Consider the following 57,671-nt stretch of genomic DNA (forward strand, 5'->3'; position numbering starts at 1 on the left):
CATCAAGGCAGTCATCCCGGAGAAGAAGGACCAGGCCGCCAACAGGAAGAAGAGGGGCAGTCGGGGCGGCCGGCCCACACACCACGACGCCGAGCTCTACAAGGAGCGGAACACCGTCGAGCGTCTGATCAACAAGCTGAAGGCCTGGCGGGGCATCGCGACTCGATATGACAAGACGCCCGAGAGCTACCTCGCCGGCCTCCACCTCCGTGCCTCCATGATCTGGATCAACGACCTCCTGAAGGCGACTGGCTGATCACAACATCACACAGGCCCTAGCCGCGGGCGATCGTCTCGTGGTGGCGGATGACCTCGGCGATGATGAAGTTCAGCAGCTTCTCCGCGAACGCCGGGTCCAGCTTCGCGCCCTCCGCGAGCTGCCGGAGGCGGGCGATCTGCCGGGCCTCGCGCGCGGGGTCGGCCGGGGGGAGACGGTGCTCGGCCTTGAGGCGACCGACCTGCTGGGTGCACTTGAAGCGTTCGGCCACGATGTGGACGAGCGCCGCGTCCATGTTGTCGATGCTCTCGCGGAGCCGGATCAGCTCGGCCCGGACGGTCTCGTCGGGGGTGGCCGGGGGCTCGGCCGTGGCGGCGTGGTTCACGGGCCGGTCGGGCTGATCGGTCATGGAGCGGGTTCTCCCGTAGCGGAACGCAGGCGGCGGAACGGATGCGGCGTACACAGGCGGCGGAACGGATGCGGCGTACTCGACGCGGCGGAGCCTTGCAAGCCGCAAACGGCGTCACCGTAACAGGGCGGACCCGCGCCCGGCGCCGTATGACCGCTGCTCGGACCGTCCGGTCGCCCGGCACCCGCCCGCCACGACGGGGATGCGGGCGAGGGCGACCGCAGCCGCCCGGCCGGGTACCCGCTCCGTCCGGGGCGAGGGGTCACGCCGCGCCCGCGGGACCGGTTGTCGACGGGTCGTCCGGGTGGGGTATGCGGGTGCTTCATCCGCCGGGCACGGCGCGCCCCTGCTGCTCGCGGAAGCGGACCGGTGCGGTGCCGACGCGGCGGGTGAACAAGCGGCTGAAGTACGCCGGATCGTCGTAGCCGACACGGCGGGCGAAGCGTGAACTGACGCAGTCCGTCGGTCGCCAGCGCGATCCGCTTGACGTTTCCGGCGTCGTGAGGAACGGATTGGTGGCCCGGCCGACGAAGTTGAACGGTTGGCACCGCCCACCCGCCCGGACGAGGGCGGGTGGGCGAGAAGGCCACGACACAGCACGAACGTGGCACTTGATGCGGAGAGGATCCGCGTGCGTGGGCGGGGACTCCGCCCCCGGCGCGCGGTAGGAGCCGCGCGCCGGGTTGGTGCAGATGGTGCAGGGCGCCGCAAAGGCGGCGGGGGTTCAGCCGAGCTCGTCCGCGGCCTTCTTGATGTCGGCGGCGAAGTGGCTCACCTCGGTGTAGACACCGGGCTTGCCCGGACGGGCGCAGCCCTCGCCCCAGCTCACTATGCCGACCTGGATCCAGGCGTCGGAGTCGTCCTTGCGGAACATCGGGCCACCGGAGTCGCCCTGGCAGGTGTCGACGCCGCCGGTGTCCATGAGACCGGCGCAGAGCTCCTCGCCCTCGACGAGGTCGGGGTACGCCGACTTGCAGGTGGCGTCGTCAACGAACGGCACAGTGGCCTTGAGCAGCTTCTCCTGCTGCCCGCCGCCCTCCTCGGCCGCACCCCAGCCGGCGATGCCGAACTCACCGTTGTCGTACTTGTCGGTGTCGGCGATCGGGAGGGTGGGGAGGTCGATCTCCTTGTCGAGCTTGATGAGCGCCCAGTCCTTGCCCTTGCCGTCGTAGCCCGGGGCCTGGAGGACCTTGGTGGACTTGGCGGTGATGGCGTTCGAGTCGTTCAGGTCCACGACGCCGGCCGTCGCGTTGATGCTGGTGTTGTCGCCGGAGCCGTCCACGCAGTGAGCGGCGGTAAGGACGATGTCCTTCGTGTAGAGAGCGCCGCCGCAACCCATGGAGAGACGGACCATCCACGGGAACTCGCCCTGCTCCGCGGGCTTTCCACCTACGACGGGGGGCTTGGCGCCCGCAACCGGTGCCTGCTGAGCCTGGGCGGACAGCGGCTGCAGACTGAAAGCGGCCAGCGCGACGGCGCCGACGGCAGCAGTTCTCTGGAGAGTCTTGACCAGGGTGTTCAAGAGTTGTCCTTTCGTGGGGGGCTTCGCACTTTCTGGCAGGCCCATGCCAATCCCGAAAAATCTGCAGGACGTGGGGGATGAGACAGCAAAAAGCGCGTTTGGATTATCCAGAAGGGGATGCGCGCATGACAAGGGTGTTCAACGGCCCAGTTTCAGGGGGAGTTCGGGACACTTCCGGTCCTGCCGCAGCCGGAAACGGATGAGCGCGCCTGCTCACCGGCCGGACGGCCCGGTCGCGCACCCTGTCCGGAAGGGCCTCTTCCGACCACGGATTTTCCTGCCCGGCCGGGCCCGCACACACGTACAGTTGAACCCGTGGGCGTGGAAACGGGCAGCGACGTGGTGCACGGCTATCCGCACATCGAGACCGTGCGGGCGTCCATCAACGCGATCTACAAACGGCTGTCCTACGACACCGTCCACACCTTCTCCACCAGCGTGCTGCCCGCCGACGTCGCCTTCGCCGACGTCGACGACCTCTATCTCGGGGTGCAGCGCGTGGCCCGTGCGATGGTCCAGCATCTGCGCCTGCCCGACGCCCGCATCATCGTGAGCTTCCGCGACATGCACCACGCGGCGAACGTCGAACTCGCCGCCGGCCCCGAGTACTTCATCGAGCTGAACAGCCGCTTCAAGAACCACCGCCAGGACATCGGCGCCGCCCTCGCACACGAGGTCATGCACGTCTATCTGCACCGCCTCGACCTGTCCTTCCAGGGCACGCGCGACAACGAGATCCTGACCGACACCGCCACCACCTACCTCGGCGCGGGATGGCTGCTCCTCGACGCCTTCCGGGAGGACGCGGTGTCCTCGCAGAAGCTCGGCTACCTCACTCCGGAGGAGTTCGGCTACGTCCTGGCCAAGCGCGCGATGGTCTTCGGCGAGGACCCCTCGCCCTGGTTCACCAGCCCGCAGGCGTACACCGCGTACACCGCCGGCCGGACGCTGGCCCGGCGGGACGGGCAGCAGCCGCCGCTCACCGCCTCCGGCTGGGCCGGGCGCCGCCGCTACGCACGCGACCGGCGGTCCGTGCAGGACCGGGGCGTGCCCGACGGGGCGGGCACCGCCCCGGACGGCGTCGCGTACGCCTTCGAGGGGCACGCCCCGCTGCGGGTGACCTTCCCCTGCCCCACCTGCCACCAGCGGATCCGGGTGCCGGTGCGGGGCAGAGTCCGGGCGCGCTGCTCTCTGTGCCGCACGGTGCTGGACTGCGACACCTGACTTCCACGGTGGACGACAGTTCCACGGTGGACGACCCCGCCCGGGAGACGGTCCGGGCCGCGGTCCGGACGCCGTAGGCAAGCGACGCGGCCGGGCGCCGCAGGCGGGCATATGGCATGGGCGCCGCAGGCGGGCCACTCAGGCAGGGGGCTGCTCAGGCAGCCGCGCAGACAGACGCCCGGGGCAAATGCCCGGGCAGACGACCCGGGCAGACGACCCGGGCAGACGACCCGGGCAGACGACCCGGGCAGACGGCGCAGGGCGGCCCGGGCCGCACTGCGGAACCGCCGTCGCCGCCGCGTCCCGGCGCCGCTCCCCCGGGTCGCCGAGCGCGCCAGGGCGGCGCAGGCTGGTGTGTGGAGGTCCGACGATGAGCACGCTCGAAGAGCAGATCGACATCGACGTACCGGCGAAGGTGGCCTGGGACTACCTCCACCGCGTGGAGGACTACCCACGCTTCGTGGGCGGCGTACGGGACGCCCGTACCGAGGGCCTGCACCGCGCACACCTGGCCATCGACGCGGGCGACCGCGTTCACGAGGTCGACGCCGAGATACTCGACCGGGGCCAGGGCCGGCTGATGATGTGGCGGACCACGAACGGGGCCCACCTGCGGGGCACCTTTTCCGTACTCCCCCTCGGCCCGGAGCACACACGCGTCCAGGTGCGGGTGCAGTACGACCCGGACACGGTCAAGGAGATCTTCGGCGGCCCCAAGGGGTTCGCCCAGGCCCATGCGATCGAACGGCTCGTCCGCGATGACCTGCAACAGCTCAAGGGCCTCGCGGAGGAACCGGAAGAAGAGGACGAGTAAACGGAAGGAAGGGATCGGTCATGGCCAAGACAGGAACCCTGAGGGTCCGGGACATCATGACCACGGGTACGCAGTGCATCGGCGAGAACCAGTCGATCCTGGACGCCTGCCGTATGATGCGCGATCTGAGCGTGGGCAGCCTCCCCATCTGCGGGTCGGACGACCGCCTCAAGGGCATGATCACCGACCGTGACATCGTGGTGCAGTGTTGCGCCGAGGGCATGGACCTGGAGCGGACCAATGCGGGGCGGCTCGCCGGTGAACTGCACTGGATCGACGCCGACGCCCCCATGACCGAGGCCCTGGAAATGATGGAGAGGCACCAGGTCAAGCGGCTTCCGGTGATCGATGTGCGCAACAATCACCGACTGTGCGGAATGATCAGCGAACAGAACCTGGCACGTAACATCAGCGACGAACAGCTCGCGGAATTCGTCGAGCGGGTCTACGCCTGAGTTCCAGCCCGCTCCGGCCGCCCGGTTCCCGCGTCGACGCGGGAACCGGAAGCGGAAGCAGAAGCGGAACGGGAAGAACCGGAGCCCTGAGCGGGGCCCCCGAGGGAACCCACAGCGGGGCGCGGCCGTCACATCTGCGACATCAGGAGGCATGATGCGCAGAGGTGTGGCGGCCGCACTGCTGGCCCTGGCCGCGGTGCTGACGGCGGGGGGATGCGACGACGACACGACCACGGTGAGCACCGGCGACGAGCCCTCGCGCTTCGACCGGCGTGCGGAGCGGATCGTCGCGGACTGGCCGGAGCGCGTACGCCCGGTGAGCGGGCGCCACGGCGACATGCTTCCGCTCGAGGGCGCCGAACTCCCCCGCGGCCACGACGGCGAGCGGTTCGTCGTCCGGGTCGGGCACGGCGCCTGCGACGCGGACTACGGCGCCCATGTGCGCGAGACCGACAAGGTCGTCGTGGTCGCCGGCTGGGCGGTGAAGAAGAAGGACGTCGACGTCTGCACCGACCAACTGCTGCTGGACAACGTGGACGTGAAGCTCGAGAAGGACCTCGGGGACCGCCCGGTGGTGGACGCCGCCACCGGCAAGGCGCTGCTGAACGGCTGAGCGCCGGCCAGCCGGGCAGCAGGGCGGGGGGACGGCCCGCGGCGCCTGCTCCGGTCGGGGATGGAGTCAGGCGCCGCGGTTCCGTCCGTACGCCGTTGTACGGAACAGCTTCTCCTGTTGTGCGGCAGGTTGTCCGCCGCGCACGGCACAGCGCGCACCGCACAGGGGGTGCGCCGTGCGGCCCGGCCACCGGACGAGCGGGCGCGCCCCCGTACGCGACCGGGCGCGGCGGTCAGACTGTCAGCGCGCGGTCCGTCGGGCGGATCGGCGCCGGCAGCGAGCTGGCGCCGGTCAGGAAGCGGTCCACACCGCGGGCGGCGGAGCGCCCCTCGGCGATGGCCCACACGATCAACGACTGGCCGCGGCCCGCGTCACCGGCGACGAAGACACCGGGGACGTTGGTCTGAAAGTCGCCGTCCCGGGCGACGTTGCCCCGCTCGTCCAGTTCCAGTCCGAACTGTTCGACCAGGCCGTTCTCACGGTCGACACCGGTGAAGCCCATGGCCAGGGTGACGAGTTGGGCCGGGATCTTCCGCTCGGTGCCCGGCTTCTGCTCCAGCTTGCCGTCCTTGAACTCCACCTCGGTCATGTGCAGCCACTGGACGTTGCCGTCCTCGTCGCCCTCGAAGTGGGTCGTCGAGACCGAGTAGAGGCGCTCGCCGCCCTCCTCATGGGCCGAGGTGACCTTGTACAGCATCGGGAAGGTCGGCCACGGCTGGTTCGGGCTGCGCTCCTCGCCGGGCTTGGCCATGATCTCCAGCTGGGTGACGGAGGCGGCGCCCTGCCGGTGTGCCGTGCCGACGCAGTCCGCGCCGGTGTCGCCGCCGCCGATGACGACGACGTGCTTGCCCGCGGCGCTGATCGGGGACGAGACGAAGTCCCCCTCCCGCACCTTGTTGGAGAGCGGCAGGTACTCCATCGCCTGGTGGATTCCCTTGAGGTCGCGCCCGGGCACCGGCAGGTCGCGCGCGGTGGTGGCACCGGCGGCGATCACCACCGCGTCGTACCGGCGGCGGAGCTTGGCCGCGTCGATGTCACGGCCGATCTCCACCTCCGTACGGAACTTGGTGCCCTCCGCGCGCATCTGCTCGATGCGCAGGTTGATGTGGCGCTTCTCCATCTTGAACTCGGGGATGCCGTACCGGAGGAGGCCCCCGATACGGTCCGCCCGCTCGTAGACGGCGACGGTGTGGCCGGCCCGGGTGAGCTGCTGGGCGGCGGCCAGGCCCGCGGGTCCCGAGCCGATGACGGCCACGGTCTTTCCGGACAGCCGCTCCGGCGGCTGCGGGGTCACGTCACCGTTCTCCCACGCCTTGTCGATGATGGTGACCTCGACGTTCTTGATGGTCACCGCCGGCTGGTTGATGCCCAGCACGCACGCCGACTCGCAGGGGGCGGGGCACAACCGCCCGGTGAACTCCGGGAAGTTGTTGGTGGCGTGCAGGCGCTCGCTCGCCCCGGCCCAGTCGTCGCGGTAGGCGTAGTCGTTCCACTCGGGGATGAGGTTCCCCAGCGGGCAGCCGTTGTGGCAGAACGGGATGCCGCAGTCCATGCAGCGCCCGGCCTGCTTGCTGATGATGGGCAGCAGGGAACCGGGCTTGTAGACCTCGTTCCAGTCGTTGACGCGCTCCTCGACGGGGCGCGTCTCTGCGACCTCACGGCCGGTGGTGAGAAAGCCCTTCGGATCAGCCATGGGTCGCCGCCTCCATCATCTTCTCGTGGATCTCGGACTCGGGGAGCCCGGCTCGCTCGGCGGCGTCCTTGGCGGCGAGCACTGCCTTGTACGTGGCCGGCGTGACCTTGCTGAAGCGGGTCACGGCGGTGTCCCAGTCGGCGAGGAGCTTCTCCGCGACCGTGGAGCCGGTCTCCTCGTGGTGGCGGCGCACGGCGTCGTGCAGCCACTGCTGATCGTCGCTGTCCAGCGGTCCGACGGCGGATGCCAGGTCGTGGTTGACGTTGTCCGGGTCGAGGTCGATGACGTACGCGAACCCGCCCGACATACCGGCCGCGAAGTTGCGGCCCGTCTCGCCGAGCACGACCGCGTTGCCACCGGTCATGTACTCGCAGCCGTGGTCGCCCACGCCCTCGGAGATCACCGTGGCACCGGAGTTGCGGACGCAGAAGCGCTCGCCGACCCTGCCGCGGAGGTAGATCTCACCGCTGGTCGCGCCGTACGCGATGGTGTTGCCCGCGATGGTGGAGTACTCGGCCAGGTGGTCGGCGCCCCGGTCCGGGCGGACGACGAGCCGGCCGCCCGAAAGGCCCTTGCCGACGTAGTCGTTGGTGTCGCCCTCCAGACGGAGGGTGACACCGCGCGGCACGAAGGCGCCGAAAGACTGGCCCGCGGAGCCGGTGAAGGTGATGTCGATGGTGTCGTCGGGCAGACCCGCACCACCGAACTTCTTGGTCACCTCATGGCCCAGCATCGTGCCGACCGTACGGTTGATGTTGCGGATCGCGACCTGTCCGCGGACCGGCTGTGCAGCCTCGGGGCTGTCGGCGGTCAGCGCGTCGGCGGCGAGCTTGATGAGCTGGTTGTCCAGCGCCTTGGCCAGACCGTGGTCCTGCTCGACCGCGCAGTGGCGCACCGCGCCCTCGGGCAGGTCCGGCACGTGCAGCAGCGGCTCCAGGTCGAGGCCCTGGGCCTTCCAGTGGTTCACCGCCCGCCGGATGTCGAGGAGTTCGGCGTGGCCGATGGCCTCCTCCAGGGTGCGGAAGCCGAGCTGGGCGAGCAGCTCGCGGACCTCCTCGGCGATGAACTCGAAGAAGTTCACCACGAATTCGGCCTTGCCGCTGAAGCGCTCGCGGAGCACCGGGTTCTGGGTGGCGATGCCTACCGGGCAGGTGTCCAGGTGGCAGACGCGCATCATGATGCAGCCGGAGACCACCAGCGGCGCGGTCGCGAAGCCGAACTCCTCGGCGCCGAGCAGCGCGGCGATGATCACGTCACGGCCGGTCTTCAGCTGGCCGTCGGTCTGCACGACGATACGGTCGCGCAGGCCGTTGAGCAGCAGCGTCTGCTGCGTCTCGGCCAGGCCCAGCTCCCAGGGCCCGCCCGCGTGCTTGAGCGAGGTGAGCGGCGAGGCGCCCGTGCCGCCGTCGTGGCCGGAGATCAGCACGACGTCCGCGTGCGCCTTGGACACACCGGCGGCGACGGTGCCGACGCCGACTTCGGACACCAGCTTGACGTGAATGCGCGCCTGGGGGTTGGCGTTCTTCAGGTCGTGGATGAGCTGGGCCAGGTCCTCGATGGAGTAGATGTCGTGGTGCGGCGGCGGGGAGATGAGCCCCACGCCCGGTGTGGAGTGCCGGGTCTTGGCCACCCACGGGTACACCTTGTGGCCGGGGAGCTGACCACCCTCGCCCGGCTTGGCGCCCTGCGCCATCTTGATCTGGATGTCGTCGGAGTTGACCAGGTACTCGCTGGTGACCCCGAAGCGGCCGGAGGCGACCTGCTTGATGGAGGACCGGCGGGCCGGGTCGTACAGCCGCTCCGGGTCCTCGCCGCCCTCACCGGTGTTGGACTTGCCGCCGATTTGGTTCATGGCGATCGCCAGCGTCTCGTGCGCCTCCTGGGAGATGGAGCCGTACGACATGGCGCCGGTGGAGAACCGCTTGACGATCTCGCTGACGGGCTCGACCTCGTCGACGGAGATCGGCTCGCGCTCGCCGTCCTTGAAGCCGAAGAGGCCGCGCAGCGTCATCAGGCGCTCGGACTGCTCGTCCACGCGCTGGGTGTACTGCTTGAAGATGTCGTAGCGGCGCGAGCGCGTGGAGTGCTGCAGCCGGAAGACAGTCTCCGGGTCGAACAGGTGCGGTTCCCCCTCGCGGCGCCACTGGTACTCGCCGCCGATCTCCAGCGTCCGGTGGGCCGGGGCGATGCCGGAGGCCGGGTACGCCGTGGCGTGCCGTTCGGCGACCTCGCGGGCGATGACGTTCAGGTCTGCGCCACCGATCTTGGTGGTGGTGCCGTGGAAGTAGGTGTCGGCGAACTCCTCGTCGAGGCCCACGGCTTCGAAGACCTGCGCGCCGCGGTAGGAGGCGACGGTGGAGATGCCCATCTTGGACATCACCTTCAGGACGCCCTTGCCGAGCGCCTTGATGAGGTTCTTGATCGCGGTCTCGGCCTCCATCTCCGGCAGGAACGTCCCTGCGCGGACGAGGTCCTCGACCGACTCCATGGCCAGGTACGGGTTGACGGCCGCGGCACCGTAACCGATCAGCAGCGCGACGTGGTGCACCTCGCGGACGTCACCGGCCTCGACCAGCAGGCCCACGTGGGTGCGCCGCTTGGTGCGGATGAGGTGGTGGTGGACGGCGGAGGTGAGCAGCAGGGAGGGGATCGGCGCGTGCTCGGCGTCCGAGTGGCGGTCGGAGAGCACGATGAGCCGGGCGCCGGCCTCGATGGTCGAGTCGGCCTCGGCGCAGATCTCCTCGATCCGGGCGGCCAGCGCCTCGCCGCCGCCGCTGACCCGGTACAGGCCGGAGAGGGTCGCGGCCTTGAAGCCGGGCAGGTCGCCGTCGGCGTTGATGTGGATGAGCTTGGCCAGCTCGTCGTTGTCGATCACCGGGAACGGCAGGGTGACGCTGCGGCAGGACGCGGCGTGCGGCTCCAGCAGGTTGCCCTGCGGGCCGAGAGGCGAGATCAGCGAGGTCACGAGCTCCTCGCGGATGGCGTCCAGCGGAGGGTTGGTGACCTGCGCGAAGAGCTGGGTGAAGTAGTCGAACAGCAGCCGCGGACGGGTCGAGAGCGCGGCGATCGGCGAGTCCGTACCCATCGAACCGATCGGCTCCGCACCGGTCTTGGCCATCGGCGCGAGCAGGACGCGCAGCTCCTCCTCGGTGTAGCCGAAGGTCTGCTGGCGGCGGGTGACAGAGGCGTGGGTGTGCACGATGTGCTCGCGCTCGGTCAGGTCCTCCAGCTCGATGATCCCGGCGTCGAGCCACTCCTCGTACGGCTGCTCGGCGGCGAGCCGGGCCTTGATCTCGTCGTCCTCGATGATGCGGCGCTCGGCGGTGTCGACGAGGAACATCCGGCCCGGCTGGAGACGGCCCTTGCGGACGACCCTGGCCGGATCGATGTCGAGGACGCCGACCTCGGAGGAGAGGACGACGAGGCCGTCGTCGGTGACCCAGTAGCGGCCGGGACGCAGGCCGTTCCGGTCGAGGACGGCGCCGACCTGGGTGCCGTCGGTGAAGGTGACGCAGGCGGGCCCGTCCCAGGGCTCCATCATCGTGGAGTGGAACTGGTAGAAGGCGCGGCGGGCCGGGTCCATGGAGGCGTGGTTCTCCCAGGCCTCGGGGACCATCATCAGCACCGCGTGCGGCAGCGACCGGCCGCCGAGGTGGAGCAGCTCCAGTACCTCGTCGAAGGAGGCCGAGTCGGAGGCGCCGGGCGTGCAGACGGGGAAGACCTTCTGCAGCCCGCCCTCGCCGAACAGCTCGCTGACGAGCTGCGACTCCCGCGCCCGCATCCAGTTGCGGTTGCCCTGCACGGTGTTGATCTCACCGTTGTGCGCGACGAAGCGGTACGGGTGGGCCAGCGGCCAGCTGGGGAAGGTGTTCGTCGAGAAGCGCGAGTGGACCAGGGCGATGGCGGTCGCGAAACGGCGGTCGGACAGGTCCGGGAAGAACGGCTCGAGCTGGCCGGTGGTCAGCATGCCCTTGTAGACGATGGTCCGGGCCGAGAGCGACGGGAAGTAGACACCGGTCTCGTGCTCTGTGCGCTTGCGCAGCACGTACGCCTTGCGGTCCAGCGCGATGCCGGTCGCTCGGCCGTCACGGTCGGCGACGAAGAGCTGACGGAAGGCGGGCATGGTGGCACGGGCGGCGGCGCCGAGCATCTCGGGGGCGACGGGGACGTCGCGCCAGCCGAGGACGGTCAGCCCCTCCTCGGCGGCAAGGACCTCGATGCGGGCGGCGGCCTCGGCCCCGGCCTCGTCCTCCGCGGGCAGGAAGGCGATGCCGACGGCGTACGAGCCTGCCTCGGGCAGGGCGAATCCGGCGGTCTCACGCAGGAAGGCGTCCGGAACCTGCAGCAGGATGCCCGCGCCGTCGCCGGAGTCCGGGTCGGAGCCGGTGGCGCCGCGGTGCTCGAGATTGCGCAGCACGGTGAGAGCCTGCTCCACGAGCTCGTGGCTCGCCTCACCGGTGAGGGTGGCCACGAAACCGACACCACAGGCGTCGTGCTCGTTGCGCGGGTCGTACATCCCCTGCGGAGCGGGGCGCCCGTCCATGGGCGACCATGCGGCGGTGCCGCCGGCCGGGTGCGTGGACGCGGAACGCATCGGCTCTCCCGTCGTCGTCGTGGCAGTGTCAGTGCCGAGGGACGACGTTGGCCCTCTGCGCAAATTTTCGTGCAGGTTACATGATGCGCCGCTTCTCGCGAAGCGGATGCATCATTCCAGCATGCGGACACCGCCCTGATGCGGTGAGGAGGGCAAAGGCGGACGGGTCGACATCCACTGCCCAGGGCGCAGCAGGCGACATTGCCTGAGCGCTTTCGGCTCATGCCCGCTTGTCAACGAGCTGAAACCGCCGGGAAACACATTGCTCGAGGTCGGCAGGGCCGCCCGGAGGCCCTGTGCGCTAGCCGACCGCAGTCCCGAAGAGCACGCCGAGTCCGAAGGTGACCGCGGCCGCGGCTCCCCCCAGTATCAGCTGTCGGAGCCCGCTGTACCACCAGGAGCGGGCCGTGACCCTGGCCACGATGGCGCCGCAGGCGAAGAGCCCCAGCAGCGCCAGCAGCACCGCGGGCCACAGCGTCACCGCTCCCAGGAGGTAGGGCAGCACGGGCAGCAGTGCGCCCAGCGCGAAGGAGCCGAATGACGAGACCGCGGCCACGGTCGGTGACGGCAGATCCGCGGGGTCGACGCCCAGCTCCTCCCTGGCGTGGATCTCCAGCGCCTGCTCGGGGTCGCGGGAGAGCTGGCTCGCGACCTTGCGAGCGAGGTCGGGTTCCACGCCGCGCGACTCGTACAGCGCGGCCAGCTCCTCCAGCTCGTCCTTGGGGTGCTTGCGGAGCTCGCGGCGCTCCACCTCCAGCTCGGCGAGGACCAGCTCGCGCTGGGAGGCGACGGAGGTGTACTCGCCGGCGGCCATCGAGAAGGCGCCGGCGGCGAGGCCGGCGAGACCGGTGAGCACGATCGTCTGGGAGGACACGCTGCCGCCGGCCACGCCGCTGATCAGGGCGAGATTGGAGACGAGGCCGTCCATGGCGCCGAAGACGGCCGGCCGCAGCCAGCCGCCGTTCACATCCCGGTGGGTGTGATTGTCACGGTGGGCTTCGTGCAGGTCGGCGTTGGTGTCGATGACGGACATCGTCTTCAGGTGCTCCTTCCCCCAAGATCCCGGGGCCCCCGGGCCGTACGCCCTGTCCCCAACGCCTCGAAGGTACGCATGCTTCCCCAAGATCGTCTAGCAAGGAAGGCCGAACTAACCCGGCTGACCTGGGAGTTCTCCAAGGAGCCGGTTGGCGTGCTCATGCGGTAGATGGGCTCGCGGGGGGGCGTACGCGTCCCCGCGCTCGTTGCACGCGCGCTGTCACCGCGCATACGAACGGCCGCCGCTCCCGCTGCGGGAGCGGCGGCCGTCGGCGCGGAGGCGTGCGTCGGCGCGGAGGCGGGGGTCGGCGCGGAGGCGGGGGTCGGCGCGGAGGCGGGGGTCGGCGCGGGGGCGTGCGTCAGCGCGGAGGCGTGCGTCAGCGCGGAGGCGGGGGTCGGCGCGGAGGCGTGCGTCAGCGCTTCTTGCCGCTGCCCGCCTCGGAGCCGGGTCCGGCTCCTTCGGCGGGGGCGGGTGCGCCGTCACCGTCCTGCTCGGTCCGCGTGGAGGCACCGGTGGTCGGGTCGGTCCCGGATTCCCCTGACGCGGCAGCCGCGTCCCCGTCTTCGCTCGGCGCGGACTCACCCGGCCCGTCGGCCGCGTCAGAGGCGGCGGCACCGCTCTCGGGAACGGACTCCGGTTCCGTCTCCGGTACGGACTCCTTCGCCTTCTCCGGTACGGACTGCTCCTTCTCCCTCTCCGCTTCCGCGCGGGCAGCCTCGGCAGCCGGTTCGACGACCGCCTCCCGTCCAGGGCGACGGTTCGCGGAAACGATCATGTAGGAGACAGCGGCCAGGAAGACGACGATCGACGTCCACACATTGAGCCGGACGCCCAGGATGTGATGCGCCTCGTCGATGCGCATGTACTCGATCCAGCCACGGCCCACGGTGTACGCGGCGACGTAGAGGGCGAAGGCCCGTCCGTGTCCCAGCTTGAAGCGACGGTCGGCCCAGATGACCAGCAGCGCCACACCGATGCACCACAGCGACTCGTACAGGAAGGTCGGGTGGTACGTCCCCGCGACCCGGCCGCTGCCCGGGTCGCCGTCGATCTTCAGCGCCCACGGCAGATCGGTGGCCCGGCCGTACAACTCCTGGTTGAACCAGTTGCCCCAGCGTCCGATCGCCTGGGCGAGGGCGATGCCCGGCGCGACGGCGTCGGCGTACGCGGGGAGCGGGATGCCCCGGCGGCGGCAGCCGATCCAGGCGCCGACCGCGCCAAGGGCGATGGCGCCCCAGATGCCGAGCCCGCCCTCCCAGATCTTGAACGCGTCGACCCAGTCGCCGTTCTTGCCGAAGTACGGCTCGTACGTGGTGATCACGTGGTACAGACGGCCACCGACGAGTCCGAAGGGCACCGCCCAGACGGCGATGTCCGCCACTGTCCCCGGCAAGCCGCCGCGGGCGACCCACCGGCGGCTGCCGAGCCAGACGGCGACGAAGACGCCGATGATGATGCAGAACGCGTAGCCGCGCAGCGGGATCGGTCCGAGGTGGATCACGCCGGTCGACGGGCTGGGAATGTATGCGAGGTCCATGGCAGAACCGAACCTACCGTGCGCCCCTGCCGCTTTCCCAGCCCGGTCGACCGCTTCGCCCCCGAGCGGCCCGGGAACGCCCGGCGGCGCTCGGGTCCGCGCCACCCGTGCAGCACGGGCACCTCGGGGACGGCCGCAGCAGCGCGCCCCCGCTCCGACGCGCGGAACGGGGGCGGCAGCGGCACGGGGCGGCAGCGGGACGAGCGCGGAAGGGAGGCACGGCCCGGCCCCTGAAGGAGGGCCGTGGTCAGGACTTCTTCCGTGCCGCGTCCTCGACCATCTTCGTCAGCTTCTCCGGCGTCAGCGGGTTCTTCTGGTTGCTGTAGACGTTCTTGCCGTTGAGGAGGACCGTCGGGGTCCCCTGGTGGCCGGAGTTGGTGAACTCGCTGTTGGACTTCTCCACCCAGCTGTCGTGGCTGCCGTCGTTCACGCACTTCTTGAACGCCGGCGTGGCCAGGCCCTTCACCTGCCCGGCCAGGTGGATCAGATGGGCCTTGTCCGCGAAGGCGTCCTCCTCCTCCGGCGGCTGATTGCGGTAGAGGACGTCGTGGTACGCCTGGAACTTCCCGGCGTCCTGCGCGCACGCCGCGGCGTTGGCAGCGGTGTGGGAGCCGGTGCCGCCCATGTTGCCGTCGATGATCGTGGCCAAGTGGTAGTCAGTGCGCAGGAGGCCGCGGTTCTGCAGGCTGTGGATGGTGTCGCGGAAGCCGTTCTCGAACTGACCGCACGCCGGGCAGCGGAAGTCCTCGTAAACGGTGAGGGACGAGGGTGCCGTGGACCGCCCGACCGGGATCGCGAGGTTGTTCTCGCCGTTGGCACCCGTCGGCGCGACCACGGGTCCGTCCTCGTCGTCACCCACCTGGGACACCGCGAAGCCCACGCCCGCGGCGATCCCGAGGACGACGACGCCGACCACGCCGACGAAAAGCGTCCGCCTTCGCTTGTCCCGGACCCTGTCCCGCTCGCGCTCCATCTGCAGCCGCTCACGCGCGCTGCGCTTACCGTCACGGTTCTTCTCGCTCACGTCCGATGAAACGAATCGGGGAGGCACGAGCGTGCCTCCCCGGTCCAGATCCACCCTTACGAGCTACGTCGGCCGGTGACGGCGACGCGGCCGCCGGCCGGTTACGGCGGCCCGGTCACCGGCCCGGACGCGGGCCGGGCCGGCACCGGACCGTACGCCGTCCGCCAGAGGCGTGGCGCGGGTCCTGCTCAGGCGCGCCGCCGTACGCCGATGGCCAGTTCACCCGCCAGCTCCCGAACCCCGGCCAGCCCCGACTCGATGTCCGGGGCGTCCAGCAACCGCTTGACGAAGGCCGAGCCGACGATCACCCCGTCCGCGAAGCCGGCCACCTCGGCCGCCTGTTCACCGCCTGAGACACCCAGCCCGACGCAGACCGGCAGGTCGGTCGTCGCACGCGTGCGCCGCACTAGGTCCTGGGCCTGCTCGCCCACAGACTCGCGCGTTCCGGTCACGCCCATGAGGGAGGCCGCGTACACGAAGCCCGTACCGGCCGCCGTGATCCTGGCCAGTCGCTCGTCCCTGCTGCTGGGCGCCACGACGAAGACGGTCGCCAGGCCGTGCTGCTCGGCGGCCTTCCTCCACGCCTCCGACTCCTCCACCGGCAGGTCGGGGAGGATGCAGCCCGCTCCCCCGGCCCCGGCCAGTTCGGCCGCGAAGCGCTCCACGCCGTACCGGTCGACGGGGTTCCAGTACGTCATGCACAGCACCGGCGCACCCGTCGCGGCGTGCGCCTCACGGACCGTACGGATCACGTCGGCGATACGGACGCCACCGCGCAGGGCGATGTCGTCGGCGGTCTGGATCACCGGACCGTCGAGGACCGGGTCGCTGTGCGGCAGCCCGACCTCCACGATGTCGCAGCCGCCCTCCAGCATCGCGGTGACGGCGCGAACGCCGTCGTCGATCGAGGGGAAGCCGGCCGGGAGGTACCCGACCAGTGCGGCGCGGTTCTCGTCCTCGGCCTTGGCCAGCACCGACCCCAGCAGGTCCAGGTTCCCCGCCATCAGTTGGCTCCCTCGGTCTCGTCGGCCGCGTCCGCCTCGACGGCGTCCGTCGGCTCGTACAGCCCGAAGTAGCGGGCAGCGGTGTCCATGTCCTTGTCGCCACGGCCGGAGAGGTTCACCAGAACCAGGCCGTTCTCGCCCAGCTCGCGGCCGAGGTCGAGCGCCCCGGCGAGCGCGTGGGCGCTCTCGATAGCCGGGATGATGCCCTCGGTCCGCGACAGCAGCCGAAGCGCCTGCATCGCCTGGTCGTCGGTGACCGGGTGGTACTCGCCGCGTCCCGAATCCTTGAGGTACGCGTGCTCCGGCCCGATGCCCGGGTAGTCCAGACCGGCGGAGATCGAGTACGGCTCGGTGATCTGGCCCTCGTCGTCCTGGAGTACGTAACTCCGCGAGCCGTGCAGGATGCCGGGGTCGCCTACGCTCAGGGTCGCGGCGTGCTCGCCGGACTCCACGCCGTGGCCCGCGGCCTCCAGGCCGACCAGGCGCACGCCCTCGTCCTGAATGAACGCATGGAACAGCCCGATCGCATTGGACCCGCCGCCCACGCAGGCTGCGACGGCGTCCGGCAGCCGGCCCGTACGTTCCAGGATCTGGCGGCGCGCCTCGACGCCGATGACCCGGTGGAAGTCCCGGACCATGGCGGGGAAGGGGTGCGGTCCGGCGACCGTGCCGAAGAGGTAGTGGGTCCGGTCGACGTTGGCGACCCAGTCGCGGAACGCCTCGTTGATCGCGTCCTTCAGCGTCCGGCTGCCGGACTTCACGGCCACGACCTCGGCGCCGAGCATCCGCATGCGCGCGACGTTCAGGGCCTGGCGCTCGGTGTCGATCTCCCCCATGTAGATCACGCATTCGAGCCCGAAGAGGGCGCAGGCGGTGGCGGTGGCGACGCCGTGCTGGCCCGCGCCGGTCTCGGCGATGACGCGGGTCTTGCCCATGCGCTTGGTCAGCAGGGCTTGGCCCAGCACGTTGTTGATCTTGTGGGAGCCGGTGTGGTTGAGGTCCTCCCGCTTGAGGAAGATCCGCGCGCCGCCGGCGTGGCGGGCGAAGCGGGGCACCTCGGTGAGCGGGCTCGGACGGCCGGTGTAGTCGACCAGCAGCTCGTCGAGCTCGGCGGCGAAGGCCGGGTCGGCCTTGGCCTTCTCGTACTCGGCCGCGACCTCGTCGACCGCGGCGACGAGTGCCTCGGGGATGAACTTTCCGCCGAAGGCACCGAAGTAGCCCTGGGGGCTGGGGATCCGACCCTCCGGGTCGGGGACAAAGAAGTCAGAGGACATCCGACGTACTCCTCGGAAGGGGCTTCCGCCCCGAAGTCTCGATCGTTGAACACGTTAGCGCTCGCCGAGTAGGCGCTTGCCGCTCCGGCGGGGGGCGTACGGGGTCGGCCGCGGTGGGGGCCCGGTCGTCCGCGGCGCGCCGGGGCACCCCCTCCCCCAGCTATCGCTGGGGGACTCCCACGGGCAGCGAATCCGCGGGCGGTCGTCCGGCTGCCCGCAGGTGAATCGCCGCCGTGCGGGGGCACCCCGCCGCACCCCCTCCTCACCGTGTGCCCGGCTCAGCGGCACACCGACGTGATGACAGGGCCCGGCACCGAAGGAAGGGGTGCGCAGGCGTAGCGGCTCTCTACGGTGCGGACAGCTGGGGCGCCGCGGCTCGGCCGAAGGCTCAAGCAGCCTGGCGCCATCGCATCCCGTTGACCTGCCCGGGCTCACAGCCGATCACATAGCGCACCCGGCGTCCCCGGACGCGCCGCGCGGGCGCGCGGCAGCCGCGCGGCCTGCAGCCGCGAGCGAGCCGTGCGTAGGCGTGCATCCCGGCCTCAGCCCCGTCCGTGCCGCAGAGCGGGGTGGGCGCCGGCGGCCACGAGGTCGGCGACGGCCGCCTTGGGGTCCCGGCCGGTGACCAGGGATTCGCCGACGAGCACGGCATCCGCGCCCTCGTTGGCGTACGCGATGAGGTCATGCGGCCCGCGGACGCCCGACTCGGCGACCTTCACGATGTGGTCGGGGATCTCCGGCGCAATGCGCTCGAACGTCCCGCGGTCCACCTCGAGGGTCTTGAGATTACGCGCGTTGACGCCGATGATCCGGGCCCCGGCGTCCACCGCCCGCTCGATCTCCTCCTCGTCGTGCACCTCGACGAGGGGGGTGAGCCCGATCGACTCGGCCCGCTCGATCAGGGACACCAGCGCCTCCTGGTCGAGGGCGGCGACGATCAGCAGGGCGAGGTCGGCGCCGTACGCGCGGGCCTCCCAGAGCTGGTACGAGGTGACGATGAAGTCCTTGCGGAGCAGCGGGATGCCGACCTTGGCCCGTACGGCCTCCAGGTCGGCGAGGGAGCCCCCGAAGCGGCGCTGCTCCGTGAGCACGCTGATGACGGCCGCACCGCCCGCCTCGTAGTCGGAGGCGAGCCCGGCGGGATCGGCAATCGCGGCGAGGGCGCCCTTGGACGGGCTGGAGCGCTTGACCTCGCAGATGACGTTGACGCTGTCGCCGCGCAGTGCGGCCACGCCGTCCTTGGCCTGGGGAGCCTTCGCGGCCCGCTCCTTGAGCTCGTCGAGGCCGACACGCGCCTGCCGCTCGGCGAGGTCGGCGCGGACTCCGTCGATGATCTCGTCGAGCACACTCACGCGAGCGGCCCCCTTCCGGGACGGGTGCGGGTACGGAGCGAATGGTCGGCGCCGCCGGGGCGCCACCCCGGCCGGCGATGCGCGGGGCACTGCGATGGTATCCGGCCGGGCGCGGAGGTCCCGCATCCGGTCGCCCGCGGTCCCACAACCTGGACGTATCGGGGAGTTCGCGGGGTCTGCCGGGCTGCCGCGACGGCGGAGATCATGGCACGAGCCCGGTCCCGAGGGGCGAATTCCGGACAACGGTGAAGAGCACCACGACGGCCACCAGGGGCCACCCCTGGGAAGCGCGTACGCGGAACCCCACGGGGCGCCCCCGCAACGCCCGCAGGAGCCATACGGTCCAGAGCGCGGCGAAGGCGGCGTACGCGGTGACGGCCAGGGCGTTGGCGCCGAGTGCGGCGGCCAGGTCGCCGTGCGCGACGGCGTGCGCGCTGCGCAGGCCACCGCAGCCGGGGCAGTAGAGGCCGGTGAGGTGGAGCAGCGGGCAGACGGGGTAGTGACCCGGCTCGCCCGGGTCCACGGCACCGACATAGCCGAAGGCGCCGAGAACGGCGGCCATGGTGCCGAGCGGCGCGGCCACGGCTGCGGCCCTGCGTGCCACAGGGGCGCCGGGGCGGGACGCGGTGGGCCCGGCGTCCGCTGCGAACCACGCGGGGCGCGCGGACTGCCCGGGGCGCGCGGACTGCCCGGGGCGTGCGGACTGCGCGGCTCGTACCTGCTGCGCGGCTCGTACCTGCTGCGCGGCCTCCGTGATCTGCGCGGTCCGCATCTGCCCGGTCCGCGCAGTCTCGGCCTGCGCCGGCCGGGACGACGCCCGTACGGTGTGCCGGGATTGCACCGTTTCGTCGGTCACACCATCGAGTCTCCCCGCAGACGCACAGCGGCGCAGCTCCGGTCCTCCTACAGGCCGGTCAAGCCGGACGAGGAGGAGCCGCGCCATGCGTGCGGGCGCCTCAGCTCTGGGCGGTGGCTTCGGAGTGGGCGGGCTTCTCCTGGCCCATGCCCGCGGCGCGCATCGCCAGGCCCACGACACCGCCGAGCGCGACGACGACGAGCCCGGCGACGAAGCCGACGGGCTCGGCGGCCACTGTGAAGGCACCGGCGATCAGGAAGCCGATGAAGGCGATGGTGACACCGGTCCAGGCCGCCGGGGTGTGTCCGTGGCTGCTGCCCGCCATGAGTACTCCTCGTTGCTGTGTCGCGCGCCCGGATCCCGGCGCGTTGAAGGCTCAGCGGTCATTGTCCCCGACGCGTGGGGCTGCCGGTGATCGGGGTGCTCCGCGGACGCGCCCGGGCGCCGCGGGCGGGGACCCAACGGGCGGGACCCGGGGCGCGGGTCCGGGCGCGGAACCTCGCGGGTGGTCCTACCTGGTGTCGTCCTCGCCGGTGGGGTCCTCGCCCCGGTCGAGGGCCTTCCACATCTCCTCGGGCCGGTCCGGGTCCGGAGCGCGGCGCGTTCGGCTGGGTACCGGACGGCCTCCGCGCTCGTAACGCCCCGACATGGCGGGCCAGTGGCGTCCGTAGCGGAGGGCGAGGAGCCCCGCGAGGAGCAGCAGCACGCCTCCCGCGGCGGAGACCCAGGGCCAGGCGGTGTGCGTGACGTGCTCGACGCCGGCGCCGGTCAGTCCCGTGGCCTTGGCGGCCTCGGCCTCGAGCGCGCCGGAGTCGGAACCGCCGAGAACGGAGGTCAGCACCGCGGCAGCGCCGCTCAGCGCGAGCAGGGCGGCGACCAGGGCACGGCCGCTCCTCCGCACCGCGAAGACCGCGACGAGCGCGGCGAGTCCGACGACGGCGAGCGCGGCGGGGAGGCCGGTCACGTCCTGGCCCTTCGCGGCCAGCGGCTGGGCGCCCTGCGCCGCGGGCGAGAAGCCCTCGCTCCAGGTCTGGCCGCCGGCGAGCAGCGCGAGCGCGGCGCCGAGCGCGCCGAAGAGCAGGGCAATGGCGAGGCTCCGCCGTGATGACTGCGGCGGGGCCTGGGGTGTACGGGGATGAGGTACGGCACTCACCCCACCACTATGGCGCCCCGGACGTACCGGTCTTCAAGGGGGGCACCCACTCGCCGTCGAGGAAACGCGGCGCGCGGGCGGCCTCGACCCATCCCTGGCGCACAGGGCGGGTTCAACCAGTCGTTGCAACACCGGGCTGTTGCAGCGAGCGTAGCTGCTCTTCGAAGACCTCGGCCGGCGTGCGCCAACCGAGGACCTTGCGGGGCCGGTTGTTGATCGCCATGGCGACGGCTTCGAGGTCCGCGGACGACCAACGGGAGAGATCAGTGCCCTTCGGGAAGTACTGACGCAGCAGCCCATTCGTGTTCTCGTTTGTCGGACGTTGCCAGGGCGAGTGCGGATCGGCGAAGAACACCTTCGTCCCAGTATCGAGAGCGAACTGGGCGTGACCGGAGAGTTCCTTCCCGCGGTCCCAGGTGAGGGTCTTGCGTAGCTGCTCGGGCAGCTGCGTCATCGACGTGGTGAGCGCCGCGTTCATCGCGATCGCGCCGTAGCCCCCGAGCGAGGGACCGTTCTTCACGGGCGGACTCTCGCCCCAGCCCTCGAGCCGAGGCAGGTGCACCAGGAGCGTGGAGCGGCTACTTCGCTCGACAAGCGTACCGATCGCGGAGCGGCCCGTCCCGATGATCAAATCGCCTTCCCAGTGTCCGGGGACCGCACGGTCCCCGGCCTCGGCGGGGCGTTCGCTGAGGATGACGTCCGCGGTGACATGCCCCTGCGGCTTATTCTGCGACCGGGCACGGGGAACCCGCAGGGCCCGGCCGGTCCGCAGACACATGACCAGTTCCCGCTTGAGCGCGCCACGGCCCTCGATGAACAGCGCCTGGTAGATCGCTTCGTGGCTGATGCGCATGGACTCATCATCGGGGAAGTCGACAGGGAGCCGGTGTGAGATCTGCTCCGGGCTCCATGCCGTCGCCCAACGCCTGTCCTGCCGATGCGGCTTGTTCAGCCCCTTCCACCCAGGCGTCCTGGGCCCGGTGACGATCATGCCGTCGGGGCGACGGACGCTGCCGGCGAGTCGCTCCTGCACGTACTCACGCAACCTGTCGTCGCCTGCGAGCTTCGCGGTCTTCGGGCGCTTCGCAGCCTGCTGCGCTTTCCACTGCGCCACCAGAGCCCGGTAGACCGGTTTGCCGCCCCGGGTCGCCGCGTTGCGGCGCAGCTCGCGTGAGATCGTGCCCGCGTCGCGGCCGATCCTGCGAGCGATCTCCCGCACGCCGAACTCCTGGGCGCGCAGCAGCGCGATCTCCTCACGCTCAGCGAACGACAGATATCGGCCGGTGGGCTCATCCAGACTGATCGGCGGCATCCCGCCAGCGTGACGGAACCACCGGGTTCCGACCGGCCATGAAACGCCAACAGCCAGCGCGGCCTCCGCCGTCGTCACTCCCGACGCGATCCGCCGCCAGAAGTGGCGCTGCACTGCACGAGACGGCTCCGGCCGACCCGGTGAACGCATCGGCGGACGCATCGCCCGATCCGCCGCCCACTGCCGTCGCGCACCCGCAGGCACCCCCGGCACCTTCTGCTTCTGGGCCCGTCCCATCGCACACCTCCGTGATCAAGGTGTTGCGACCACCACTTGAATCCGCCCAGGGAGCCCAGGTCACAGTGGTGCGTCGTGTCGTGGTGAGTCATGACGACGGGGACGCCACCTACGGCGACGATGCCCCCTCGGGGTTACTGCCGGGGCCACGCCCGCACACGCAGGGGCCCTTCCCACGACCGTGGATGCGCATGGCTCCCCCCTGAGTGCCGCTTAGTGCCCCTGAGTGCCGCACGGTCGCCGCGTGGTCGTCACTCGCCCGCGGACCGCCGTGCACCATGTGCCGTTCCTGCGGGGAGGACGGGCCCGGTGCACGGTGTGCAGCCCCAAACCGGCCGCCAACGGCCGCACTTCCGCGGTCCCTTGGCCCCCGTCGAGGGCCGGGCCACCGCTCGTGGGCCGGGGCCACGTGCCCGGAGCCCGGCCCTGCGACCGTATCCCCGCGCCGACCCGCCTACGGTGCGGTCAGCCCACTCGCCATCGCCACTGCGCGCAGCACCGCTGAGGCCTTGTTGCGGCACTCCGTGTCCTCGGCCACCGGATCGGAGTCGGCGACCACGCCCGCGCCAGCCTGCACATAGGCCGTGCCGCCGCGCAGCAGGGCCGTACGGATGGCGATCGCGGTGTCGGAGTCCCCGGCGAAGTCGAGATAGCCGACGCAACCGCCGTACAGTCCGCGGCGGGTGGGCTCCAGCTCCTCGATGATCTGCATCGCGCGGGGCTTGGGCGCGCCGGAGAGCGTACCGGCCGGGAAGCAGGCGGCGAGGACGTCGAAGGCCGTACGCCCCGGGCCGAGGCGGCCGGTGACGGTCGAGACGATGTGCATGACGTGGCTGTAGCGCTCGATCGACATGAAGTCCACGACCTCGACACTGCCCGGATCGCAGACCCGGCCCAGGTCGTTCCGCCCGAGGTCGACCAGCATCAGGTGCTCCGCCCGCTCCTTGGGGTCGGCGAGCAGTTCCTCGGCGAGGGCCGCGTCCTCCTGCGGTGTTGCGCCGCGCGGGCGGGTCCCCGCGATGGGGTGCACCATCGCCCGCCCGTCCTCGACCTTCACCAGGGCCTCGGGGCTGGAGCCGACGACGTCGAAGCCGTCCTCGCCGTCCACGGCGGGGAAGCGGAAGAGGTACATGTACGGGCTCGGATTGGTGGCCCGCAACACGCGGTAGACGTCCAACGCCGAGGCGGGGCACGGGGTCTGGAACCGCTGCGACGGTACTACCTGGAACGCCTCCCCCGCGCGGATCCGCTCCTTGATGTCGTCGACCGCCTCCTGATAGGCGGTGCCTCCCCACCGTGCCGTGAACTCGGGCACCTGCGAGGCGGGCAGGACGGCGGCGCTCGCCGGGACCGGACGGGACAGATCGGCGGCCATGGCGTCGAGGCGGGCGACCGCGTCCGCGTACGCCTCGTCGATGCCGGTGTCGAGGTCGTTGTGGTTGATCGCGTTGGCGATCAACAGGACCGTACCGTCCCAGTGGTCGAGGACGGCGAGGTCCGAGGTGAGCAGCATGGTCAGCTCGGGCAGGCGCAGATCGTCCTCGGTGCTGTCGCCGATCCGCTCCAGGCGCCGCACGATGTCGTAGCCGAGGTAGCCGACCATCCCGCCGGTGAAGGGCGGCAGATGCTGCTGGGCGGCCAGGTCGCGCGGGGTGTGCAGGGTCTCGACGGTGGCGCGCAACGCGGCCAGGGGATCACCGGCGACGGGTACACCGACGGGCGGGGTGCCGAGCCAATGGGCCTGACCCCCGCGGACGGTGAGGGTGGCGGCGCTGCGGACACCGACGAAGGAGTAGCGGGACCAGGAGCGGCCGTTCTCCGCGGACTCCAGCAGAAAGGTGCCAGGCCGTTCGGCGGCGAGTTTGCGGTAGAGGCCCACCGGAGTGTCACCGTCCGCGAGCAGCCTGCGGCTGACGGGGATGACGCGGCGGTCCGCCGCCAGCTTGCGGAAGGTCTCGAGGTCCATCGTGGCAGCACCCGTGGTCATGGGGCGGGATCCTAGTCCGCCCGCGGATCCTGTGCGGAAGTGTCCAGGGGGAGTTCACCTGCGTCGAAACAGGTGCGGTCGCCGGTGTGGCAGGCGGCGCCGACCTGGTCGACCTTGACCAGAACCGTATCCGCGTCACAGTCCAGAGCCACGGACTTCACGTACTGGACGTGGCCCGAGGTGTCGCCCTTCACCCAGTACTCCTGGCGGCTGCGGCTCCAGTAGGTGCAGCGGCCGGTCGTCAGGGTGCGGTGGAGCGCCTCGTCGTCCATCCAGCCGAGCATGAGCACCTCGCCCGTGTCGTACTGCTGGGCGATGGCCGGAAGGAGCCCATCCGCGCTCCGCTTCAGGCGGGCGGCGATGGCGGGGGCGAGACCGGAGGGGCGCGGGGTGCTGGACATGGACTCCATTGTGCCGCGTGGGCGGGGCGGCGCCGACTGACTGCCACGGCGCCGGGCACGGGCCGGGCCGCATTGTCGCCGGTCCACGAGGCGGGCGGCCGGTGCCGTGGTCCGTCTGCTGGGCGCGGGGACCGGGTCCGGCTCCCGACTCGCCTTGCGGCGTGGACAGATGGGCTGATTGTCAGTGCGATAGGGCATGCTTCCCGCATGACTCTCCCGCCCCCTCCGCACGAGCCCACGCCGCCCTCCGCTGGGGGTGGCTTCGGCCCTCCGCAGGGATTCGGTCCCGCCGACGGCCGGGGACAGGCGCCCGGTCACGGCCCCGGAGCCGGCTACGGGCAGCCGCCGGTCGGCTACGGGCCGCCGCAGGGCATGGGCCCGGGCGGTTTCGGCGCGTACCCGCCGCCCCCGCCACCCTCGGGCGGCGGCCCGAGCGGCCCCAAGGTCGCCGCGATCTTCATCGGGGGCGTGCTGGTGGCCGGTCTCGCCGTGGGGGGTTTCCTTTTCCTGGCGGGCTCGGACGACAGCGGTGCCGCGGCCGACGCCAAGCCGCGCGCCTCGTCCGGAGAGCGGTCCGGGGAGCGGTCCGGGGAGCGGTCCGGGGAGCGGTCCGGTGACGGCCCGGCGGACGACGGCCTCACGACGCCCTCGCCGTCCGCCGACGACAGCTCCGGCGGGGCGTCGTCCTCGCCCGGCGACTTGGTGCCGTTCGTCGCTCTGGGGCCCGGCAAATGCTTCGACCATCCGGCGCTGGACGGCTCGGTCAGCCGCATCGAGACCCGCTCGTGCGGTGGCCCCCACGACGGCGAGGTGATCGCCAACAGGTCGCTGAGCGGGTCGTACTCCTCCGAGACCCAGCTCCAGGACAAGGCGCTCGCCCTGTGCGAGACCGCGGTCGCCGACCGGATGAAGTCCATCCCCGAGGACGGCCGCCAGTACTTCAACTACGCGCTCTACCCCTCCCTGGACACGTACAGGCTCCGCAAGGAGAAGCGGATCTCCTGCGCGATGACGCTCAGCGACGACACCGGCGGCAAGAAGCTGACCGCGCCACTGCCCGGCTGATCTTCTGCCGGGACGCCCGGTCCAGCACCGACGTACCGGGCATTGCGCACCCGGCGACACACCTCCCGGTGCACGTGCCGGGACGCCACCGGACACCGCCGGGACACCGCCGGGGCGGCGTCCTGGCCGGGCGACCGGCCCGGTCGTACGCTGGCCGTATGTCGACCCATGCGAAGCGTGAACGCCTTCTTCTCGCCGATTTGTTGGAGGCCGCCGGACCCGGGGCACCAACGCTGTGCCAGGACTGGACCACCCGCGATCTGGCCGCGCACGTGGCCATGCGGGAGCGCCGGGCCGACGCGGCCGCGGGCATCGTGTTCAAGCCACTGGCCCCGCGGATGGAGCGGGTGCTGGCGGAGTTCGCCGCGAAGCCGTACGAGGAGCTGATCCGGCTCATCCGTACCGGCCCGCCACGGTCCTCCCCGTTCGCGCTGAAGCAGATCGACGAGGCCGCGAACACCGTGGAGTTCTTCGTGCACGCCGAGGACGTACGGCGCGCCCAGCCCGACTGGACGCCGCGCGAGCTCGACCCGGTTTTCGCCGAGGTCCTTTGGACGCGCCTGGAGCGCGGGGCACGGCTGCTGGGGCGCAAGTCCTCGGTGGGACTGGTGGTACGCCGTCCCGACGGTCGTACGGCGGTGGCACGTCGCGGCACGCCCGTGGTCACGGTCACGGGCGAGCCGGGCGAGTTGACGCTGTTCCTCTTCGGCCGTCAGCGCGTGGCGCGAGTTGAGACGGAGGGCGACAAGGAGGCGGTTGCCCGGGCGCAGGACGCGCCGCTCGGCCTGTCCATGTAGCCGGATGGGGTGCCGGGGGGAACGGGGTGTCCGTTCCCCCCGTTCCCCCCGGCCCCCCGCAAACCTACGGGCGGCCGTCAGCCGCACTCGTGGAGAACCTCGACGTCACGCCGGACGGTCGGACCGGAGCAGCATGCGGTCCGCGGGTTCAGCGGACCGGGTGGCCCGCCTCCCGCAGGGCCTGCTTGACCTCGGCGATCCGCAGATCACCGAAGTGGAAGACGGAGGCGGCGAGCACCGCGTCCGCGCCGGACGCGACCGCCGGCGGGAAGTCGTCCAGCTGCCCCGCGCCACCCGACGCGATCACCGGAATGGTGACCTGTTTGCGGACGGCCTCGATCATCGTGGTGTCGTAGCCGTCCTTCGTCCCGTCGGCGTCCATGGAGTTCAACAGGATCTCGCCCGCGCCCAGTTCGGCCGCGCGATGTGCCCACTCCACCGCGTCGATGCCCGTGCCGCGCCGCCCGCCGTGCGTGGTGACCTCGAAGCCGGACGCGGTGGCCGGGCCCGCTTCGGGAGTCGCGGCGCAGCGCCGGGCGTCGACGGACAGCACCAGCACCTGGCTGCCGAAACGCTCGGCGATCTCGCGGATCAGCTCGGGTCGGGCGATGGCCGCGGTGTTGACGCCGACCTTGTCGGCCCCGGCGCGCAGCAGCTTGTCGACGTCGTCGGTCGTGCGGACCCCGCCGCCCACGGTGAGCGGGATGAAGACCTGCTCGGCGGTGCGCCGCACGACGTCGTACGTGGTCTCGCGGTCGCCCGAGGAGGCCGTGATGTCGAGGAAGGTCAGCTCGTCGGCGCCCTCGGCGTCGTACAGCTTGGCCATCTCGACGGGGTCGCCCGCGTCGCGCAGGTTGCGGAAGTTGACGCCCTTGACGACCCGGCCGCCGTCCACGTCCAGGCAGGGGATGACTCGGACCGCCAGGGTCATGGCGCGGACTCCTCGGGGCTGCTGCGGAATGCTTCGAGTTCCACCTCGACCAGGACACGCGAGTCGACGAAACCGGAGACCACGACGAGGGTCGCGGCCGGGCGCGCGGCGTCGAAGAACTCCTTGTGCGCCCGGGCGACGTCGTCGACGTCGCGCAGGTGGGTCAGGTACATGCGGGTACGGATGACGTCCTCCGCACCGAGGCCGAACTCCTTGAGCGCGGTGACGGCGTTGCGGAACGCCGCACGCGCCTGCTCGTACGGGTCGCCCTCGCCCTGCAGCACCCTGCCGGTGAACGGCATCGTGCCGGAGACGAGGACCCGGTCACCGGCCGCGACAGCGCGCGCGAAGCCGATCGTCTCCTCCCAGGGGCTGTCGGACTGCACTCGCTGCACGCCTTCGCTCATCCGGACACTGCCTCCAACGCCTCTCGCAGGGTGAACGCCTTGGCGTAGAGCGCCTTGCCGACGATGGCGCCCTCCACACCTTGGGGGACGAGACCGGCGATGGCCCGCAGATCCGCCAGCGAGGAGACTCCTCCGGAGGCGACGACTGGCTTGTCGGTCGCGGCGCAGACGTTCCTCAGCAGTTCGAGGTTGGGGCCCTGCAGGGTGCCGTCCTTGGCGATGTCGGTGACGACGTACCGGGCGCAACCCTCGGAGTCCAGACGGGCCAGCGTCTCGTAGAGGTCACCGCCGTCGCGGGTCCAGCCGCGGCCGCGCAGGGTCGTGCCGCGTACGTCGAGGCCGACGGCGATGCGGTCGCCGTGCTCCGCAATGACCTTGGCGACCCACTCGGGGGTCTCCAGGGCCGCGGTGCCCAAGTTGACCCGGGTGCAGCCGGTCGCAAGTGCCGCGGCCAGGGTGTCGTCATCCCGGATGCCGCCGGAAAGCTCGACCTTGATGTCCATGGCGCGGGCGACCTCGGCGATCCGCGCGCCGTTGTCGCCGGTACCGAATGCGGCGTCCAGGTCGACCAGATGCAGCCACTCGGCACCCTCCTGCTGCCAGGTGAGGGCGGCCTGGAGGGGATCGCCGTACGAGGTCTCGGAGCCGGACTCGCCGTGGACCAGGCGGACGGCCTGGCCGTCGCGGACGTCGACGGCGGGAAGGAGTTCGAGCTTCGGCATCACGGGGCTCTCAGTGCTCTCGGGGCTCAGGGTGGTCACAGGGCTCACGGGGGTGGGGGTCACAGGGTATTGATCCAGTTGGTCAGAAGCTGGGCTCCGGCGTCGCCGGACTTCTCGGGGTGGAACTGGGTGGCCCACAGCGGGCCGTTCTCCACGGCTGCGACGAACCGTTCCCCGTGCACGGCCCAGGTGACCTTCGGCGCGCGGATGTTCCGGTTGCCGGTTTCCAGCTCCCAGTCGCGCACGGCGTAGGAGTGCACGAAGTAGTAGCGGGTGTCGGTGTCCAGTCCCGCGAAGAGCCGGGAGTCCTCGGGCGCCTCGACGGTGTTCCAGCCCATGTGCGGGACGACGTCGGCCTTCAGCGGTCCTACGGTGCCGGGCCACTCGTCGAGGCCCTCGGCCTCGACGCCGTGCTCGATGCCCCGGCTGAAGAGGATCTGCATCCCGACGCAGATGCCCATGACGGGCCGCCCTCCGGCCAGACGCCGCCCGACGACCCAGTCCCCGCGGGCCTCCTTGAGCCCGGTCATGCAGGCGGAGAAGGCTCCGACACCGGGGACGAGCAGGCCGTCGGCGTTCATGGCCGTGTCGTAGTCGTGCGTGACCTCGACATGGGCGCCGACGCGGGCGAGGGCGCGCTCGGCGGAACGGATGTTGCCGAAGCCGTAGTCGAAGACGACGACACGCTTCGCGGGCCCGGTGCTCATGCGAACACCCCGTCCAGGCGCAGCACGCCCGCGGCCAGGCACATCACGCAGGCCATGCCGAGCACCACGATCACGCCCTTGGGCATCTTCTGCCTGGAGAAGGAGATGACACCGCCGAGCAGGAACAGCCCGACGACGATCAGGAGGGTGGACAGGGTGTTCACGGCGTCCCTTCGTTCGCCCCGGTGCCTTCCCGGGGCTCCGTCACAGCGCTCTATCGTTCGCTTCTCCGCCCGCGCGGCGCTGAGGCGCGGGCATCACCATCGCCCGCGACCCGGCTGCCGCGCGGGCCTCGCTCACAGCGCGCCCTTTGTGGAGGGCAGGATCCCGGCCGCCCGCGGGTCGCGCTCGGAGGCGTATCGCAGCGCGCGGGCCAGGGCCTTGAACTGGCACTCGACGATGTGGTGGGCATTGCGCCCGTACGGTACGTGGATGTGCAGGGCCACCTGCGCCTGCGCCACGAAGGACTCGAAGATGTGCCGGGTCATCGTCGTGTCGTACTCGCCGATCATCGGTGCCATGTTGTCCGGCTCGGTGTGCACCAGGTACGGGCGGCCCGACAGGTCGACGGTCACCTGCGCCAGCGACTCGTCCAGCGGCACCGTGCAGTTGCCGAACCGGTGGATGCCCGTCTTGTCGCCGAGGGCCTGCTTGAAGGCGGCGCCGAGCGCGAGTGCGGTGTCCTCGATGGTGTGGTGGCTGTCGATGTACAGGTCGCCGTCGGTCTTGACGGTGAGGTCGAAGAGGCCGTGGCGGCCGAGCTGGTCGAGCATGTGGTCGTAGAAGCCGACCCCGGTCGCCACATCGACCTTCCCGGTGCCGTCGAGGTCGATCTCGACGAGGACGGAGGTCTCCTTGGTGGTGCGCTCCACGCGGCCCACGCGGCTCATCGGTTCAACTCCTTCATCAGATCGCGCACCGCATCGAGGAACGCGTCGTTCTCTTCCGGGGTGCCCGCGGTGACGCGCAAGCGGCCCGGTACGCCGTTGTCTCGGACCAGCACACCGCGATCCAGCAGGGCCTGCCACACGGCATGGGCGTCGATGGCGGGAACACTCCCCCCGGCCTCGCCGGGGGCACCCCCACCCCCGCCCTTCAGGCTCTGGGGGAGGCCGAACTGTACGAAGTTCGCGTCCGATTCCGTGACCTCGAGGCCGGTGGCGCGCAGTTCGGCGACCAGCCGGTCCCGCTCGGTCTTGAGCTGTTCGACGTACCCGAGCAGCGTATCGGTGTGCTCCAGGGCGGCCAGCGCGGTGGCCTGGGTGACGGCCGAGAGGTGGTACGGCAGACGCACGAGCTGGACCGCGTCCACGACTGCCGGGTCGGCGGCCAGATAGCCCAGCCGCAGCCCGGCCGCGCCGAAGGCCTTCGACATGGTGCGGGAGACGACCAGGTTCGGGCGGCCCTCGATCAGCGGCAGCAGGGAGGGCCGGTGGCTGAACTCGCCGTACGCCTCGTCGATCACGACGAGCGAGGGCTTGGCCGCCTGGGCGGCCTCGTACAGCGCCAGCACGGTCTCCGCTTCGACGGCCGTGCCGGTGGGGTTGTTGGGCGAGCAGACGAAGACGACCTCCGGCTTCCGCTCGGCGATGGCGGCGGTCGCGGCCGCCACGTCGATGGTGAAGTCCTCGTTGCGCGGTCCTGAGATCCAGCCGGTGCCGGTGCCGCGGCTGATCAGCGAGTGCATCGAGTACGAGGGCTCGAAGCCGATGGCCGTGCGGCCCGGGCCGCCGAAGGCCTGGAGGAGCTGCTGGATGATCTCGTTGGACCCGTTGGCGGCCCAGACGCCGGCCAACTCCACCGGGTGCCCCGTGGTCCGCGTCAGATACCTGGCCAGGGCGGTGCGCAGCTCGACGGCGTCCCGGTCGGGGTAGCGGTTGAGCCCGCGGGCGGCCTCGGTGACGCGCTCGGCGATGCGCCGCACCAGCGGCTCGGGCAGCGGATACGGGTTCTCGTTGGTGTTCAGGCGCACGGGCACGTCGAGTTGCGGCGCGCCGTACGGGGACTTGCCGCGCAGCTCGTCCCTGATGGGCAGATCGTCGATGCCGGTCACGGGCTCGGCACCTCTCCGTCGAACCGGGCCTTGAGCGCAGCCCCGTGCGCGGGCAGGTCCTCGGCCTCGGCGAGGGTCACGACGTGGTGGGTGACCTCGGCGAGGGCGTCGCGGGTGTAGTCCACGACGTGGATGCCGCGCAGGAAGGACTGCACGGACAGGCCGGAGGAGTGGCAGGCGCAGCCGCCGGTGGGCAGTACGTGGTTCGAACCGGCGCAGTAGTCCCCGAGCGAGACGGGGGCGTAGGGGCCGACGAAGATCGCGCCCGCGTTTCGGACCCGCGCGGCGACGGCCGACGCGTCGGCGGTCTGGATCTCCAGGTGCTCGGCGGCATAGGCGTCGACGACCCGCAGGCCCTCGTCCAGGCCGTCGACGAGGACGACCGCGGACTGGCGGCCGGCCAGTGCCTCGCCGATGCGCTCGCGGTGCCGTGCGGCGGCGACCTGGGTCTTGAGCTCGGCCTCGACCTGCTCGGCCAGCTCGACGGAGTCGGTGACCAGAACGGCGGCGGCCAGCGGGTCGTGCTCGGCCTGGCTGATCAGGTCGGCGGCGACGTGCACGGCGTCCGCGGTGGCGTCCGCAAGGATGGCGATCTCCGTCGGGCCCGCCTCGGCGTCGATCCCGATACGGCCCTTGAGCAGGCGCTTGGCGGCGGCAACGTAGATGTTGCCGGGGCCGGTGACGAGGTCGACCGGCAGGCACTCCTCCGTGCCGTACGCGAACATGGCGATCGCCTGGGCGCCGCCGGCGGCGTACACCTCGTCGACGCCGAGCAGGGCGCAGGCGGCGAGGATCGTGGGGTGCGGCAGCCCGTCGTACTCCTTCTGCGGGGGCGAGGTGACGGCGACGGCGTCGACGCCTGCCTCCTGGGCCGGGACCACGTTCATCACGACGGAGGACGGGTAGACGGCCCGGCCGCCCGGGACGTACAGACCGACGCGCTGCACGGGCACCCAGCGCTCGGTGACCGCGCCACCGGGGACGACCTGCGTGGTGTGGTCGCTGCGGCGCTGCTCGCGGTGGACGAGACGGGCGCGTCGGATCGACTCCTCCAGCGCGGCGCGCACCTGCGGGTCGAGCCCGGCCAGGGCGCGGTCGAGCACCGCGGCGGGTACGCGGACCCGCGCGATACGCACACCGTCGAATTTTCCCGCGTAGTCGATCAGCGCGGCCGAGCCCCGATGCCGTACGTCCTCACAGATCGGCCGCACCTTCTCCAGGGCGGCCTCGACGTCGAACTCGGCACGGGGCAGCAGGTCACGCAGGGCGGCACCCTCGGGGAGGGCGTCTCCGCGCAGATCGATTCGGGAGATCACGGAGCCAATTGTCTCAGACCTGTTCCGATGCGCGGTCGTGCGTATCAGTGGCTGATACACGCCCTTCCGCGAATTCCTTGACACTGCTGACCGTTAGCGTTCAGCCCGTTACGGAACGGGAATAGGGAGCTTGAAGGAGCCGTGTGGGCCGCGCGGCGCGGAAAGGGGGCTGCGGAGGTGTCCGGAGCAGGTGACGGCGAGCCGCCGGAGGGCCTGGAGCTGACCCCGGCCGAGTGGGGGATGTGGCAGGCGTTTCGCAATGGAAGCACTCATGATCTTCGCACTCGCAATCCCGTACACGATGATCCGGAGGGCCAGTACCACTGGGGGCCCGACCGCGCCGTCCGCGCGCGCATCGTGGCGCTCTTACTCCTCGACGGCCCGCCCGCGCAGCCGGGGCGGGTCGCCGCGCTCAAGCTGACCGGTGCGTACATCACCGGCACGCTCGATCTGTCCGGCGGCACCATCGAGCCGTACGTCGAGCTGTTCGGCTGCCGTTTCGAGAACGAGGTCCTGCTGCCCGAGTCCCGCTTCTCCACGCTGCGCATGGTGTTCTGCGCGATACCCCGGCTGGAGGCCGCCCGGCTGACCACCGAGGGGGACCTGCATCTGGCCCGCTGCACGGTGCGCAGCGGCATACGCCTCACCGACGCGCACATCGGCACCGACCTCATGCTCAACCAGCTCACGGTCTACAAGGACCGCAAGGGCCGCTCCATCTCGGCGGACGGCATGACCGTCGCCCAGGACCTGCAGGCCGAGATGATGCAGTCGTACGGCGAGTTCAGCATGCGTGGCGCCCAGATAGGGGTGTCGCTGAGCCTGCGCGGCACGCGGCTGAGCAACCCGTACGGGCGGCGCGCGCTCAACGCCCCGCAGCTCACCGTCGAGCGGTCGCTGTACATGACGGCGGCCGGGCTGAGCTCATCGCCGCTGGCGGGCTCCTCGGGCACCACACCCCCGTACGGGATCACGCCGACCCGCGGCACCCGCATCCAGCACTTCGAGTGCGAGGGCGGGGTGCGGCTGGACGACGGGCGGTTCGGCGACGCCGTCGACTTCTACCAGGCCCGCTTCGTCATGGACGCGGGGCAGGAGGTGTCGCTGCGCCGCATCCAGACGCCCGAGCTGCGCTTCCTCGGCGAGCGGCCGGAGCGGGGGCGGGTGGTGCTCTCGGGCGCAAAGGTCGTCAATCTTGTCGACAAGGCGACGAGCTGGCCGGGGCCGGGCGGCCTGGCGATGGCGGGGTTCGGCTACGAGACGCTGATACCCCGCGGCTCCTTCCCGCTGACCGAGCGGCTGGAGTGGGTTGCCGCGGCGACGCCGGAGTACGCCCCCGAGCCGTACGAGCAACTGGCGGCGGCGCTGCGGGCCAGCGGTGAGGACGCGGACGCGCGGGCGGTGCTGCTGGCCAAGCAGCGGCGGCGGCGGGAGACACTGCCACTGGCGGGGAAGCTGTGGGGCCATCTCCAGGACTGGACGGTGGCCTACGGCTACAAGCCGGGGCGTGCGGCGCTGTGGATGGCCGTCCTGTGGGCGGTCGGCACGCTCATCTTCGACCGGAACCCGCCGAGGGAACTGCGCGACGGTGAAGCGCCGCACTGGAACGCCATGTTGTACGCGCTGGACCTGCTGCTGCCGGTCATCGACCTGGGGCAGGCGACGTTCTGGAAACCGGAGGGCCGCTTCCAGTGGACGGCCACCCTTCTGATCCTGCTGGGCTGGATCCTCGCGACGACGGTCGCGGCGGGCGTGTCGCGCGTCCTGCGCCGTAGCTGACCCCCGCCGCCGGGCCCGCCCCCGTACGCAACCGGGCTTCACCTCGACCGTCGGCGCGACATCCCGCCCGGCGGACATCACGCCCGGTGCACGTCGCGCCCGGCGGACATGCAGACGTCGCGTTCGGTGCGCGGCGCGCCGAGCGCGAGGAACGGGCGCAGAGGGGAAGGCCCATGCGGGATGCGAAGGCGCGAGCGGGAGACCGGGGGCGTACGGGAGCGCGGACGGCGCGGCAACCTCTTACCCTGCGGACCTTTCACGCCCTCTGCGACCTGCAATCTTTACGCGGTATTGACCATTCCGCAAACAACCTTTCCGCTGATACCGAAGCGTCACCGAATTGCCCTGGCGCGTCTTTGACCTGCGCCTTTCAATGAGCCCAGTACCGTGCACCGCACGCTACCGGCATACCAGACATCCTTCCCGTCTCCCCACAGGCCGGAGGTACCCGTGGTCTTCCTCCAGGCGTTGATCACCACGGCTCGCATGATCCGTCACACCCCCCTCCTCGCAGCCGGCCTGCCACCCGACGACGACGTCCTGCTCGACGCGCCCGACGAACGGCTCGGCCCGGTGCTCGCCGCCGCCGGGCGGGGCGAGCACCACCCGGCCGCCGCGCTCCTCGCGGCGACCCGCGAAGCCGCCGAATGGGAGTCGCGCGACCGCTACGCCACCCGCCTGGCCGTCTTCGCGCGCCACCGCTCCGACTGGTTCGCCCAGTGGCGCGCCGCCGCGCCCGGCGACCCGGACGCGGCCCTGGTCGAAGCCGAACTCGCCGTCGGGGCCGCGTGGGAACTGCCAGGGCGCGCCGAGCCGCTCCGCGGCACCGCGCCGCTCATCGAGGCCGCGGCGCAGGCCGCACCGGGCGACCCGGTGCCGTGGCGCCTCGCGCTCGACCACGCGCGCGGCACCCACGCCCCGCGCGCCGACTTCGACGCCCTGTGGGCCGAGGCCGTCCAGCGGTCCCCGCACCACTACGGGTGCCATGTCGCCGCGCTGCAGTACCTCAGCGCCCTCTGGCACGGCTCGCACCACGAATGCTTCGACTTCGCGGAGCGTGCGGCCGCGCAGGCACTTCCCGGCTCGCTGCTGCAAGCCCTGCCCGTGCGGGCCTCGTTTGCGGTGCTCCTCGGCGAGGAACGCCGCCCTGAGCGTGGCACCCTGGTCTCCCTCAGCGGCCGCATCGACAAGGCGGCGGACCTGGCCATCGCCCTGTCGGCCCGCTATGCGCCCGGCGACCCCTGGCCCGCCGAGGTGCGCAATCTCCTCGCGTACGTCCTGATCGTCCGGGGACGCTGGAGCGAAGCGCTCGAACAGTTCCGGCTGATCGGCCCGTACGCGACCGGATTCCCCTGGAGCCACATCTCCGACGATCCGCTCGGGCAGTTCCTGGAACTGCGCGACGGCGTCCGTATCCAGGTCGCCTCCACCATGCCCCTTCGCCGGCGGTCCGGCCGTGCCGCGGCAACCGGCCATTAGGCTTGAGCGTTGTGACTGTCGCGCGCCTGCCACTCTTCCCGCTGAATTCGGTGCTGTACCCCGGTCTCGTGCTGCCTCTCAACGTGTTCGAGCAGCGGTATCGCGCCATGATGCGCGACCTGTCGAAGCTGGACGAGGAGACGCCGCGCCGGTTCGCCGTCGTCGCCATCCGCGACGGCCACGAGGTCGCGCCCAGCGCCCCCGGCATGCCGGACGCCACGGCCCTGCCCGAGCGCGGGCCCTCGGCCGGGTTCGGGGACGACCCGCTGCAGGCCTTCCATCCGGTCGGCTGTGTTGCGGACGCGGCCACGATCCGGGAGAAGAGCGACGGCGGATTCGACGTCCTGGCGACCGGCACCACGCGCTTCCGGCTGCGCGCCGTCGACGCCTCGGGGGCGTATCTGATGGCCGAGACCGAACTGCTGGAGGAGGACGAGGGCGAGGGCGCGGGGGCTCTCGCCTCGGGGGTCATGCGGGCCTTCCGCACGTACCAGAAGCGGCTGGCCGGGGCGAACGAGCGGTCGCTGAGCGAGGAGCAGGAACTGCCGGACGAGCCGTCCGTACTGTCCTACCTGGTCGGCGCGGCAGCGGTCCTGGACACCCCGGCGAAGCAGCGGCTGCTGGAGGCCCCGACCACGGCGGAACGGCTCCGGCAGGAGCTGAAGATCCTTCGCGCCGAGAGCACGCTGATCCGGGGGATCCCGTCGCTTCCGGCGGTCGATCTGACACGGCAGCCGACGAATCCCAACTGAGCAGGAGCTTGAGGACCTTGGGGAAGCATGCCTTGGGGAAGAAGAAGCAGAAGGCGGGTCCAGGCGGGACGCCCGCCACCGTCGCGCTGACCGAAGCCGGTACGGACTTCACGGTGCACGCGTACGAGCACGACCCGTCCGTCGCCTCGTACGGCGAGGAGGCGGCCCGGGCGATGGGCGTGGAGCCGGACCGTGTGTTCAAAACACTGCTGGCCGAGGTCGACGGCGCGCTGACCGTGGCGATCGTCCCGGTCGCCGGATCGCTGGACCTCAAGGCGCTCGCGGCCGCGGTGGGCGGCAAACGGGCGGTGATGGCGGACCCGGCGGTGGCGGAGCGCACCACGGGCTACCTACGGGGCGGGATCTCGCCGCTCGGGCAGCGGCGGCGACTGCCGACGGTGCTGGACGCCTCGGCGTCCGCGCACGCGACGGTGTGCGTGTCGGCGGGCCGCCGCGGGCTGGAGGTCGAGCTGGCCCCGGCGGACCTGGCGTCGCTGACGGCTGCGGTGCTGGCGCCGATCGGCCGCGCCTGATCGCACGGGCGGGCGGCGCCGGGGGTGCCGTAGGGAGCGGGCGGCGCCGGGGGTGCCGCCGCCGGAACACGGCTCGACGCGAGCCGGGGCCAGTTCCAGCGTGGGCCGGGGGCCGGGGGCCGGGCCGGGGCCGACCGAGCGTGGGCCAGGGCCGACCGAGCGTGGGACAGGGCCGATCAGGAGCGGGCCGGGACGACTCGGACGTGAACCGTCCCTCGCCCGCTCACCGGTGGACCAGTTCGAGGCTCACCGGTGGACCAGTTCGAGGCGGCGAGCTCCGCTCAAGCAGGGGCCGGCCCACGCGAACAGGGGCTGTGGACTCGCTCAAGCAGGGGCCGGGCCCGGCCCGGGCGTGGACCGCGCGCTCGCCCTCCCAGAAACGAGGCCCCGCTCAGGCGTCAGCCGAGATCCCGCCCCCTCCGGGAGCCGGGGCCGGTCAGGAGTGAGCCGGGGGCTCCGGGTCCCGGGGGCCGAAAATGCCCGTCAGGCAGAGGTGGACCGCCGTGGCCGCGATCGGCCACGCCAGCAGCGCGCCCTTCGCCCGGAGCTGCAGCGGCGCCTCGAAGGTCTTGCCCTTCCCCACCTCGCGGGCGTGCGCCGCCACGTCCTGCGCCGGGCCCAGCCAGACGCCGAGCCGCCAGGCCACGACCGAGGCCAGCAGCGCGCCCACCGCCGTCCCGATGACGATCGCGATGCCGCCGCGCCGGAAGAACCAGAAGACCACCGCACCGGTGAGCACTCCGAGGCCCGCCGCGAGCAGGACGAACGTTCCGTCCGCGCCGATCGCTTCCTCGCCCTCGGTGTTCTTGATGAAGACGGCCTTGCCGTCCGAGACCAGCGCGACCCGCGGAGCCAGCCAGAGCCAGAGCAGGCCAAGCGCCACCCCGGCGACCGTCACGCCCACCGCCACCAGCGCCCCCTGCCGCAGCTCCGCCCCCAGGCCCGGCCCGTCGTGGTTCTCGGGGTACGGCCCCGCGGCGGCGGAGCTCCTGCGCGGGTCGTGCGGATGCCGGTCGTGCGGTGTCATCGGTGCGGTCACCCCGTCATCGTGCCAGGCCGGAGCAGTACCGGATCGAGCAGGACGCCGGTCCGGGCGCGTCATCGGACCGCCGCCCGCCGGTAGGCCCAGGTCGCGACGGCCAGCGACACCACGCCGACCGCCGCGCATACCGCGAGATCCGCGCCGACCATAAGCCAGACCGGCCGCGCCTCGAAGGTGCGGGCCAGCGCCTCGACACCGTACGTCGACGGCAGCAGGTCCCGTGCCCAGGACACCGGGCCCGGCAGGTGCGCGGCGGGGAGCACGCCCAGCAGCAGCGCGGCGGACATGCCCAACTGGCCGAGCAGCGTGGCGATTTCCTGGCGGGGGGCGAGGAGGCCGAGGGCAGCGCCGAGTCCGGCGAGCGCTGCGCCCGCGAGCGGGATCACCGCCAGAAGGATCCACAGATGTGCCAGTGGCAGGCCGAAGAGCAGGCTGCCGACGAGGGCGGTGACGGCCGTACCGGGCGCGGTGAACGAGGCGTACGCCCCGGCGGCGCCGAGGACGACCGCGGCGGGCGGTACGGGCAGGGTGGCGTAGTGGTCGAGCCCGCCGCCGGCGCGGAGCTGCCCGAAGTACTGGGCGAGGAGGTTGAGTGCCACGAAGGCCACGACGAGGACGCTCGACCCGGCGACCACGGCGCGCGCCTCGTCGCCGCCGTCCACGACCCCGCGCATCAGCACCATGATCCCGACGCTCTGGAAGGTCGCGACGAACAGCAGCGGGATGCGGGCCACACGGGCCCGGGAGAGCTGGGCGCGGTAGACAGCGGCCAGGGCGGGCAGCAGGCGTGCGCGGGGGGCGAGCGGGGACACCGCGTCGGGCAGGGCCCCGGCATCCCGGTCACCGGTCTCCTCGGACCCGGCCGTCGTCCGGAGCTGACCGGACACCGCCTCCGCGGGCACGACACTCACGTTGCGCTGCTCCTGTTCGATACGGGCCGGTGGTCCACCATGCCACGCCTGCGGTCAGTCACCCTTCACCAGACCTTCCGTACGGCCGCCGAGCGCGAGGTAGACATCCTCCAGGCTGGGTGTGGTGACGGTGAAGTCGTCGAGCGCCGCGAAGGCCGAGCCGCCGGTGACGGCGGCGACCGCCGCGCGGGCCTCGTCAGGAGCGAGTCGCAGGACCCAGCGCCGTCCCGACTCCTGGGCGGAGACGCGGAGTGCGGCGACCTCGGGCACCTCCAGCGGGGCGCGGTCCCGCCAGACCAGCTCCAGCCGTACCTCGTCCGCGACGAGGGCCTTCAGCCCGCCGGGCGTGTCGCAAGCGATGACCCTGCCGCGCTCCAGGACGGCGACGCGGTCCAGCACGGTCTCGGCCTCGATGACGTTGTGGGTGACCAGGACGACGGTGGCGCCACGCTCCGCCCGGCGCCGGTCGACAGCGGCCCATACGGCGCGCCGGGCCACCGGGTCCATCCCGGTCGTCGGCTCGTCGAGGACGAGGAGGGGCCGGTCGCCGACGAGCGCCGCCGCGAAGCACGCAAGCCGCCGCTGGCCGCCGGACAGCCTGCGCAGCGGCCGGCCGGCCAGTTCCGCGAGACCCAGCTCGCCGAGAACCGTGTCGCGCTCGGCCCGCGCCGTACGGGTGTCGAGCCCGCGCAGCCGCCCGGTCGTCTCGGCGGCGAGCGCGACCGTCAGCTCGTCCAGGGCGGTGGACTCCTGGCCGAGGTAGCCGATGAGGCGGGCCGCACGGTCCGGGTGGCGTACGAGATCGTGGCCGAGGACACGGACGCTGCCCGAGTCCGGGCGCATGAGACCCGTGAGCTGGCGTACGAGCGTGGACTTCCCCGCGCCGTTCGGCCCGAGGAGTCCGAAGATCTCCCCGCGTCGGACCTCCAGGGTGATGCCGTCACTGGCCCGGACGGCAGGGGCGGCGGGAACGCCGCGGCGGGCGCGCGCCGCCGGGTAGGTCTTCACCAAGTTCTGCACGGCGCACGCGGGGGCGGCTTCCGCCGCGTCGGCCCTGCTGCCCTGCCGTGCCTGTGCTGTGCCCGTCCTCACGAGCAACGAGAGTACGCGTCCGGCACCGTGGCACGCCTTGCGGGGCCCGATCCGCCCCGAAAAGCGGCCTCCTCCGGGAGGGTCAGCCGGATGCCGGCGGGGTGCGGTCCGCGGAGGTGCGGGTGTCGAACTCGCGCCAGAAGCCCGCACGGATCGCATACCGGTCGTGCTCGTCGATCTGGTCGTCCTTGTGCGCGAGCAGCCCGAAGCGGGCCGCGTACCGCAGCAACTCCCCGTCGATGCGGTGCGGGATGCGCGGGTACTCCGCGGAGAGCTGCTGGAGCTGCGCCGGGGAGGTCAGCCGCTCGGTCCAGCGGCGGGCGAAGACCTGGCCCACCTCGAACGGGTCGCCGCTGACCGCCGTGATGTCCTCCTCGCGGTCGGCCCAGCGCTGCTCGGCGCTGGTGAGCTGGGCGAGGGTGGGAAGGCCGGCGATGTCGGGGGGTTCCGCGGTGCCGCCCCGCTCGACCCAGCCGCGGTCGGAGGACCAGCGGAGGGTGGCGTTGCCGGCCGGCGGCTGGGGCGGCTGGGCCCCGCCGGAGGGCGAGCGGCCGAGACCGGCGAGGTCCTTGGGGGTCGGCACGCCCTTGCCGCCCGCGGTCTCACCGGTGGTGGAAGCGGCCGCCGCAGGCTGGGGGTGGCCGGCGGACCCGTTCTGTGCACTCGTCGCGGCGCCCGCCTCGGCGGCTGGGGCCTGGGCGGAGGATTCGGGCAACGGGGCCGAGAGGATCGCGGCGATCTCGGGGCCGGGGGCGGGCGGTGGCGCGCAGGGCCCCGCAAGCTCCTTGGCGTGTACGGCCTGTGTGATCCAGCCGCGGTCCAGTACGCGTCGTTCGTCGGCTTCGGCGACCAGGTCCTCGGACTGGTTGAAGTCGCCGTCCGCCGCCTGCACCGCCCACAGATGGATGGCGACACCGTGCTCCTTCGCGTCCATCAGGCCGGGCAGCAGATCACCGTCGCCGGTGACCAGGACGATGTCGGAACAGGCGCGGTTGCGGGCGAGTTCGGTGAGTTCGGCGTGCATGGCAGCGTCCACGCCCTTCTGCGCCCAGCGCCCGTCGCTACGGGTCAGGGCGCCGAGCCGGACGGTGACGCGAGGCATGACGCGCAGCCGCCGGTGCTCGGGCTGCGGTACGCGATCGGGGGCACCGTCGAACCAGTAGATCCGGAGCAGTGGGCGTTCGGTGTCGGCTTCGGCTCGTTCTCTCAACCCCTGGATGAGCGCGGCGTGATCGACGGTGATCCGGGCGCGGGCGGGCTCTCCGGCGAGGAGGCTCGCGGCAGCGCCCAGCAGGTACCCGGCGTCCACCAGGACGACGCAGCGGTCCACGTTCCACCCTCTTTCGTGAAGACCGTCGCCCCCCGGAACGGCGCATTTGCTTCGGATTACTTCGAGTCTGCCCGACCGTACGAGGGTTATCAGTCGGAACTCGATCATCGGCGTGGCGAGAGCGGCATGGTTGCGCGGAAGCCCCGTGCCCCATACGCCCTCTTCACGCACAGTAACGGCTCGGGATGCGCTCCGTGTCCGGTCGTGCGAGCGTGGTTCAGCGAAGCGGCTCCGGCTCCCGCCCGGGCCGCAGGCCAGGTTCTGAGACCCCGCACAGGAGGCGATCATGGCCAAGAACCGGAACCAGAAGCGGAATCAGCCCAAGAACCGCGGTGGGTCGCAGCGCGACGAGCGCGCTCAGGGCCCGAACTCGCAGGGCCAGTCCTCGGAGTCCCAGAGCCAGCAGCCGTACTCCTCCGGTCAGGACGAGTCGTCCGCGCAGCGCAAGCGGAAGAGCAGCTTCGGTCACAACTGACCGCCGCTGGGCAGCAGCCCGGCGTGCCGAGGGGCGCGACCGAATGCGGTCGCGCCCCTCGGCACGGGATGCGCTCACCCGGCCAGGCAGGACGGCCCGAGGAGAACCTTCAAGTCCCCGAAGAGCGCGGGGTCCGCGGTGACGCGGTGCCGGTCCAGCCGGAGCACGGTGGTCTTCCGGGCCCCGAGGAGCTTGATGCGGACCTCCGTGCTCCCCCGGTGGTGGGTGAGCACCTCGCCGAGCTTCTCGACGAGCGGCGGGGTCACCTTCACGGTCGGAATGGTGATCGTGACGGGTGCGTTGGCGGAGGCCTCTGACAGGTCGGGGACCATCAGCTCCATGGCGACCAGCCGCGGTACGTCCTCCCGCTTGTCCAGCCGCCCCTTGACGAAGACGACGGCGTCCTCGACGAGTTGGGTGGACACGAGCTGGTAGGTGGCGGGGAAGAACATGCAGTCGATGGAGCCCGCCAGGTCCTCGACGGTGGCGATGGCCCAGGCGTTGCCCTGCTTGGTCATCTTCCGCTGGAGCCCGGAGATGATGCCGCCGATCGTCACGATCGCGCCGTCGGAGTGCTCACCGCCGGTGAGCTGGGCGATGGCCGCGTCCGCCTTGTCGTTGAGGACGTGCTCGATGCCGAAGAGCGGGTGGTCGGAGACGTAGAGGCCGAGCATCTCGCGCTCCTGCGCCAGCAGATACGCCTTGTCCCACTCGACGTCGGAGAACTCCACGTCCAGCCCGAAGCCCGGTGTGTCGTCCCCGGCGTCCTCCCCCATGCCGCCGAAGAGGTCGAACTGGCCCTCGGCCTCTTTGCGCTTGACCTGCACCACGTTGTCGATCATGGGCTCGTAGTGCGCGGTGAGGCCCTTGCGCGTGTGGCCCATCTCGTCGAACGCACCGGCTTTGATCAGCGATTCGATCGTCCGCTTGTTGCAGACCACCGCCTCGACCTTGTCGAGGAAGTCCGGGAACGAGGTGTACTTCCCCTTGGACTTGCGCGACCGGATGATCGAATCCACCACGTTCTGCCCGACGTTCCGGACGGCGGTGAGGCCGAAGAGGATGACGTCGTCGCCCTGGGCGGTGAAGTTGGCCTGGGACTCGTTGACATTCGGCGGGAGCACCTTGATGCCCATGCGGCGGCACTCGTTGAGGTAGACCGCCGACTTGTCCTTGTCGTCGCGCACGGAGGTGAGCAGCGCCGACATGTACTCCGCCGGGTAGTTGGCCTTGAGGTACGCGGTCCAGTAGGTGACCAGGCCGTACGCCGAGGAGTGCGCCTTGTTGAACGCATAGCCCGCGAACGGCACCAGCACGTCCCAGACGGCCTGGATCGCCTCGTCGGAGAACCCCTTGTCGCGTGCGCCCTTCTGGAAGTTGACGAACTCGGCGTCGAGGACTTCCTTCTTCTTCTTGCCCATCGCGCGGCGCAGCAGGTCGGCCTGGCCGAGCGAGTAGCCCGCGAGCACCTGGGCGGCCTTCTGCACCTGCTCCTGGTACACGATGAGGCCGTAGGTGATGTCGAGGACCTCTTTCAGCGGTTCCTCGAGCTCGGGGTGGATCGGTGTGATCTCCTGCTGGCCGTTCTTGCGGAGGGCGTAGTTGATGTGCGAGTTCATGCCCATCGGGCCCGGCCGGTACAGGGCCGAGACCGCGGAAATGTCCTCGAAGTTGTCGGGCTTCATCATGCGCAGCAGGGAGCGCATGGGGCCGCCGTCGAACTGGAAGACGCCGAGAGTGTCACCGCGGCAGAGCAGTTCGTAGGTCTTGGGGTCGTCCAGGGGCAGGGTGAGGAGTTCCAGGTCGATGCCCTTGTTGGCCTTCACCATCTTGACGGCGTCGTCCATGATCGTGAGGTTGCGCAGGCCGAGGAAGTCCATCTTCAGCAGGCCGAGCGACTCACAGGTCGGGTAGTCCCACTGCGTGATGGTGACCTGATCGGTGTGGCGCACCCAGACCGGGATGTGGTCGGTCAGCCGCTCACTGGACATGATCACGCCCGCGGCGTGCACGCCCATCTGCCGGACGAGGCCCTCCACGCCGCGCGCGGTGTCGATGACCTTCTTCACGTCCGGCTCGTTCTCGTACATCCCGCGGACCTCCCCCGCCTCGCTGTAGCGCGGGTGGGCCGGGTCGGTGATGCCGGAGAGCGGGATGCCCTTGCCGAGGACGTCGGCGGGCATGGCCTTGGTGATGCGGTCGCCCATCGCATATGGGTAGCCGAGGACGCGCGCGGAGTCCTTGATCGCGTTCTTGGCCTTGATGGTGCCGTACGTGCCGATCATGCAGACCTTGTCGGCCCCGTATTTCTCGGTCACATACCGGATGACCTCGGCGCGCCGACGCTCGTCGAAGTCGATGTCGACATCGGGCATGGAGACGCGCTCGGGATTGAGGAACCGCTCGAAGATCAGGCCGTGTTCGATCGGGTCGAGGTCGGTGATGCCCAGGGCGTACGAGACGATCGAGCCGGCAGCGGAGCCACGGCCGGGCCCGACCGCGATGCCGTTGTTCTTCGCCCACATGATGAAGTCGGCAACGACGAGGAAGTACCCCGGGAACCCCATCTGGATGATGACGTCCATCTCATACTCGACGAGGCGCTGTCGGTCCTCCGGGATGCCGCCGGGGAAGCGCCGGGCCATGCCGCGCTTGACCTCCTCGCGGAACCAGGTCACCTCGGTGTAGCCGTCGGGGACGTCGAACCGGGGCATCAGGTCACGCTTTTCGAACCAGCCGGTGGTGTCGACGAGCTCGGCCACCCGCGCGGTGTTGGCACACCCCTCCTGCCAGGCGTCGGAGGAGTCGATGGCGTACATCTCGTCGGTGGACTTGAGGTAGTAGCCGGTGCCGTCGAAGCGGAAGCGGTCGGGGTCGGAGAGGTTCTTGCCGGTCTGGATGCACAGCAGCGCGTCGTGCGCGGACGACTCGTGGGAGTACGTGTAGTGCGAGTCGTTGGTGACCAGCGGCGGGATGCCGAGCTTCTTCCCGATCTCCAGCAGACCGTCGCGGACCCTGCGCTCGATCTCGATGCCGTGGTCCATCAGCTCCAGGAAGTACCGCTCCTTGCCGAAGATCTCCTGGTACTCGGCGGCGGCCTTCAGGGCCTCGTCGTACTGCCCGAGACGGAGCCGGGTCTGCAGCTCGCCGGAGGGGCAGCCGGTGGACGCGATGAGACCCTCGGCGTGCTCGGCGATGACCTCCTTGTCCATACGCGGCCACTTGGTGAGCCAGCCCTCCTTGTAGGCGTCGGAGGAGAGCCGGAAGAGGTTGTGCAGGCCCTGCTGGTTGCCCGCCCAGATGGTCTTGTGGGTGTAACCGCCCGAACCCGAGACGTCGTCCCGCTTCTGGTGCGGCTGGCCCCATTGGATACGCCGCTTGTTGCGCCGCGACTCCGGTGCGACGTACGCCTCGATGCCGATGATCGGCGTGATACCGGCGGCGGTGGCCTGCTGGAAGAAGTCGTACGCCCCGTGGAGGTTGCCGTGGTCGGTCATGGCGATGTGCGACATGCCCATCTCCTGACAGGCCTTGAACATGTCCTTCAGCCGCGCCGCACCGTCCAGGAGGGAGTACTGAGTGTGCACGTGCAGGTGCGTGAACGGCGGCTTTGCCACGGCGGGAGACCTCCGGCGCGAAGTCGATGGCGGGTTGGGGCTTCGAGCTCGAAGTCTATGCCTCCGCACTGACACCGGCCGGGCACTCAAGGGTAGCCTCGCGCGTTGGAACAGCCGGAAGCACGACCTTCTCCACAGGCACCAGGAGGCGCACCACGATGTCGTCCCAGCAGGACACGGCGGACCGGGCCGAGCAGCGCGGCGAAGAAATCCTCTCCGTCTTCGACACCGCCTTCGGGCAGCTCCTGAGTGCCGATCCGGCCGCGTTCCGGGTCAAGTTCCGGAAGATGGCGTCCTCCGCCTTCGCCTTCTACCGCGGCACCGCCTGCCTGTTCTACAACGACCTCGAGAGCGAACGGAACAGCGGCCCGTATCTGGACGAGCGCACCGCCCGGGTGTGGATCCACGGCGATCTCCACGCCGAGAACTTCGGCACGTACATGGACGCCAACGGCCGTCTGATCTTCAACGTCAACGACTTCGACGAAGCGTACGTGGGCCCCTTCACCTGGGACCTGAAGCGCTTCGCCGCCTCCGTGGCCCTGATCGGGTACACCAAGGCGCTCAGCGACGAGATGATCAGCGATCTGGTGCGCACCTACGCCGCCGCGTACCGCGAGCGCATCCATGCGCTGGCCACCGGCGCCAAGAACGACGAGGTGCCGCCGTTCTCGCTCGACACCGCCCAGGGGCCGCTGCTCGGCGCGCTGCGCGACGCCCGCTCCCTGACCCGCTTCGCTCTGCTGGACTCGATGACCGAGATCCGGGACTTTGAACGCCGCTTCTCCGCCGGAGGCGGTGCCATCGAGCTCGACGCCGCGACGCGCTACAAGGTGCTGGCCGCGTTCGACGGCTACCTGGAGACGCTGCCGGAGTCCAGCCTCGCCCGACCCGACTCGTACCGCGTCAAGGACGTCGTGGGGCGCCGCGGTATCGGCATCGGCAGCGCGGGCCTGCCCTCGTACAACATCCTGCTGGAGGGCAACAGCGACGCGCTGGAGAACGACGTCGTGATCTACATGAAGCAGGCGCAGACCCCGGCGGTGTCCCGGCACATCACCGATGCGCGGGTCCGCTCCTACTTCCAGCACGAGGGCCACCGCACGGTGATCTCGCAGCGGGCGCTGCAGGCTCACGCCGACCCGTGGCTGGGCTGGACCGAGCTGGACGGCTCCGGCCAGCTCGTGGCCGAGGTGTCGCCGTACGCGGTGGACCTCGACTGGTCGGACATCGACGACCCGGCCGAGATCTCGGAGGTCGTCGGCGACCTCGGGCGGGCCACCGCCACGATGCACGCGGCGGCGGACGACGAGAGCGGCCATTCGCTGGTCCCGTTCTCGACGGAGCGCGCGATCGACGCGGCGATCGCGGCCGACGAGAACGGCTTCGCCCAGCTCCTGGTCGACTTCGCGCACGAGTACGGGGCGCGGGCGCGGGCGGACCACCAGATCTTCGTGGACCTGTTCCGCAACGGGCGGATCCCGCGCCTGTAGCCGCGGTTCCCAGGGCCGGGCGTGGGCCGCGGAGCGAGGCCCCGGGACTGCCCCGGGACGGCCCCGAGGCGGCCCCGGCGGCGGCCCGGGATGCACGGGACCGGGGGTTGGCGGGGCCCGGGGTACGGAGGCCGGCCTCGGCGGGGCCCGCGATACGCGAGGCCGGGTGTGAGGGCCCGGGATGCGTCGGGCGGCGGGGGCCCGGAGACGGAGCCCGGCCCCATGGCCCTGGCACCTCCCGAAGTCCGCGCGCCTCTGTGACTCAGCTCACGGTCGGCGTCGCGAGAAGCGGGCCCGCAGCCCCGACAGCGCCCCCACGGAAAACCGAGGGCTCGTTTAGTCGCCCGTTACCAGCCGACATGGCACACTCTGCGGCGATGGACATATCCGGGGCTCGGTTGAGGACACTGCGCGCAGCGCTGTTCACGGCGCTGTGCGTCACGCTGTCTGCTGCTTCGCACGTCCTGCTCTCCGGCGTCCCGCTTCCGGTCATGACCGTCGCGGGGCTCTCCGCCGGGGTCTTCGCCATCGCCTGGGCCCTGGCCGGACGTGAGCGCGGCTACGGCGCCATCGCCGCCCTGCTGATCCCGCTCGAACTGGCCGCGGACACGGTCTTCACCACCGGCCAACACGCCTGCTACGGCCGGGCCGGCGGCCCCGTCGCGGGCCCGCTGCGCTCCGTCGGCGTGGATCTGCTGTGCAGCGGCGGCGACTTCGGCACGCCGCTCGCCCACATGGCGAGCCGGCAGCCCGCCGCGCCCCTGACGGTCGCGAGCGACCCGGCCACCCCCTGGCTGCTGCTCGCCGCCCATGTCGCGGTCGGCCTCGCCGCCGCGGCCTGGCTGCGGCGCGGCGAGAGCGCCCTGGTCCGCCTGCTGCGCGCGGTCGGCGCCTTCGCCTTCCGGCCGCTGCTGGTGGCCTTCGCCACGGTCCGGGTGCAGAACGGTCCCACGCGCCGGGCGTTCCGTGCGGCGCGGCAGGTGCCGGCCGCCCAGGTCCGGCCGCTGCTGGCCCACTCCGTACTGCGGCGCGGACCGCCGTGCCCCGTCACGCTCTGAGACCTCTCGGAGCCCACCGGGCACAGCAGTCCCCCACATATCACGGAGCAGAAGGAATCTCATGAGCAACCGCAACAGCAAGGCCAACAAGGCAGCCGCACGCGAGCGCCTCCGCGAGGAGCGCGCCCGTCAGGCGAAGCGGGAGAAACTTCGCCGCCGTCTCATAGTCGGCGGCTCGATCGTCGCCGTCCTGGGCCTGGCCGCGGGCGTCGGCGTGGCCGTCGCGAACATGGGCGGCAGCGACAGTGCGGTCAGCCACGAAGACTGGGTGTCCGCGGCGAAGAAGTCGAAGTTCGCCCAGCCGGCCAACACCACCGGCGACAAGGGCACGGTCGTTGTCGTGGGCGACAAGAAGGCCAAGAACACCCTCGAGGTGTACGAGGACATGCGCTGCCCGGTCTGCGCGGCCTTCGAGCAGACCACCGGTGAGGCCGTCCTGAAGGGCATGAAGGACGGCAAGTACAAACTGCAGTTCACCATGGGCACCTTCCTCGACGAGAACATCACGCCCAAGGGATCGGGTTCGAAGAACGCCCTGAGCGCGCTGGGTGCGGCACTGAACGTCAGCCCGGACGCCTTCCTCGAGTACAAGAAGGCCCTGTTCTCAGCGGACAACCACCCGGACGAGCGCGAGGACGAGTTCGCCGAGGACGCGAAGCTGATCAAGATCGCGCAGCAGGTGAAGGAGCTGAAGGGCAACAAGGACTTCGAGAAGGCCGTGGGCGACGGGACCTACGACCAGTGGGCCCTGGCGATGAGCGACCGCTTCAACTCGGCGAAGGACGTGAAGGGCACGCCGACGGTCAAGCTCAACGGCACCCGACTGACCGCGCCGGGCGCCGACACCGCTCCGATGACCCCCGAGCAGTTCAACTCGGCGGTCGACAAGGCACTCGCCGGGAAGAGCTGACAACTCCGGGCCAACGGGCGGGCGAATATTCCGTATTCGCCCGCCCGTTCGGCTTACCACTCAGTAATCTGTTCGGCCGTGACCGAACTCTCAGCGAACCAGACCACTCGCCGCACGGTCGTCAAGGCCGCTGCCGCCTCCGCCGCACTGATTCCGTTTGTCGGGACCGCCGGCGCTATGGCCGCCAACAACGCGGCCCCCGTCTTCCTGCACGGCGTCGCGTCGGGCGACCCCCTCCCCGACGGCGTGCTCCTGTGGACCCGTGTCACGCCCACCCCCGAGGCCATGCCCGGCTCCGGCAAGGGACCGGAGGTCACGGTCGGTTGGCAGGTGGCCGAGGACAAGTCCTTCAGCAAGGTCGTGGCCAAGGGAAGCACGAGCGCCCGTGCCGCCTCCGACCACACCGTGAAGGTCGACGTCCGCGGACTGCGCCCCGCCACCGAGTACTTCTTCCGGTTCAGCCACGGCGATGCCACCTCCCCCGTCGGCCGGACGCGCACCGCACCCGCGCACCACGACGCCGCGCACTCCGTCCGGTTCGGGGTGGTCTCGTGTGCCAACTGGGAGTCCGGCTACTTCTCCCCGTACCGGCATCTGGCCGCCCGCACCGACCTCGACGCGGTGCTCCACCTCGGCGACTACATCTACGAGTACGGCACGGGCCAGTACCCGGAGGCGAAGTACGTGGTACGCCCCCACTCCCCCGTCCACGAGATCATCAGCCTCACCGACTACCGCGTCCGGCACGCCACGTACAAGACCGACCCCGACCTCCAGACCCTGCACTCCGTGCATCCGGTAGTGGCGATCTGGGACGACCACGAGTTCGCCAACGACGCCTGGTCCGGCGGCGCGGAGAACCACACGCCGGACGGGGAGGGCGCCTGGGCGCAGCGCCTGGCGGCGGCCAAACAGGCGTACTTCGAGTGGATGCCGGTACGCACCTCCACCGAGGGGACGACCTACCGACGGCTGCGCTTCGGCAAGCTGGCCGATCTGCATCTGCTGGATCTGCGGTCGTTCCGCTCCGAGCAGGCGAAGACGGGGAGCGGCGGTGTCGACGACCCGGACCGTACGATCACGGGCCGCGCGCAGCTCGACTGGCTGAAGGACGGGCTCGCCTCCTCGGACGCCTCGTGGAAACTGGTCGGCACCTCGGTGATGATCTCGCCGTTCGCCTTCGGCTCGCTGCCGGCCCATCTGCTGGAGCCGATCGCCGAGTTGCTGGGGCTCCCCAAGGAGGGGCTGGCGTTCAACAACGACCAGTGGGACGGCTACACCGACGACCGGCGGGAACTCGTCGCGCATCTTCGCGACCGGGGCATCACCAACACGGTCTTCCTGACCGGTGACATCCACATGGCCTGGGCGAACAACGTCCCGGTGAAGGCCGCCACATACCCGTTCTCGGGATCCGCGGCCACGGAATTCGTGGTGACCTCGGTGACGTCGGACAACCTCGACGACATCCTGCACGTTCCGGCCCAGACGGTGTCGCTGGCCGCGGCGGGGATCATCAGGGCGGCCAACCGCCATGTGAAGTGGGTGGACCTGGACTCGCACGGCTACGGAGTCCTCGACGTCACCGCCGAGCGGACGCAGATGGACTACTACGTGATCTCCGACAAGGGCGACCGCAACGCCTCTTCGAAGTGGAAGCGTTCGTACCGGACCAAGTCCGGTACGCAGAAGGTCGAAAGGGTCGACGCTCCCGTTCGATGATGACCGATTTTCGGCCACATCGATCTTGAAATCGATCGATCCAGAGCGGTCGCGGTGAGTGGTGCGTTCCGGGAGCCAACCGGGACATACCACTCACCTCCGCTACATCGGTCGTACCCGATGTGTCTCATAGTGGGGATGTTGTCTGGAGATCTCTCACCAACGTCCGCAATTGCCCCACTTGTTGATTGGGCCAGATCGAATCTGCTGAAGATCTGACACCTCCTCGTAATCTCCCGGCGACGGGCGGAAATCCCACCCGTCACCGTGCTCGCGAGGAGCCCACATGCGCCCAACTGCCCGTATATCCCCGCGTCTTCGCAACCGCTTCATCGGCACCGCTCTGGTGGCGGGGGCCATGGCCCTCGCCCCGCTGTCGGCTCCGGCTGGCGCCGCGACCGCACCCCAGGACAGGGCTGCCTCCGCGGCCGAAAAGTGTGCCGACGGGAGCGCTGCGGGCGCCGCGGCGCGCGTGGCGGACCCGAAGAGCAAGTACGGCAAGCCCGGCGCGCACGAGCCGGGCGAGGTGACCGCTGCCGAGGCCAAGGCCATGGAGAAGAGACTCGACCGCAGAGTCGAGCAACTCCGCAAGTCTCCGCAGGGGCGGATGCTGGCGGCCAAGGCCGCCGCCCCCACCACCATTCCCGTGTACTTCCACGTCATCCACGACGGCGCCACCGGCAAGCTCACCGCGGACGACGTCGCCGGTCAGATGACCGTGCTCAACGAGGCGTTCGCGGGCAAGGGCGACGGCAACACCGCCAGCCAGTTCAAGTTCAAGCTCGTCAAGACCGACTACACGGACAACTCCGAGTGGTACAACCAGCTCGAGCCCGACGGCGCCCAGGAGCGCGCCATGAAGACCAAGCTCCGCAAGGGCGGTTCGAGTGCCCTGAACATGTACTCCGCCGACCTCGGCGGCGGTCTGCTCGGCTGGGCGACGTTCCCGGACTGGTACCCGGACGACCCGAAGATGGACGGCGTCGTCGTCCTCGACGAGTCCCTGCCGGGCGGTTCGGCGGCCAACTACAACGAGGGCGACACCGCCACCCACGAGGTCGGCCACTGGATGGGCCTGTGGCACACCTTCCAGGACGGCTGCTCGGACACGGGCGACATGGTCGCCGACACCCCGGCCGAGGCGAGCCCGGCGTTCGAGTGCCCGGTGGGCCGCGACACCTGCGCCGCCGAGGGCCTGGACCCGATCAAGAACTTCATGGACTACACGTACGACTCGTGCATGACGCAGTTCACGCCGGGTCAGGTGGAGCGCATGACGGAGTCCTGGTTCGCCTACCGCGCGAGCTGATCACGGGCTGAAGCCCGCCGCCTCTCCGACGTCTCCGGCTCACCGCTGTCTCCGACGTCTGCAGCGCTGCCTGCCGCACATTCCCCGTGCGGCAGGCAGCCGCACGTTGCGGGCGGGCGCAGCGTTCCGCGAAGCCCCTGCGGTGCGGGCGGCCACGCTCCAGGAAGCGCTGCGTGGCCGGCCCGCCGCTACAGCTCGTCGAGGAACCCCAGGGCCACCGACCAGGTCGCCTCCGCCGCCCCGGCGTCGTAGTCGGGCAGATCCGGGTCGGTGTAGATGTGCCCGGCGCCCGCGTACCGGAAGACCTCCACCTCCGCGCCGGCCCGCCGCATGCGCAGGTACCACGCGTTCAGCCAGTCGTCCGGCTCGAACGGGTCCGGGTCTGCGACGTGCAGCTGCACCGGGAGCTCGTCGGCCGAGGCACTGTCCGCAAGGTCGGACGTGCCGTGCAGCAGAAGCAGCCCGCGCGCCTTGCCGTCCGCCATCGCGAGGTTCTGTGCGATCGAGCCCCCGAGCGAGAAGCCCGCGTAGACCAGACCACGGTCGGAGAGCGGTGCCGAGGCCGTGATCGCGCGCTTGAGCAGCTCGTGCTGCCCGATCTCGTCCTTGATCTCCATGCCCTCCTCGACGGACTCCGCGATCCGGCCGTCGTAGAGGTCCGGCACAAGAACCTCGTGGCCGGCAGCCCGGAGGCGGTCGGCCGCCGCGTGCACCGCGGGCCGCAGGCCGTAGGCCGAGTGGAAGAGGACGATTGTCGAGGACGCCACGGCTGGTCACTTTCCTCTCGGTGTATCTCTCATCTCACATCGTGCCAGCTACTTTCGTGGGTACGTGGACAGCCGTGGGCGCCCCTACGGCGCCCGGCCGACGACCCCCGAAGGGAGCTGAAGTGTCCATGGAGGACGTGCTGCGTCCGGTGCTCGTGCTCGGCGGTTCGGTGGCAGTGACCGTCGTCATCGGCTGGATCGTGGACGTGATCCTGCGCAGAACCGACGCGAGGCACCCGGAGACCCCGCTGTGGGGCCTGTTGCGCCGGTGCAGAGTACCCCTCCAGGTCGTGCTGTGCGCCGCCCTGGTCCGCAGTACTTACGATCAGGCGCACATCGCCCGCGATCACACCCAGGGCATCGGCCAGACTCTGACGATCATCCTCATCGGTGCGACGGCCTGGCTGCTCATCCGGATTTCGGCGGCGATCGTGGAGTCGGCGTACTCGAAGTACGCGACGGGGACCCGGGACGCCGCGCGCGTACGGAGGGTGCGCACGCAGGTCACGCTGATCCAGCGCGTGGTGACCGCGATCGTCTGTGTCGTGGGCATCGCGCTGATGCTGCTGACCTTCCCGGCCATGCAGACGGTCGGCGCCTCGATGCTCGCCTCGGCCGGACTCCTCGGCATCGTCGCCGGTATCGCCGCCCAGTCAACCCTGGGCAATCTCTTCGCAGGACTGCAGATCGCCTTCGGCGACATGGTCCGCATCGGCGACACGGTCGTGGTGGACGGCGAGTGGGGCACCGTCGAGGAGATCACGCTCACCTTCCTCACCGTGAAGACCTGGGACGAGCGCCGGATCACCATGCCGGTCTCGTACTTCACCAGCAAGCCCTTCGAGAACTGGTCGCGCGGCGGGCCGCAGATGACCGGCACGGTGTTCTTCCAGCTCGACCATGCAGCGCCGGTCGGCCTCATGCGGGAGCGGCTGCGCGAGATCGTGCAGGAGTGCACGGCCTGGGACGGGCGCGACTGGAGCCTTCTGGTCACCGACACCACGCCGACCACGATGGAGGTGCGCGCCCTGGTCACGGCACGCGACGCGGACGCGGTGTGGGCGGTGCGCTGCGAGGTCCGGGAGCGGATGGTCGCCTGGCTGCGCGAGGAGCATCCGTACGCGCTGCCGCGCATCGTCACCGCCACGGTGCAGGAGACCTATGGCGCGGATCCGGAGGACGGGGAGGACAAGAAGGACGGCGGGGAGGACGGGCCCGGAGGACCGGGCTCGGCCGTTCTCCGCTGACGTCTTCGATCTCCTCCAGTCCTGTCGTCCCGGCGCACGGCCGGCTCGCTCCGTGCCGGAACCCCCGTGCCGTGCGATCGGCCGACGCCCGCGATCGGCCAACGCCCCACGAGCAGCCAACGCCCCACGAGCAGCCATCCCCGCGAGCGGCCGACGCCCCGCGAGCGGCCGACGCCCCGCGATGGGCCTGTGCCCCGCGATCGGCCTGTGCCCCGCGATGGGCCTGTGCCCCGCGATCGGCCTGTGCCCTCGCGCACGGCTAACGCCCCCGCTCCGCACCTCCGTTGACCTGGATCACCTGGGCGGTGATGTGGTCGGCCGCCGGGGAGGCGAGCCAGTGCAGCGTCGCGGCGACGTCTCCCGGGTGGCCGGCCCGGTGGTTGAGCGTCTCGTCGATCAGCCGCCGGCGCCGCTCCTCCGGCAGCTCGCCCCCGAAGAACCCCGTCTCCTCCACGTAGCCGGGCGCGACGAGGTTCACCGTCACACCGCGCGGTCCGAGGTCCCGGGCGAGCGAGAACGCGTACGGGTGCAGTGCCGCCTTGGCGGGACCGTATGCGTGGGCGCCGGACCCGCGCAGGGCGGCGATCGAGCTGAGGAAGAGCACCCGGCCTCCGGGCGATGCCATATGGTCGCGGAGCGCCTCGGTGAGCAGGACGGCCGTGAGCACGTTGAGACGGAAGTTGAGCGTCCAGTCGTGGGCGGTGACGGCAAGCGGATCGCCCGGAACGGCCTCGGCTTCGAGGCCTCCGTTGCCGCCCGCGTTGTTGACCAGGACATCGACGGCGCCGAACTCGTCGCACACGAAGTGCGCGGCGCGGGCGACTTGCTGCGGATCGGTCAGGTCGGCAGGGCAGGCCACCGCGTCCGGGAGCTCCGCCGCGGCCCGTTCGAGGACCTCCGCGCGCCGCCCGATGAGCACCACGCTGTCGCCGTCCCGGGCGAAGGTGCGCGCCGCCGCGAGCCCGATCCCCGTACCACCACCGCTGATGACGACTGTGCGCGACATCCTTGCCCCATCCACTCGTCCGGAGAGATCCGAGAGAGACCCTCAAGATCCGTTCTCGATCCTACGGCGGGCCGCTGCGCAGGCTCCGCATGTCGAGCTGGCGCAGGACGCGGTCGACGACCTCGGGGTCCACGCCCGGTTCGCTGCGCGCCGCCAGCACCTCGTGACGGGCGGCCGACAGCAGCTCACCCTGGATGCGCTGGACCCGACGAACCCTCTGGGTGCGCCTGCGATGGGACTCGCGGCGCTCCTCGTCGACGATGTCGGGCGAAATCCGGGAGGCCAGGTCGTAGGCGCGGCGGAGCATCTGCTCGGACAGCTCCTCCGGCAGCTCTTCGACCGCCTCGATCTCGCGCAGCCGTCGCTTGGCGGCCTTGGCGACGCGGAGCGCGAGCCGGCGCTCCTGCTCGCGTTCGACGTCACTGTCGTGGCGTACGTCGAGTCGGTTGACCAGCCAGGGCAGGGTCATGCCCTGCAGCACCAGGGTGGTGAGCACGACACCGAAGGCGATGAAGATGATCTCCTCACGGGCGGGGAAGTCCCCGCCGTCGTCGATCGTGAAAGGGATCGCGAGGGCCAGCGCGACCGAGGCGACCCCGCGCATCCCGGCCCACCACATGATCACGGTCTCGCGCCAGGTAAGCGGGATGTCCTCCTCGACGTCCGAGCGCCGGTGCATACGCCGGGCGGCCCAGGCGGCGGGCAGCAGATACAGCAGCCGGACGACCACGACGACCCCGACCACGGCGGCGGCCGCTCCGAGCATCTGGCCCCAGCGGCCGGTCGCGGTGCCGAAGACGTTGTGCAGCTCCAGGCCGATGAGGCCGAAGGCGACCCCGGTGACGAGGGTGTCGACCACGTTCCAGAATGTATCTCCGGCGAGACGCCCGACGACGTCGTCGGGGTCCATCGCGTACTCCGCGAGGAACAGCGCGGTGGTGAGGACGGCGAGCACGCCCGAGCCCTCGAACTCCTCGGCCAGGACGTACGAGACGAAGGGCACGAGGAGCGTCAGACCGATCTGCAGCGTGGCCTCGCCCAGGATGCCCATGAGCCTGTGCGCCACCCAGCCGAGGCCCAGGCCGACCGCCACGGCGACCACCGCGGACAGCACCAGCTCACCGACCGCCCCGGGCACGGAGAAGGTGCCGCCCACCGCGGCGCCGAGCGCCACGTGGTAGAGCACGATGGCCGTGACGTCGTTGAACAGGCCCTCGCCTTCGAGGATCGACACCATGCGGCGCGGCAGCCCGAGCTTCCCGGCGACCGCTGTCGCCGCCACCGGGTCGGGCGGTGCGACGAGCGCGCCGAGCACGAAGGCGGCCGCGATCGGCAGCCCCGGGACGACAGCGTGCGCGACGGCGGCGACCGCGGCCGTGGTGACGAATACGAGTGCCACCGCCAGCAGGAAGATCGGCCGCCGGTTGGCCGCGAACTGCCGCCATGAGGTGCGCTGCACGGACGCGTACAGCAGGGGCGGGAGAACCAGCGGAAGGATGAGCCCGGGCGGCACATCGACGTTCGGCACGAACGGCAGCAGCGCGGCGACGATCCCACCGAGCGTCATGAGCACGGGCGGGGGCACGCCGAGCCGCTCACCGAGCGGGACCGTGACCAGGGCTCCCAGAAGCAGGGCGAAGAGCAGGGCCAGTTGGTCCACGGTCGGCACGCTCCGGGAGTTCAGAAAGTGATGATCAACGGCTCCCAGCGTGCCATGGGCGTGGGCCTGGCCGTCCTGCCGTCCAGCCTGCGGACCGCTCGCCGGGACCGGGGCGCCGCGGCGCTGTGCGGAGCCGGGCACTCAGGGCCCGTACGCATACTGGCCCGCCCGGGCGCTGTACGGGCTTTGAAGATGGGGGCTAGAGCAGCTTCCGCATCGAGCGGTGGGCGATTCCGGCCTCCCGGAACTCCTCGCCGTAGGGCGCGTAGCCCAGCCGTTCGTAGAATCCGGTCGCCGACGCCTGCGCATGGAGGTCGATGGCGGTCAGGCCGAGCCGACGCCCCTCCCCCTCGATGGCCCGCACCACCGCGGCGCCGACGCCCAGGCCCCGCGCCGCTCGTGTGACGGCGAGGCGGCCCAGCCCTCCGATGCGTTCGTCACCGCCGTTCCTGGCCGCGGCGGCCGGGCCGTGCAGCAAACGCCCGGTGCCCAGCGAGCCGTCGGGACCGACGGCCAGGACGTGCACGGCACCGCCGTCGTCCGCGTCGCTCTCGATCGCTGCGGGCACGCACTGCTCGCGGACGAAAACCTCTGTGCGGACCGCGAAGCAGGCGGCGCGGTCGTCCTCGCCCTCGGCGACCCGCACCTCGTACGGCGACTCGCGGCCAGGCTCGTTCGGCGATGTACCGGAAGCGGCGGAGGCGGACGGGGAGGACGCGGACGGGGAACGCGGGGTCATGCGCTCTCCGAGCGGACGATGTCCAGCGCGCGCTGCAG

At 71.1% G+C, this 57,671-nt stretch carries 52 protein-coding genes and 2 pseudogenes (1 of these 54 running past the window's edge); 18 read left to right on the forward strand and 36 right to left on the reverse strand.

The features are described from left to right. Positions 1–256, forward strand: a pseudogene (locus tag AB0M26_RS07220) (IS5/IS1182 family transposase); the annotation flags it as partial. A 19-nt stretch (positions 257–275) separates the two neighbouring features. Here the strand turns inward: AB0M26_RS07220 and AB0M26_RS07225 are convergent. The 3 genes and pseudogenes from AB0M26_RS07225 to AB0M26_RS07235 form a co-directional block, all read right to left on the reverse strand. Continuing rightward, positions 276–626, reverse strand: coding sequence for a chorismate mutase (locus AB0M26_RS07225; protein ID WP_365255900.1), 351 nt, complete (start codon positions 624–626; stop codon positions 276–278). 322 nt (positions 627–948) lie between these two features. Beyond that, a pseudogene (locus tag AB0M26_RS07230) lies at positions 949–1,065 on the reverse strand (AraC family transcriptional regulator); the annotation flags it as partial. Positions 1,066–1,350: 285 nt separating this feature from the next. Next, complete coding sequence (locus AB0M26_RS07235) at positions 1,351–2,148, reverse strand: serine protease (protein ID WP_365255903.1); 798 nt, start codon at positions 2,146–2,148, stop codon at positions 1,351–1,353. 321 nt (positions 2,149–2,469) lie between these two features. On the opposite strand from AB0M26_RS07235, the gene AB0M26_RS07240 reads away from it, so the two are divergent. From AB0M26_RS07240 to AB0M26_RS07255, 4 genes are all read left to right on the forward strand, one after another. Further along, complete coding sequence (locus AB0M26_RS07240; protein ID WP_365256351.1) at positions 2,470–3,372, forward strand: hypothetical protein; 903 nt, start codon at positions 2,470–2,472, stop codon at positions 3,370–3,372. 370 nt (positions 3,373–3,742) lie between these two features. Continuing rightward, entirely contained in the window at positions 3,743–4,186 is a 444-nt protein-coding gene (locus AB0M26_RS07245; protein WP_365255906.1) for an SRPBCC family protein, read from the forward strand. 20 nt (positions 4,187–4,206) lie between these two features. Continuing rightward, positions 4,207–4,641: a CBS domain-containing protein gene (locus AB0M26_RS07250; RefSeq protein ID WP_365255909.1), complete on the forward strand. Its 435-nt coding sequence runs from the start codon at positions 4,207–4,209 to the stop codon at positions 4,639–4,641. Between the two features lie 151 nt (positions 4,642–4,792). Then, positions 4,793–5,254, forward strand: coding sequence for a hypothetical protein (locus AB0M26_RS07255; protein WP_365255912.1), 462 nt, complete (start codon positions 4,793–4,795; stop codon positions 5,252–5,254). A 232-nt stretch (positions 5,255–5,486) separates the two neighbouring features. On the opposite strand, the gene AB0M26_RS07260 is transcribed toward AB0M26_RS07255, so the two are convergent. The 15 genes from AB0M26_RS07260 to hisI all read right to left on the reverse strand — a co-directional run bounded on the left by AB0M26_RS07260 (position 5,487) and on the right by hisI (position 24,714). Further along, positions 5,487–6,947, reverse strand: coding sequence for a glutamate synthase subunit beta (locus AB0M26_RS07260; protein ID WP_365255915.1), 1,461 nt, complete (start codon positions 6,945–6,947; stop codon positions 5,487–5,489). Next, the gene (gene gltB / locus AB0M26_RS07265) at positions 6,940–11,541 is read right to left on the reverse strand and encodes a glutamate synthase large subunit (protein ID WP_365255918.1); all 4,602 of its coding nucleotides are present in this window, start codon (positions 11,539–11,541) and stop codon (positions 6,940–6,942) included. Before gltB ends, AB0M26_RS07260 begins: the two co-directional genes overlap by 8 nt. 301 nt (positions 11,542–11,842) lie before the next feature. After that, positions 11,843–12,574 (reverse strand): VIT1/CCC1 transporter family protein, encoded by a 732-nt coding sequence (locus AB0M26_RS07270; protein WP_365255921.1) that lies wholly within the window; start codon positions 12,572–12,574, stop codon positions 11,843–11,845. A 415-nt stretch (positions 12,575–12,989) separates the two neighbouring features. Beyond that, a complete protein-coding gene (gene lgt, locus AB0M26_RS07275; protein ID WP_365255924.1) occupies positions 12,990–14,114 on the reverse strand; it encodes a prolipoprotein diacylglyceryl transferase in 1,125 nt (374 codons plus the stop codon). A 247-nt stretch (positions 14,115–14,361) separates the two neighbouring features. Beyond that, positions 14,362–15,138 (reverse strand): thioredoxin domain-containing protein, encoded by a 777-nt coding sequence (locus AB0M26_RS07280; protein ID WP_365255927.1) that lies wholly within the window; start codon positions 15,136–15,138, stop codon positions 14,362–14,364. Positions 15,139–15,326: 188 nt separating this feature from the next. After that, entirely contained in the window at positions 15,327–16,142 is an 816-nt protein-coding gene (trpA, locus tag AB0M26_RS07285; RefSeq protein ID WP_365255930.1) for a tryptophan synthase subunit alpha, read from the reverse strand. After that, positions 16,142–17,416 (reverse strand): tryptophan synthase subunit beta, encoded by a 1,275-nt coding sequence (gene trpB / locus AB0M26_RS07290; RefSeq protein ID WP_365255933.1) that lies wholly within the window; start codon positions 17,414–17,416, stop codon positions 16,142–16,144. The genes trpA and trpB overlap by 1 nt, the downstream gene beginning before the upstream one ends. A 388-nt stretch (positions 17,417–17,804) precedes the next feature. Then, entirely contained in the window at positions 17,805–18,068 is a 264-nt protein-coding gene (locus tag AB0M26_RS07295; protein WP_365255936.1) for a hypothetical protein, read from the reverse strand. Further along, positions 17,959–18,768, reverse strand: a complete 810-nt coding sequence (trpC, locus tag AB0M26_RS07300; protein ID WP_365255939.1) for an indole-3-glycerol phosphate synthase TrpC — start codon at positions 18,766–18,768, stop codon at positions 17,959–17,961. Before trpC ends, AB0M26_RS07295 begins: the two co-directional genes overlap by 110 nt. Positions 18,769–18,970: 202 nt before the next feature. Further along, the gene (locus AB0M26_RS07305) at positions 18,971–19,372 is read right to left on the reverse strand and encodes a DUF2752 domain-containing protein (RefSeq protein WP_365256354.1); all 402 of its coding nucleotides are present in this window, start codon (positions 19,370–19,372) and stop codon (positions 18,971–18,973) included. A gap of 352 nt (positions 19,373–19,724) precedes the next feature. Continuing rightward, positions 19,725–19,949, reverse strand: coding sequence for an HGxxPAAW family protein (locus AB0M26_RS07310; protein WP_365255942.1), 225 nt, complete (start codon positions 19,947–19,949; stop codon positions 19,725–19,727). 186 nt (positions 19,950–20,135) lie between these two features. Next, positions 20,136–20,777, reverse strand: a complete 642-nt coding sequence (locus AB0M26_RS07315) for a TIGR02234 family membrane protein (protein ID WP_365255945.1) — start codon at positions 20,775–20,777, stop codon at positions 20,136–20,138. 112 nt (positions 20,778–20,889) lie between these two features. Further along, positions 20,890–22,251 carry an IS30 family transposase gene (locus AB0M26_RS07320; RefSeq protein WP_365256357.1) on the reverse strand — a complete coding sequence of 454 codons (1,362 nt, stop codon included), beginning with the start codon at positions 22,249–22,251 and terminating at the stop codon, positions 20,890–20,892. 529 nt (positions 22,252–22,780) lie between these two features. Continuing rightward, on the reverse strand, positions 22,781–24,313 hold the full coding sequence (locus AB0M26_RS07325; protein ID WP_365255948.1) for an anthranilate synthase component I: 1,533 nt from the start codon (positions 24,311–24,313) through the stop codon (positions 22,781–22,783). A gap of 11 nt (positions 24,314–24,324) precedes the next feature. Next, the gene (gene hisI / locus AB0M26_RS07330) at positions 24,325–24,714 is read right to left on the reverse strand and encodes a phosphoribosyl-AMP cyclohydrolase (protein ID WP_365255951.1); all 390 of its coding nucleotides are present in this window, start codon (positions 24,712–24,714) and stop codon (positions 24,325–24,327) included. Between the two features lie 207 nt (positions 24,715–24,921). Between hisI and AB0M26_RS07335 the strand changes: the two genes are divergently transcribed. Then, entirely contained in the window at positions 24,922–25,779 is an 858-nt protein-coding gene (locus tag AB0M26_RS07335) for a hypothetical protein (protein WP_365255953.1), read from the forward strand. Between the two features lie 158 nt (positions 25,780–25,937). Continuing rightward, positions 25,938–26,576, forward strand: coding sequence for a TIGR03085 family metal-binding protein (locus AB0M26_RS07340; RefSeq protein WP_365255956.1), 639 nt, complete (start codon positions 25,938–25,940; stop codon positions 26,574–26,576). 148 nt (positions 26,577–26,724) lie between these two features. Here AB0M26_RS07340 and hisF read toward each other — a convergent pair whose 3' ends face one another. The 8 genes from hisF to hisD form a co-directional block, all read right to left on the reverse strand. Further along, positions 26,725–27,507 (reverse strand): imidazole glycerol phosphate synthase subunit HisF, encoded by a 783-nt coding sequence (gene hisF / locus AB0M26_RS07345; RefSeq protein WP_365255959.1) that lies wholly within the window; start codon positions 27,505–27,507, stop codon positions 26,725–26,727. Beyond that, entirely contained in the window at positions 27,504–27,914 is a 411-nt protein-coding gene (locus AB0M26_RS07350) for a RidA family protein (protein ID WP_365255962.1), read from the reverse strand. Before AB0M26_RS07350 ends, hisF begins: the two co-directional genes overlap by 4 nt. Beyond that, positions 27,911–28,636 (reverse strand): bifunctional 1-(5-phosphoribosyl)-5-((5-phosphoribosylamino)methylideneamino)imidazole-4-carboxamide isomerase/phosphoribosylanthranilate isomerase PriA, encoded by a 726-nt coding sequence (priA, locus tag AB0M26_RS07355; protein ID WP_365256360.1) that lies wholly within the window; start codon positions 28,634–28,636, stop codon positions 27,911–27,913. The genes AB0M26_RS07350 and priA overlap by 4 nt, the downstream gene beginning before the upstream one ends. Before the next feature lie 59 nt (positions 28,637–28,695). Continuing rightward, complete coding sequence (gene hisH / locus AB0M26_RS07360) at positions 28,696–29,343, reverse strand: imidazole glycerol phosphate synthase subunit HisH (protein WP_365255965.1); 648 nt, start codon at positions 29,341–29,343, stop codon at positions 28,696–28,698. Next, entirely contained in the window at positions 29,340–29,507 is a 168-nt protein-coding gene (locus AB0M26_RS07365) for a hypothetical protein (RefSeq protein ID WP_365255968.1), read from the reverse strand. The genes hisH and AB0M26_RS07365 overlap by 4 nt, the downstream gene beginning before the upstream one ends. Before the next feature lie 132 nt (positions 29,508–29,639). Further along, positions 29,640–30,233 carry an imidazoleglycerol-phosphate dehydratase HisB gene (hisB, locus tag AB0M26_RS07370; RefSeq protein ID WP_365255971.1) on the reverse strand — a complete coding sequence of 198 codons (594 nt, stop codon included), beginning with the start codon at positions 30,231–30,233 and terminating at the stop codon, positions 29,640–29,642. After that, positions 30,230–31,396 carry a histidinol-phosphate transaminase gene (locus AB0M26_RS07375; protein ID WP_365255974.1) on the reverse strand — a complete coding sequence of 389 codons (1,167 nt, stop codon included), beginning with the start codon at positions 31,394–31,396 and terminating at the stop codon, positions 30,230–30,232. Before AB0M26_RS07375 ends, hisB begins: the two co-directional genes overlap by 4 nt. Further along, positions 31,393–32,712 (reverse strand): histidinol dehydrogenase, encoded by a 1,320-nt coding sequence (gene hisD, locus AB0M26_RS07380; protein ID WP_365255977.1) that lies wholly within the window; start codon positions 32,710–32,712, stop codon positions 31,393–31,395. Before hisD ends, AB0M26_RS07375 begins: the two co-directional genes overlap by 4 nt. A 177-nt stretch (positions 32,713–32,889) precedes the next feature. On the opposite strand from hisD, the gene AB0M26_RS07385 reads away from it, so the two are divergent. The 4 genes from AB0M26_RS07385 (at position 32,890) to ybaK (ending at position 37,255) form a co-directional block, all read left to right on the forward strand. Next, positions 32,890–34,491, forward strand: coding sequence for an oxidoreductase (locus AB0M26_RS07385; protein WP_365255980.1), 1,602 nt, complete (start codon positions 32,890–32,892; stop codon positions 34,489–34,491). Between the two features lie 486 nt (positions 34,492–34,977). Further along, positions 34,978–35,970: a hypothetical protein gene (locus tag AB0M26_RS07390; RefSeq protein WP_365255983.1), complete on the forward strand. Its 993-nt coding sequence runs from the start codon at positions 34,978–34,980 to the stop codon at positions 35,968–35,970. An 11-nt stretch (positions 35,971–35,981) separates the two neighbouring features. Continuing rightward, on the forward strand, positions 35,982–36,722 hold the full coding sequence (locus tag AB0M26_RS07395; RefSeq protein ID WP_365255986.1) for an LON peptidase substrate-binding domain-containing protein: 741 nt from the start codon (positions 35,982–35,984) through the stop codon (positions 36,720–36,722). Positions 36,723–36,754: 32 nt separating this feature from the next. After that, positions 36,755–37,255: a Cys-tRNA(Pro) deacylase gene (ybaK, locus tag AB0M26_RS07400; protein ID WP_365256363.1), complete on the forward strand. Its 501-nt coding sequence runs from the start codon at positions 36,755–36,757 to the stop codon at positions 37,253–37,255. A 436-nt stretch (positions 37,256–37,691) separates the two neighbouring features. On the opposite strand, the gene AB0M26_RS07405 is transcribed toward ybaK, so the two are convergent. The 4 genes from AB0M26_RS07405 to AB0M26_RS07420 all read right to left on the reverse strand — a co-directional run bounded on the left by AB0M26_RS07405 (position 37,692) and on the right by AB0M26_RS07420 (position 41,630). Then, a complete protein-coding gene (locus tag AB0M26_RS07405) occupies positions 37,692–38,282 on the reverse strand; it encodes a DUF2567 domain-containing protein (RefSeq protein ID WP_365256366.1) in 591 nt (196 codons plus the stop codon). 71 nt (positions 38,283–38,353) lie between these two features. Beyond that, on the reverse strand, positions 38,354–39,208 hold the full coding sequence (locus AB0M26_RS07410; RefSeq protein ID WP_365255989.1) for an ABC transporter permease: 855 nt from the start codon (positions 39,206–39,208) through the stop codon (positions 38,354–38,356). Between the two features lie 54 nt (positions 39,209–39,262). Next, entirely contained in the window at positions 39,263–40,228 is a 966-nt protein-coding gene (locus AB0M26_RS07415; protein ID WP_365256369.1) for an ABC transporter ATP-binding protein, read from the reverse strand. 154 nt (positions 40,229–40,382) lie between these two features. Continuing rightward, complete coding sequence (locus AB0M26_RS07420) at positions 40,383–41,630, reverse strand: NYN domain-containing protein (protein WP_365255992.1); 1,248 nt, start codon at positions 41,628–41,630, stop codon at positions 40,383–40,385. Between the two features lie 286 nt (positions 41,631–41,916). Between AB0M26_RS07420 and AB0M26_RS07425 the strand changes: the two genes are divergently transcribed. Continuing rightward, a complete protein-coding gene (locus tag AB0M26_RS07425; protein WP_365255994.1) occupies positions 41,917–42,105 on the forward strand; it encodes a hypothetical protein in 189 nt (62 codons plus the stop codon). A 74-nt stretch (positions 42,106–42,179) separates the two neighbouring features. On the opposite strand, the gene dnaE is transcribed toward AB0M26_RS07425, so the two are convergent. After that, positions 42,180–45,722 (reverse strand): DNA polymerase III subunit alpha, encoded by a 3,543-nt coding sequence (gene dnaE, locus AB0M26_RS07430; protein WP_365255997.1) that lies wholly within the window; start codon positions 45,720–45,722, stop codon positions 42,180–42,182. 158 nt (positions 45,723–45,880) lie between these two features. Here dnaE and AB0M26_RS07435 point away from each other — a divergent pair, with 158 nt between their 5' ends. From AB0M26_RS07435 to AB0M26_RS07455, 5 genes are all read left to right on the forward strand, one after another. Further along, positions 45,881–47,215, forward strand: coding sequence for a DUF2252 domain-containing protein (locus AB0M26_RS07435; protein WP_365256000.1), 1,335 nt, complete (start codon positions 45,881–45,883; stop codon positions 47,213–47,215). Between the two features lie 377 nt (positions 47,216–47,592). Then, positions 47,593–48,273, forward strand: a complete 681-nt coding sequence (locus AB0M26_RS07440; protein WP_365256003.1) for a hypothetical protein — start codon at positions 47,593–47,595, stop codon at positions 48,271–48,273. Positions 48,274–48,334: 61 nt separating this feature from the next. Further along, positions 48,335–49,183: a thioredoxin domain-containing protein gene (locus AB0M26_RS07445; RefSeq protein WP_365256005.1), complete on the forward strand. Its 849-nt coding sequence runs from the start codon at positions 48,335–48,337 to the stop codon at positions 49,181–49,183. Between the two features lie 78 nt (positions 49,184–49,261). Further along, positions 49,262–50,905: an alkaline phosphatase D family protein gene (locus AB0M26_RS07450; RefSeq protein WP_365256008.1), complete on the forward strand. Its 1,644-nt coding sequence runs from the start codon at positions 49,262–49,264 to the stop codon at positions 50,903–50,905. Between the two features lie 286 nt (positions 50,906–51,191). Beyond that, positions 51,192–52,214: a zinc metalloprotease gene (locus AB0M26_RS07455; RefSeq protein ID WP_365256011.1), complete on the forward strand. Its 1,023-nt coding sequence runs from the start codon at positions 51,192–51,194 to the stop codon at positions 52,212–52,214. 188 nt (positions 52,215–52,402) lie between these two features. On the opposite strand, the gene AB0M26_RS07460 is transcribed toward AB0M26_RS07455, so the two are convergent. After that, a complete protein-coding gene (locus tag AB0M26_RS07460; RefSeq protein WP_365256014.1) occupies positions 52,403–52,981 on the reverse strand; it encodes a dienelactone hydrolase family protein in 579 nt (192 codons plus the stop codon). Between the two features lie 128 nt (positions 52,982–53,109). On the opposite strand from AB0M26_RS07460, the gene AB0M26_RS07465 reads away from it, so the two are divergent. Next, positions 53,110–54,228, forward strand: coding sequence for a mechanosensitive ion channel domain-containing protein (locus AB0M26_RS07465; RefSeq protein WP_365256372.1), 1,119 nt, complete (start codon positions 53,110–53,112; stop codon positions 54,226–54,228). Between the two features lie 259 nt (positions 54,229–54,487). Here the strand turns inward: AB0M26_RS07465 and AB0M26_RS07470 are convergent, their stop codons facing one another. From AB0M26_RS07470 to AB0M26_RS07485, 4 genes are all read right to left on the reverse strand, one after another. Further along, complete coding sequence (locus AB0M26_RS07470) at positions 54,488–55,234, reverse strand: SDR family oxidoreductase (protein ID WP_365256017.1); 747 nt, start codon at positions 55,232–55,234, stop codon at positions 54,488–54,490. A 61-nt stretch (positions 55,235–55,295) separates the two neighbouring features. Then, a complete protein-coding gene (locus AB0M26_RS07475) occupies positions 55,296–56,894 on the reverse strand; it encodes a Na+/H+ antiporter (protein WP_365256019.1) in 1,599 nt (532 codons plus the stop codon). A 199-nt stretch (positions 56,895–57,093) separates the two neighbouring features. Further along, complete coding sequence (locus AB0M26_RS07480) at positions 57,094–57,633, reverse strand: GNAT family N-acetyltransferase (protein ID WP_365256022.1); 540 nt, start codon at positions 57,631–57,633, stop codon at positions 57,094–57,096. After that, positions 57,630–57,671, reverse strand: partial view of an RluA family pseudouridine synthase gene (locus AB0M26_RS07485; RefSeq protein WP_365256025.1) — the final stretch only. Its footprint extends 900 nt past the window's final position; 42 of the gene's 942 nt are visible here — the last part of the coding sequence; its start codon lies beyond the right edge, outside the window; the stop codon is at positions 57,630–57,632. The genes AB0M26_RS07480 and AB0M26_RS07485 overlap by 4 nt, the downstream gene beginning before the upstream one ends.

This window comes from Streptomyces sp. NPDC051776 (assembly GCF_040681345.1).
GTDB lineage: Bacteria > Actinomycetota > Actinomycetes > Streptomycetales > Streptomycetaceae > Streptomyces.

Coding starts and splice junctions, on each gene's coding strand:
- AB0M26_RS07425 (WP_365255994.1), top strand. CDS start 41,917: ATGGCCAAGAACCGGAACCAGAAGCGGAATCAGCCCAAGAACCGCGGT.
- hisH (WP_365255965.1), bottom strand. CDS start 29,343: ATGAGCACCGGGCCCGCGAAGCGTGTCGTCGTCTTCGACTACGGCTTC.
- AB0M26_RS07435 (WP_365256000.1), top strand. CDS start 45,881: ATGTCGTCCCAGCAGGACACGGCGGACCGGGCCGAGCAGCGCGGCGAA.
- AB0M26_RS07350 (WP_365255962.1), bottom strand. CDS start 27,914: ATGAGCGAAGGCGTGCAGCGAGTGCAGTCCGACAGCCCCTGGGAGGAG.
- AB0M26_RS07270 (WP_365255921.1), bottom strand. CDS start 12,574: ATGTCCGTCATCGACACCAACGCCGACCTGCACGAAGCCCACCGTGAC.
- AB0M26_RS07325 (WP_365255948.1), bottom strand. CDS start 24,313: ATGACCACGGGTGCTGCCACGATGGACCTCGAGACCTTCCGCAAGCTG.
- AB0M26_RS07465 (WP_365256372.1), top strand. CDS start 53,110: ATGGAGGACGTGCTGCGTCCGGTGCTCGTGCTCGGCGGTTCGGTGGCA.
- AB0M26_RS07340 (WP_365255956.1), top strand. CDS start 25,938: ATGTCGACCCATGCGAAGCGTGAACGCCTTCTTCTCGCCGATTTGTTG.
- trpB (WP_365255933.1), bottom strand. CDS start 17,416: ATGTCCTCTGACTTCTTTGTCCCCGACCCGGAGGGTCGGATCCCCAGC.
- AB0M26_RS07255 (WP_365255912.1), top strand. CDS start 4,793: ATGATGCGCAGAGGTGTGGCGGCCGCACTGCTGGCCCTGGCCGCGGTG.
- priA (WP_365256360.1), bottom strand. CDS start 28,636: ATGCCGAAGCTCGAACTCCTTCCCGCCGTCGACGTCCGCGACGGCCAG.
- AB0M26_RS07225 (WP_365255900.1), bottom strand. CDS start 626: ATGACCGATCAGCCCGACCGGCCCGTGAACCACGCCGCCACGGCCGAG.
- hisF (WP_365255959.1), bottom strand. CDS start 27,507: ATGACCCTGGCGGTCCGAGTCATCCCCTGCCTGGACGTGGACGGCGGC.
- AB0M26_RS07455 (WP_365256011.1), top strand. CDS start 51,192: ATGCGCCCAACTGCCCGTATATCCCCGCGTCTTCGCAACCGCTTCATC.
- AB0M26_RS07440 (WP_365256003.1), top strand. CDS start 47,593: ATGGACATATCCGGGGCTCGGTTGAGGACACTGCGCGCAGCGCTGTTC.
- gltB (WP_365255918.1), bottom strand. CDS start 11,541: ATGCGTTCCGCGTCCACGCACCCGGCCGGCGGCACCGCCGCATGGTCG.
- AB0M26_RS07405 (WP_365256366.1), bottom strand. CDS start 38,282: ATGACACCGCACGACCGGCATCCGCACGACCCGCGCAGGAGCTCCGCC.
- hisI (WP_365255951.1), bottom strand. CDS start 24,714: ATGTCCAGCACCCCGCGCCCCTCCGGTCTCGCCCCCGCCATCGCCGCC.
- AB0M26_RS07260 (WP_365255915.1), bottom strand. CDS start 6,947: ATGGCTGATCCGAAGGGCTTTCTCACCACCGGCCGTGAGGTCGCAGAG.
- AB0M26_RS07470 (WP_365256017.1), bottom strand. CDS start 55,234: ATGTCGCGCACAGTCGTCATCAGCGGTGGTGGTACGGGGATCGGGCTC.
- AB0M26_RS07390 (WP_365255983.1), top strand. CDS start 34,978: ATGATCCGTCACACCCCCCTCCTCGCAGCCGGCCTGCCACCCGACGAC.
- AB0M26_RS07250 (WP_365255909.1), top strand. CDS start 4,207: ATGGCCAAGACAGGAACCCTGAGGGTCCGGGACATCATGACCACGGGT.
- AB0M26_RS07295 (WP_365255936.1), bottom strand. CDS start 18,068: ATGCCGTGCTCGTCGGCGAATCCCTGGTCACCGGCCGGGACCCCAAGG.
- AB0M26_RS07335 (WP_365255953.1), top strand. CDS start 24,922: ATGACTCTCCCGCCCCCTCCGCACGAGCCCACGCCGCCCTCCGCTGGG.
- AB0M26_RS07245 (WP_365255906.1), top strand. CDS start 3,743: ATGAGCACGCTCGAAGAGCAGATCGACATCGACGTACCGGCGAAGGTG.
- AB0M26_RS07480 (WP_365256022.1), bottom strand. CDS start 57,633: ATGACCCCGCGTTCCCCGTCCGCGTCCTCCCCGTCCGCCTCCGCCGCT.
- AB0M26_RS07445 (WP_365256005.1), top strand. CDS start 48,335: ATGAGCAACCGCAACAGCAAGGCCAACAAGGCAGCCGCACGCGAGCGC.
- lgt (WP_365255924.1), bottom strand. CDS start 14,114: ATGGACCTCGCATACATTCCCAGCCCGTCGACCGGCGTGATCCACCTC.
- hisB (WP_365255971.1), bottom strand. CDS start 30,233: ATGAGCCGCGTGGGCCGCGTGGAGCGCACCACCAAGGAGACCTCCGTC.
- AB0M26_RS07320 (WP_365256357.1), bottom strand. CDS start 22,251: ATGCGTCCGCCGATGCGTTCACCGGGTCGGCCGGAGCCGTCTCGTGCA.
- trpA (WP_365255930.1), bottom strand. CDS start 16,142: ATGGCGGGGAACCTGGACCTGCTGGGGTCGGTGCTGGCCAAGGCCGAG.
- AB0M26_RS07310 (WP_365255942.1), bottom strand. CDS start 19,949: ATGGCGGGCAGCAGCCACGGACACACCCCGGCGGCCTGGACCGGTGTC.